Consider the following 57,671-nt stretch of genomic DNA (forward strand, 5'->3'; position numbering starts at 1 on the left):
ATCCCGCACCACAGCGGATCGTTGGGACATTCTGATGGCGATGTGCTGATACATGCTATTTGTGATGCGTTGCTGGGCGCTGCCAACCTACGCGACATCGGTTTTCATTTTTCCGATAAGGATGCCGCTTTCAAAGACATCGATAGCACGCTGCTGCTAAAGTACGTGGTGGCGATGCTGGCCGACAATGGTTTTGCCATTGGCAATATTGATGCTACGGTAGTTTTGCAGAAACCACGCTTGTCGCCCTACATTCCGCAGATGCAGCAGGCACTTGCCGCGGCAGCCAATGTTTCTTTGGATCGAATTTCTGTGAAAGCTTCCACCACCGAGCGAATGGGCTTCGAAGGCCGCGAAGAAGGACTGAGTGCTTATGCGGTGGCGCTTGTGTTTAAAAAGTAAAATGCTCAAGAGGCCAGTCTGTTTTGCATTTTTCTGTGGCACATTTCTGGCTACTTTCAGGCACTCATTTTTTATTTATTAAAAAAGAAAAAACAATGAAATACAAGAAGGTAATGATAATGTTTCGTGGAGCGCTGTTGATACTGATTGCTATGTTATGTCTGCATCCGGCATCTCTGATGGCACAGCAGCAAAATAGCGAAACCAAAGCTGAACGAAAAGAGCGTCAGAAGTCCGAACAAAACCAGCATTATCTCGAGGCGCGACAAGCCATTCTGGATTCGGCTTTTGTTGTACGTGCCGAAAGCCTTCAGTTTCGTGATGGCGTGATGTATTTGCCCGTACAAAGCAGCATTAACTTTCTGAAGGTAGAGGGCAAAATGGCCACGATGCAGGTAAGCAGTGATTTTTTGCGCACCGCCAGTCCCAACAATCTGGGCGGAATTACGCTAAAAGGCTTTTTGGCCAACGTGAAGATCAACGAGAGCACGAAGAAACAGCAACTGTTTATGACCTTTACGCTTCAGGGTGCAATAGGTACCGCGCGAATTTCTATCACCCTCAATGGCAACGATATGGCCGTGATAGATGTGGATGGTGTCTTTAGCGGGCGTGCATTTATAATGCGCGGGCCTGTGAAACTGCCACAGGAAGTCCCGGTTTACGAAGGCGCCGAGTTTTAAGGTGAGTTTGTAATGATAGAAATTCCGAAAGGGAAAAGATAGACAATTTCAAATCCAAAAAAAGAGAAGAAATTTGGGTTTTGAGATTTATTAGTCATTTGAATATTGTTGTCTGGAGCTTCCATCAAGAAAATCTTCAGCTTTACGAATAGCCCCAATAAGTCGTGTTAACAATTGTTTGCAGTCCTGTTGCGAAAGAACTTGTTCCGGTTTTACAGCATTGGTTTTATGGTATTTTTGTGGACATGTTCGATTGGCTATCAAAACTTTATCTTCATTTCGCTTTTCTTGCTGCATTCGTGCTTTGCACCGCTTTCGTTTCTGCACAAGGATTTCAGCGCTACCTGGTGCCCGAAGAAGTTATTGATTATCCGCAGCGGCTTCAGGTGCTGTGGGCCAACGATTTTTTTTTCCTTACCGACCGCTACTACACCAATGGAGTTGAAATAGAATATCATCGTCAGCAATTAGGCAATTCAGTATTGTCCAGGTTGTTATTTGATCCGTTGGTGGATTCCAAACCCATTTACAGTCTGGTGCTAAAGCACGAGATATATACGCCTCGCAATGTGCTGGGCGATCCGTCGTTCAACGACCGCCCCTATGCCGGCGTATTGCTGCTGGGCTTCAAAGGAGCTTTTTACGATGTCGACCACCAGTATGTGCTGAGTTCTACCATACAGGCTGGCTTGTTGGGACGCTGGGCCGGTGGACAATTTGTGCAAAACGGAATCCATTTCTTGCTGCCAGCTTCCGAGCCAATCCCGGGATGGGACTTCCAGATACATCAGGATGTGCTGTTGAGTTACCTGGTGGATTATCAAAAACTTCTGCTTGATCGTGGAGATTTTCAAATTGACGCTTTGGCCGCTACCAGTCTGGGACTTCCTCTTACCGACTTTTCGGGTGGCATAAGGCTACGTTATGGAAAGGGCGTAACTTTCTTTACACCGCAGCATCTGTTGTCTGTCGAAGGGATGCAGTACAACTTTTTTGCTGAAGCCTCCGCACGTTATGTGGTGTACGACGCCACACTGCAAGGCGGCGTATTCAATCGTGGGAGTCCGCATACCATTGAAATAATCAATCCCCTTTTGGCGCAAGTGAAAGCCGGCGCATCTTTTCGTTACCATAAGGTAATTACAGAAATTGGTGGACAATGGGTTTCATCTAAATTTGAAAACGCTCTTTCGCATAAGTGGGGCTATTTTGTTATTGGGTTTCTGTTTTAAAATGATTTGGTAAGCAATAAATCATTTCTGCTGCTGGTTTGTTAGGGAGCATTCAGTAGCCGATTTGGCTTATTAAAACGATATTAACGGTTCTGATACATTGATTATGAAAAAACTTGTCGTACTCCTCTTTATAGCACTATCCCTCAATTTGCCGGCGATTGGTCAGCAAAACGATTCGGTGCGGGTGAATCCTTACTCGCGACTGCAAAAAGAAAAATCTGACTTTGCCAGCCGTTTATACTTTGGTGGCAGCTTTGTGCTTAGCCTGGGCAGTTACACCAGCATCGGCATCTGGCCTTTGATTGGCTACAAAGCCACACCCAAATTGTCGGTTGGTTTGCAACCAGGTTACGAATATTTAAAATACGACAGCTATTATGGTGGCTCCTACGAAACCAGCAACTATGGGGGCAGAGCTTTTGCCCGCTATCGCATCATTCCGCAGGTGTATGCGCATGCCGAATATGCCGCCATCAATTACGAAATCGAAAAAAAGATGCCCTCGGGTCAGTATGAAGGTACGCGCAAGTGGGTGCCTTTTCTGTTTCTGGGCGGAGGCCTCTCGCAACAGATCGGCGGAAACATTTATGCCTATATCCAGGTGCTCTTCGATGTGCTCAACGACGAGAACTCCCCTTACCGAAGCGGCGCTCCCTTCTGGAGTGTGGGCATCGTTGCCGGTTTTTAGTTAGTAATATTCCAACAATAATTTTTTGAATTCAGCTGATGAAAATGAATGGATTGTTAAAAGGTTCGCTGATTCTGTTTGCCTTTTTGCTTGTCGTAAATGTGCAAAGTCAGCCAATGGCAGATCAGATGTCGGAAAACTACCGCAAAGCTTACCAGGTCGGCACCCGCTCTGCTGACGGAAACCCTGGTCCCAATTATTGGATAAACCATGCCAGCTACGATATCGATGTGGAGGTAACGCCCGCCACAGGTTTGATAAGCGGCAAAGCCACCATCCTTTACACCAACAACAGCCCCGATACTCTGCAAGAACTGGTTTTCAGGCTTTATCAGGATATTTATAAAAAAGGAAATGCCCGCCAGTTTGTTCTCGCAACGTCCGATTTAACTGATGGAGTTCAGGTCACTTCTTTGGCTGTCGACGGCCAAACCCTTGATACCAAAGGCAACAAGGTATCGCGTTCGGCCACTAATATGACAGTACAACTCCAGAAGCCTTTGTTTGCAAACCAAACAGCGGAGGTGAAGATAGAGTGGAATTTCGTGATGCCGCAACAACATTTTATACGAATCGGACAATACCGTCCGGAGCATTTGTTTGCCGGTTATTGGTATCCGCAAACAGCGGTTTACGACGACATCGATGGCTGGGACAGACATGAGTATCAGGGCATGGTTGAGTTTTATAATGATCATAACGATTTTAGTGTAAATATTACGGTGCCCGGCGGGTTTGCATCATGGGCTACCGGCGTGCTGCAAAATCCTGCAGAAGTACTGGGTGATGAAAAAGCCCGATTGCTCGAAAAGGCTGCCGACAGTGATGCTGTTTATCATATTATCGAAGCTTCCGATTATAATGAGTTGGATCAATTACAACCCGGAGGCCCCCACACCTGGAAATTTAAAGCTGATCTGGTGCCCGACTTTGCTTTTGCGGTAAGCAGCATAGCCGTGTGGGATGCCACGAGCGCAGTGGTGGATTTAGCTTCCGGCCGGCGCGTGCTTATCTCGGCGGTCTATCCTCCCGGACTGACGCACTACGAAAAGGTGGCAGACATAACGCGCGAAGCGGTGCAATACATGTCGTTCGAATGGCCGGGCGTACCTTTTCCTTATCCGCGGACTACAGTTTTTGCGAGCGGCCTGAAAACAGGCGGCATGGAGTTCCCGATGATCGCCAATGATGGTGCTCCCGACGACCTGGCCGACTTGCAGGGACTCACATTCCATGAGGTTTTTCACAACTATTTCCCTTTTTCCATGGGCACCAACGAACGAAAGTATGCCTTTATGGACGAAGGCTGGGCGCACTATTTCCCCACAGGATTTCTGGCGCAAGTCTCGCCCGGATATGTTTATTTGCAGAATTCAATCCGCAGCTATGCTGCTTTCGCAGGAAGTGAAAACGAACTACCACCCATCATTCCCACCTATATCTTAAACGACTACGCGAGTCAGCGAATGGCCGCTTATCAGCGTCCGGCGGTGGCTTATCATCTGCTGCGCCAGGAACTTGGCGATGAAGTTTTTGGTAGCGCTTTGCGCGAATATGTGCGGCGCTGGCGGGGTAAACATCCTATGCCTTACGACTTTTTTGCTACCTTCGATCAGGTGAGCGGTGAATCGCTGGAGTGGTTCTGGCGCCCCTGGTTTTTTGAACATGGTCGCCCCGACCTGGCCGTGAAGCCTCCCGACGATGGCAACATCATCCGAATCCAGCGCCTGGGAATTATGCCAGTTCCTGTTTATCTCCAAATAGATTTTACCGATGGTACCAGCACGGTGATAGAGGAAAAGGCAAGCGTTTGGAAAGAGGGAATGCGTGATTTGGAAATAGTGGTGCCGGCACAAAAAACAATCGAAAAACTTGAATTGGGAAACGAATGGATTCCCGACAGCAACCCCGCCAACAACAAGTGGCAGCGGCGTTTATGATTTTTAATAACAAACTTTTATGGCGACGGCTTGTTTATCGATTATAAACTAAGCGACCATGAAAAAACAACCAGACGACCTTTTCAGGAAACTTTTCGCATCAAACCTTATCAAAAGTGATAACTCGCAAACGAGTCAAAACCAGCCTTTGATTCGTGACGAGGCCTTTAAAAAAGATTTTGAGATATGGAAGCACTCGCCGGAAGCTAAGGCCTTGCACAAGCAGTTGCTGGAAAGCTATCTGGCACGAAGTACGCATGCGTCAACTACTCAAATTGCGATTTACACTGCCCCAGGCGCCATTGGGCTAACCATAAAAATGCCGGAAGATACGGATGTAAAAATCTATCGTTTTTTGCTCGACTTTCTGCGCGAGCAGCTGATGACACTGCAATACAGCCTGTACAGCTCTACAATCGAAGAGAAGGCGGGAGCAGAAGGTGTTCAGCATTTTTGCGAAAGGCATTATCTGAAACCCAACATCCTAAACGAGAAATACCCGATCGATCAGCTATACGGCAGCATCATGCTGGAGCTGGAACTGGAAGATGACGGGGTAAAATATCTGAAGGTAATGAGCACCTACCATACCGGCTATAATTACAAGCCGCCACAGGGATTTGATGCGCTGGTGCAATATCTGTTTTCCGACAAGCGATCGGATAAAGGAGAGTAATTATTTTTTGTTTGTGATGTTGCATCAACAAAAACCCACAGAACAAATTCCAAATGACAAATAAATTCCAAAAATCAATATTCAAACATTCGAAACAGTTTTGGTTATTGGATTTTTAATATTGGAATTTATTCGGGATTTGTTTTATTATCATTTGGGATTTGATAGTCAAGCACATCAAAATCAATGACCTTGATTTGCCAACGGCCATCCATAGGAATCTTACGATAAAAAAACGGTTTCAATAAAAAACTTGCTACCATCATCGACACACCGATAATTGCGGTGGTTTGGTCTATCAGCGGATATTCGTTGTGGATGATTCCGTTTGCACCAGTGATGGCCATGTACACCAACCCTCCACCAAAAAGCGCTTTCCGCGAAAATTTATAGATAAATCCGCGAAAGCGATACATTTTTTTTATTTGTTGTAACGGTATGATGAGCGTGTTGTCGATGGTTAGCGTGCTGTCGGTAAGGTGGGTGATGGTGCCTTTGATGCGCGTTTCGTTTACCAGCAATTCGATGTCGTTGTCCGGCGAATATTTGAAATTTTTGACCGTGCCGGTTTTTTCGACCACCAGGTATTGCTGTGCCTCTGTGGCAAACGGAATGAGGGAAAAGACAAATAGAAAAACCAACAAACGGATTTTCATGCTTTGAAATTGAAAGTAAAAGCAGCTAAAATAGATAAATCCGATGTGTCAAACATTTCTGAGTAAAAACAACTAACCCCGCACCTTTTGGCCGGGGTTAGTAAAATCTCGATAAATCCGTTTATGAGGATCTTGTATCCTCTCTACTTAAGTACAATTATAGCTTTGGGTTCGATGACGCGAAATACAAACGACTCAGTGATATAAAGCTGCACTTCATCCTGGGTATGCGATTCATAGCCTATTGATAAGTCCTGGCCAAGGGTGAGTTTGAAGTCGCCACCACGTGTCGAAATCATTGCACCTTCGGTAATGCACGGGCTGATGATGATTTTACCGCCCATCATGCGTTCGATATGTGAAAACAGCGGATAGCCTTTAACGTAAGTCATCAGCTCTTCCCATTTTGGTATGCCAAGCACCAGGTTGTAAGGCCCTTCGATGGAGGCTTTGGTAAAGTTGGCGATACTGCGGGCGATCACGTTGATGATGCCTTCGGGATTTTCGGGAAAAGCAATAGGCTGATGCTCGGATGATTTGAGCAATCCTTTGACCCCTGCTTCGGGCAAACCGTGATAAATGACATTTTCTTCAAAATCGGCCATTTTGCGTGCTGCCGCTTCCAGCGCGTCAAGGTCAGGATCTTCGGTGCCACGGCTTATGTTGTCGAGTTCCCATTGGTTGAGTTTAAATGAAACGCGCGATTCGATGAGCGGCATCACCTCAAAGGTTCCATAACGCACCTGGTCAGTGGGCTTTGGTTTTTTAAGGTTAAGGCGTCCGGTAGATACAGCCGAAAAATCCCATCCATGAGGCCCTTCCACATCTACAATCTTGCGTGCAGAGAGCAGGTTGCGCATCACATCGGCAGCCGTTTCGTTAATTTCTTTCCATGCGGCATCATTGATAGGTGCCAGCGATCTTCTTAAAATATCCATAATCTGCTTATTTTAAATTTCCTATTCCTAAATCTTCGTTGCCTTCTGTTTTTCCTTTTTCACCGTCAGTGGCACCTTCTTCTATTGCGGTGATTTCGCCAGTGGTAAAAAGATACGTCTTAAGCTCTTCGTCCCAGGCGGGCATGGTGCGCCGCAGATACTCAAGTGCCATACAGGCGTGTTCTATTTCTTCGTCGCGGTTGTGCTCCAGAATTTTCTTGAGCTGCTCATCCTTGGTGATATCTACGCGTTGTTGATACCACATCACTGCTTCCACTTCCTCGATGAGGCTGCGAAGGGCACGGGTGTAATCTCTGGTCAATTCGCTGAGTTCGTCAGCTGGTTCGTGATAATCGTTCATATTTGTTTTGTTTTAGATGATTAGGCAAATATACAAAATTCGGTCAAAAGCCGTTGTAGTTTCCACGTTAGGCTTATGCCAAATATTATAGTATTGCTTTGTGCTTAAAGGAATTGGAGAGTTTTATGAAGAATAAAGATTTAGAAAGTTTAACACTGCGACACACCGGATGGCGGGTTCATTATTTTTTAATCATGTTAATAATGGTTGTGATACTGATTGGCTGCCGGCAGCAAAACAACGCTGAGATTGCCGTGGTGTCAGGAAAGTTTCCGGAGGGCATCCGGGGCGAAATCCGGCTCAGCGAGCTGACACCAGAACAAGTCACGGGAGTGGATTCGGTAAGCATTGCTGCTGACGGAAACTTTCGGCTTGTTGCTCATCCCGTTGAAACGGGACTCTATATTTTGCAATTTGATGATGAAAACGAAAAAGTGGTGCTGCTGCTGGATAAAGGCGACACCTTATCATTTTCGGCAGACGGCAATGGATTTTATAAAATTACGGGCAACGAAGATTCCCGATTGCTGATGCAATATGCCAACACGTCGCGGCAGTTGCGTCTTACACTCGACTCGTTGGGAAGCATCGTATTGGAAAGCCGCAGCCAGGAAGATTTTGTGACCATAAAAACTGCTGCCGACCAGTTTGTTGATAGTTCTCTTGTTGCCCATCGCAAATTTGTTCAGCATCTTATTTTGCAACATCCTTCCTCACTGGCATCGGTGCTGCTGGTGAATACATATTTCTCGGGAAACCCGCTTTTTCCTGTCGATTCATTTCCTGAACTCTACCGCATCATTGCCGACAGCACCGGCGCGCACTATCCCGGAAATACCCACGTAACGCATCATAAAAACAGGGTGGAGCGCGCTATGCAACAACGTGAACAGGAGCGTCAACTGGCAGACCGGCTGCTGCCTGGCCGGAAGTTACCTGCCGTTACTCTGCCCGATGAAAACGGAAATCCAACAGCGGTTTCCTCATTCAACGGGCAACCATTGATCCTGTTTTTGTGGGCTTCCTGGTCGCCCGAAAGCCGCGCTGCTATCCAGCAGCTAAAAGCGCTTAGCACCAATATTCCCATACTTGCTCTCTCTTTCGACAGCGACACTAAAATCTGGAAGGCCGCGGTGAAGATCGAAAACACCACCTGGACGCATGTGAACGATCCCGAAGGAATGTCGGGGGCGGCGGCAAAGCTATTTGGCGCAAGCCGGCATCTCCCTTATTTCATCCTGGCCGACAGCAGCGGAACGATCGTTGCTTCTACCGCGAAGTTTCGTGAATTGACCGAAGTGTTAGGCAGGCTGGAGTAATCATTTCTCAGTCCTCAGTCCTCAGTCCTCAGTCCTCAGTTCTCAGTGCTCAGTTCTCAGTTCTCAGTTCTCAGTTCTCAGAAAAATTAAAAAGTCTTATTCCTACGTTCAGCTTAGGTTTAGCCTGCTTTTTCTAAACATTGAAACAGGCTAGCCTGTAAAAATAGACCGGACGAGGATAATTTGATTTCGTTTTGTTCGTCACAAGTTTTATTAGATTTGTGGTGCTTTTTCAAAAAACAGATCCTGATAAACCTGACGATAATGAAAAAATCTATTCTTATCATCATCCTTTTATTTTTACTTCTAGGCGAAACCGCCCGGGCGCAAAATACATCTGTCTACATTTCCCAGCTCACTGCCTGCCCCGGAGCCAATGTAGCTGTGGGTGTGAATACTACTAATCTTTTCGATGTAGGAGCCATTACGCTTTTTATAGCTTATGATACTTCGGCAGTGGAATATGTAACGGTGAGCAACGTGCATCCGCAATTGGGCGGATTGCTTTACAATCATTTGCTGGTGCCCCAGCCCATGGTGGCGGTGAGTTGGGCGGGTGTGGCCGGCGCCAGCATTGCTGCAGGAAAACTTTTTGATATTCAATATCATTACAAAGATGGGCAAGGTGCTTTTACGTTTCTTCCCAACTGCGAAGTTGCCACCACCCAACTGGAAGTGCTGGAGGTAGCGTATTCCGGCGGTACCATTCAGCCATCCATTGTTATTCTTAGTCAACCCGACGACCAGGCGGTTTATGAAGGCGAGCCTGCCGGATTTACTATCGGGAGCGGCTCTGCCGTCGCTTATCAGTGGCAGCGTAGCACCGACCAGGGAACTACTTTTATTGATATTGGAGAATTAGCAAATTATTTGGGTACAGATACCGAAACATTGGAGATAGCTACGGCTAATCTTTCGATGACTGGAAATCTGTTTCGGTGCAGGCTCACCGGCGGCGGGTGCACGGTTTATAGCCGTGAGGCGCTGCTGGAAGTTCAGGCGCTGAGGGTTCAAACTTTTCAGTTTACGGCAGGATGGAACACTTTTTCGTTGGCGATCCAACCCCCTTCATTATATGTTGGTGATGTGTTTGGTGATTTGGGCAACCAACTCATTTTTCTTTCGGATGGTGAGGAAGTTTATTATCCTGCCGGCGGCATCAATACGCTGGTACAAATTGATCCTTCAGCAGGCTATTTTTTAAAGAGTTCAGAAAATGCCACATTGAATGTGGCGGGCGTGCCCACCGAACCACCAGTGATTTCCATCGCAGCCGGATGGAACCTTTTGCCCGTGCTAGCGCAATGCGATGTTGTTATTGGTGCAATGCCTGCCGATGTGCTATCAAAAATTGATGCCATTGTGGAAATTGCCGGTGTAAGCGTATTCTGGCCTTCAAAAAGCATTTTTACGCTAAGCGTTTTGCAAAGCACCAGGATGTATCGCCTGAAGGCAAATGAAGATTTCGAGTGGGAGTTTCCGACATGCAATCCCTGATCGGGCAGATGAGGTCCCCCTTTTTAATATCTGCGTTTAATGCAATATTTTAATGCTTTTCAGAAAAGCATCCTGTAAACTCTTTCGATGTCATCCGACAACTGGCTCACCGATATGTATTTGCTGTAACGGCGAAACTCGCGGCCTTCGAAGAAAACGACGATGGCCGGATTGGCAAACACGCCATAATGCGCAGAAATGTCGGGATGAAATTCGCTGTTGACGAAAATCAGCGACATTTGAGGAAACTCCTGTTCCGTCATTTCCTGAATTTTTGGCCGCAGACTCACGCAGGGCGCGCAGCGATCGCTGTAGAAATAAAGGATACAGGCAGCAGCATGCTGCACCTGGTCGATGAGTGTGGGAAGGTGGTGTAATTCGTTTTCCATTCTGGCAGGTTTTTATAATGCGGCGCAAAAGTACGAATGTGTTCTCATATTTCTATCCCCGTTTCAATAGCTTCATTGTTCTAATCCTTGTTCTTTATTAATAACCAAACCAAAATACGGTTTACAAAAAAGCTAACATTTGCTAATGATCAGATAGCGAATGCCCCGGATGATACCAGTCTAAAATACGAGGGCAGGCACCTGCAATATATTATTTTTGCAACATTCAATTTAAAAGCATCGCTCATGCAAAAAGATCTATCCAAAATATTCGGCCGCAACTACGTTTTTAATGATACGCCTTTTAATACCCTGATGCGAAAGCGTATCTATCACGTGTTGCTCATTGCCAGCAATTACGATACTTTTATTCTTGAAGACGATGGGCGTATCGATGAGCAGATTTTCGACGAATATGTGTCGCTCAACCTTCGTTATCCGCCTCAGTTTTTACAGGCGGGAAGCAAAGCAGAAGCCTTACGGATGCTGGAGGAAGAAAAAATCGATCTGATCATCTTTATGCTTAGTGCCTTCGATGAGGAATCTTTCGAAGAGATCAAAGCCAAATACGACGACATTCCCGTGGTGCTGCTCACGCCCTTCTCGCGCGAAATATCTCTGAAACTCGACAGCGGCAAGCTCGCCCGACTCGACTACGTTTTTACCTGGCTGGGTAATGCCGACATACTATTGGCTATCATCAAACTGATAGAAGATAAGATGAATCTGGATGTAGATGTTTTGCAGGTGGGTGTGCAGGTGATCATTCTGGTGGAAGATAACGTGCGTTTTTATTCGTCATACCTGCCCAATATTTATAAAATCATCTTTAAACAGAGTAAGTCTTTTATGACCGAGGCGCTCAACGATCATCAGAAGATGCTGCGGATGCGCGGACGCCCGAAGATTTTGCTTGCTACTACCTACGAAGAAGCCGAAGATGTTTATCTTAAATACAAAAATAATCTGCTGGGCATCATATCCGATATGAGCTACAAACGCAACGGGATACAGGATAAAATGGCCGGCCTGCGCTTTTGTAAAATGGTTAAGGACAACGATAAGTTTATGCCGGTGTTGCTGCAGTCGTCCGATCAGTCTGTGCAAGAGATAGCCAGCGAAATTAATGTAGGATTTATTAATAAAAACGCCAAAAACCTCAGCCACCAGCTCCGTGATTTTATCACCCAATATTTTGCTTTTGGTGATTTTGTTTTTGAAGATCCCGATACGGGGCAGGAGCTGATGCGCGCCACCGACCTGAAAAATCTTCAGGAGATCCTGTATCAAATTCCCGACAATTCTTTTTTGTATCACATCAGCCGCAACCACATCTCCAAATGGCTGCGCGCCAGGGCACTGTTTTCATTGGCTGATCTTTTCAAAGAAATACATCCCGACGATTTCGATAGTCTCATCGAAACACGCCGCTTCCTCTACGAGGCCATTGCCAAGTTTAGGATGTACAAAGGGCGCGGCGTGATTGCCGAATTCAGACGCGACCAATTCGACGAGTACCTCACCTTTACGCGTATCGGCGAAGGCTCGCTGGGTGGCAAAGCCCGCGGGTTGGCCTTCCTGGATTTGATGATAAAGCGAAACCACCTCATCGACCGGTTTCCCAATATCATCATCAACATACCGCACACAGTAGTTCTGGGCACCGACATTTTTGACGAATTTATGGAGGAAAACCATCTCTACGATATTACCATGTCCGGTAGCAGCGACGAGCAAATCCTGCACGCCTTCACCGAGGCACATCTGCCTTTCAGAATACACGAAAGTTTATACGCATTTATCTCTATCACACACAATCCCATCGCCATCCGCTCCTCGAGTTTGCTCGAAGATTCGCATTACCAGCCGTTTGCCGGAATATATTCCACCTACATGATCCCCAATATGGCCGATGACGAACGGCTGATGTTCGAAAACCTAAGTCTGGCTATCAAGAGCGTTTATGCTTCGACTTATTTCAAAGATAGCCGTGCATACATGTCGGCCACCCTCAACGTTATCGACGAGGAAAAGATGGGCATTGTGTTGCAGGAGGTCTGCGGATCGCGCTACGGCGACAGGTTTTATCCAACCATTTCCGGTGTGGCACGGTCGATCAATTTCTATCCTATCGATCCCGAGCTGCCTAACGAAGGTGTCGCCAATGTGGCTTTCGGGCTGGGGAAATATATTGTCGACGGAGGAAATACGCTGCGCTTCTCGCCGGTGTATCCTAAAAAGTTGCTCCAGCTCTCCAATACCAATATGGCCATCAGCGAAACGCAACACACCTTTTATGCCCTCGACATGAACCTCCACAACTTCAAGGTTAGCACTGACGACGGTATTAATCTTTTGCACCTTCCGGTAAAAGATGCCGAAGCCGACAAATCGCTCAATTTGGTAGCCTCAACCCACGATTATCAAAATAACATGATTCGTGATGGTGTGAATTACACCGGACAGAAAATTATCACCTTCGCCCACATTCTAAAGCATGGCATGTTCCCGTTGGCCGAAATCCTGAAGACAGTGCTCGAAGTGGGTCACCGAGAAATGAACCGCGGCATCGAGATAGAATTTGCTGTTGATCTTAATGTTCCCAACGACCAGCCGGTATTTTTTAATCTTTTACAGATACGTCCCATCGTCGACAGCAATGAGACGATCGAAGAACGTCTTACGGAAATTCCTGAGGAAGAAACCATTCTCATCTCTGCCAATGCTTTGGGCAATGGAATCATCAAAAACATTCATGATTTTGTGTATGTAAAACCCGAAAGTTTTGATGCGGCACGCACCCGCGAGATTGCTGAAACGGTGGCGCGCATCAACGATAAGTTCATTGCCGAAGATCAAAACTATATCCTGGTGGGTCCTGGGCGTTGGGGTTCTACCGATCCGTGGCTGGGCATTCCCGTAAAATGGGCACAGATTTCTGCCGCCCGCCTCATTGTCGAGTCGGGGCTAAAAAACTATCACATCGATCCCAGCCAGGGAACACATTTTTTTCAAAATCTCACCTCTTTCCGTGTGGGATATTTCACCATTAATACTTTCGTAAACGAAGGCTTTTACGACCTTGAATATCTGCGCAGGCACGAAGCCGTTTATGAAGATGAATTTATCCGGCACATTCGTTTCCACAAGCCGGTGGTTATCAAAATTGATGGCAAAAAGAAAATCGGGGTGGTAATGAAGATGTAAGTTGGAAATTCCAAATTGCAAAAAACAAATTCCAAATAAATCCCAATATTAAAATCAAATAAACTCCTTTTGTAGCATGGCACCCACTTTTTTATCAATTGGAAAGGTGAGCTCATCAATAGATAACTGCTGCAATGGTACCCACCGGAAAGTCTGCGCGCCATCCACCGGAATAAATTCGAATCGACGGGTGGCAATTTTGAAGGCACTATGATCGACGATATCAATGAGATAATAAATGCTGATGAGCTGCTGCGGAGGATCGATCAGACGCGATATCTGAAAGAAATCGGTGGTGTAGTAATGACGGATGATTTTTATTTCGGTGCCAAGCTCCTCGCAACATTCACGCCGAAGGCAATCCAGTGTACCTTCGCCGGGTTCCAGGCCGCCACCCGGAAATTTGGTCATCAGCATCCCCAGCCGATATTCGTCGGTGAGCAGCACTTTTTTATCCGCCGAAAGCGCCAAACCATAAACCCGCACATTGAATTTTTGAACTTTTTTCTCTTCCATATAGGGAAAGTCTTACTTTAGTGACCTCATTTAGCTGAGTTTTTCTGAATGACAGGCAAAAAAAACCGATACAAACCTAATATTTTAATGGGATGAAAAAGATTATTTACGCCATTACATTGACGATCATTATGCTGGCGGCAGCGTGTTCGCGCACCAGCGAAGATTACACACCGAGCGACCCGCAGCAATTCACCGGCTACATCAGCAGCTATACTTCGGGAGTTATTTCGGCCCATGCGCCTGTGGTTATCAAACTTAGTAAAGCTGTGGCTGCCTATGAACCCGGCACGCGTCTGCCCGAAAAGACGCTCAGTTTTACTCCGTCCATTTCTGGTCATGCCTACCTTACCGATGCCTACACCATCGAATATCGACCTGTTGGCTTATTGGAACATGGCGAGCGATACACAGGCGTTTTTAAACTCGATAGGGTGCTCGACACTATCGGTGTGTCGGCAAATTTTGTTTTCGATTTTATGGTCATCGCACAGGACTTCAATGTTTTTCCGGGACGACTTATGGAAGCACGGAGCAATGAGGAAAAGCGCAAAGATTACGAGGGTCTGATGATCACTGCCGACGACATGCGTGTGGAAGATGCACAAAAAATATTATCCATTTCTTCGCCTGAGGACGGCTTAAAGCTGGAAATCATTCCGGAAAGTCCGCGCCAGTTTAATTATGCCATTCGCAACATACCGCGACGCGACAAGGCTTACGCCATTCATCTGCAATGGAACGGCGAAGAAATTGGTTTTGCCAAACAGGGTAGTTTGGATATTCACATTCCGTCGGTTAACGAGTTCACTTTGCTCAATGTCGCCGTTAGCCAGGACGACAAAGATCAGTTTATCAGGCTTACCTTTTCCGATCCTGTTGATCCGCTACAAAATCTCACCGGGCTGGTGCAGATAAAACAACACGATAAAAACCTGCGCATCCAACGTCAGGGTTCCGACCTGCTGGTATATCCGCAACAGCGTATCAATGGCGAAGCCACGCTTGTACTGGATGCTGCTTTGCGGAATGCTTCGGGCAACGCTCTGGGCAGTCGCCAGGAACTGGTGGTAGCACTCTCGGCGCTCAAGCCGCAGGTGGAGATAGCCGGCAAAGGCAATATCATGCCCGACAGCCGCAACCTGATGCTCTCCTTCCGCAGCGTGAGCCTGCGCGCGGTGGACGTTACCGTTTATAAAATCTATTCGGACAACGTGATGCAGTTTTTTCAAAATGAAGGTTATAATACATCCTACAACCTGCGTGAGGTAAGCCGTCCGGTGTATCGTAAAATGGTACGCCTTGACAAAAATCCAGAAATCGATCTGTTGCAATGGAATGCTTTTTCCATCGATCTTACCGACATGATCAACCGTGATCCGGCAGCCATCTACAGCTTAAAAATTTCTTTCCGAAAAGAATATGCACTCTTCAACTGTGGCACCGACGACGAAGATGAATTGAAGAAATTTGAAAATCTGCCGCTTTATAACGAAGGTGAAGCATTCTGGTGGGATGGTGGCGACAGTTACTACTACGAGTTTCCCGAAAATTACCGATGGGCGCAGCGCGACGATCCCTGCACGGATTCGTATTATGTTCCCGAGCGATTCCCACGGCGCAACCTGCTGTCGGGCAACCTGGGCATCATTGCCAAAAGCTCCGACAACAAAAAGTTTACGGTGGCTGTCACCAACCTTTTGACCACTGCCCCGGAAGGTGCTGCCACAGTCGATTTTTATAATTTTCAGAAACAGCATATCGGCAACATCGCAACCAACAGCGAGGGCCTGGCACGCATCACACTTGAGCAGGTGCCTTATCTCATCCGCGCTAGCAAGGGAGGGCAGCAAGCCTGGCTCAAAGTGGATGACGGCAGCTCGCTCTCGATGAGCACTTTTGATGTATCAGGACAACAGGTGAGCGGTGGAATAAAAGGGATGATGTATGGCGAACGCGGTGTTTGGCGTCCGGGCGACACGCTCTTTCTTGCTTTTGTAATGGACGACATCTCCGCCAATCTGCCTTATAATCATCCGGTGGTGATGGAGCTTTACAATCCGCGCGGCCAGCTCTCGGCACGCGAGGTAAAGACCGAAGGTGTGAATGGATTTTATGTTTTTAAACCCACAACCAACTCCCAGGATCCCACCGGTAGTTGGCGTGCGCGTATTATTGTGGGTGGCGCCACTTTCGAGAAATCCATCCGCATCGAAACCATCAAACCCAACCGGCTGAAAATGGATTTATCTTTCGGAAGGAAAATCCTCTCTCAAAATCAATCTGTAACGCTCAAGGTTGCCTGGCTGCATGGTGCCGTGGCAGCCAACCTCGAAGCCTCCGTAAATCTTCGCCTGAGAGATTTCAAACACACCTTTGATAAATTTGAAGATTACAACTTTACCGATCCCGCCAAAACGTATGGCGGTTTTGAAGAGACGATATTTACAGGAACGCTCGATGGCAAAGGAAATACCTCTTTCCCACTCGACATCCAGACCAATGACCAGGCGCCCGGCATGCTGCAGGCTGTCTTTACCACCCGCGTAACCGAAACCGGCGGCGACCAAAGCACGGATGTAACGACGATGCCTTTTGCGCCTTATCCGCAGTTTGTAGGAATCAAAATTCCCTACGACAGCCAGTACAAAAATATGCTCACCACCGGAACCAAACATGAGATAAAGATAGCTACTGTAGATAAAAATGGCGCTCCTGTTTCAGCTACCGGAATCCGGCTAAAGATTTTCAGGGTGTCGTGGAACTGGTGGTGGAGTGCACAAAATGATAATCTTGCACGATGGGCACAAGGCGAAGACGCCAATCTTGTCGAGCAATTTGTCTTTTCCACAAACAACGGCACAGCCACCGTACCGCTCACTATTGCCGACGACGACTGGGGTCGTTACTACCTGCAGCTGGTAGATACCCGCTATGGCCACACTGCCGGCACCACGGTTTACTTCGACTGGGCAAACGAAGAACAGCGCGCCAATCGTGGCAACCCTGCCGGAGCAACCTTGATCGACATCACCACCGACAAAACTACCTACCAGCCCGGCGATATGGTAAAAGTAACTTTTGCCTCTGCCGAAAACAGTTCAGCATTGCTCAGCCTCGAAAATGGCTCCAATGTACTCGACTATTGGTGGGTAAATTGTAAACCCGGTGAAACGAAGACGGAATTTGCCGTCAAGGCAGATATGGCTCCCAACGCTTATCTGTACGTCACATTGCTGCAGCCACACGCACAAACCATCAACGACAGGCCAATCCGAATGTATGGCGTAGTTCCAATCATGGTGGAAGTTCCCGAGTCGCGGCTGAACCCGAAAGTGGAAGCCCCAGAAAAGGTGCGTCCCGATGCTGTTTATAACATTAAAGTCTCAGAAAAGAATGGAAAAGCCATGACTTACACGCTTGCTGTGGTGGACGAAGGATTGCTAGGGCTTACGCGTTTTGCTACGCCCGACCTGTGGCAGCATTTTTATGCCCGCGAAGCGTTGGGTGTCAAAACATGGGATCTTTATGATGAGGTGCTTGGCGCTTATGGCGGTAGGTTGCAAAAAGTGCTTGCCATCGGTGGCGACCAGTCGGCGCTGCGATATGGCGAGCAGAAAGCCAACCGCTTCAAACCGGTGGTGACGTTTCTGGGGCCTTTTGAGCTGGCACGCAAAAAAACCGCTGTGCATCAACTGCACATGCCCAATTACGTGGGCGCCGTTCGTGTGATGGTAATAGCTGCCAACAATGGCGCTTATGGATCGGCTGAAGCCGAAATAGCTGTAAAGCAGCCGGTGATGATTCTTCCCACAGCGCCACGTGTCATTGGTCCGGGCGAAACCTTCGATCTGCCGGTAACGGTGTTTGCCATGAACGATGAAATACGCACCGTAGAACTTCAGCTTTCTACCAAAGGAAAACTCGAAGTTATGGGTAGTAAAACCACCACCGTTAGTTTTGATCGGGCAGGTGAAAAAACAGGATATTTTAGCCTGAAAGCTCCGGAAGGTGCGGAAGGCTTTTCGAGCTTGACGGTGCAGGCCACCGCGGGCAGCGAAACCACCTCTCAAACCATTGAGCTGCAAGTGCGCAATCCCATCGAACCTGTAACACGCCTTAAAACTTTTGCGCTTGACGCAGGAGAATCTAAAACGATTCCTTATGATTTCTTTGGTGTGGAAGGCAGCAACAGCGGCACGCTTGCCGTTTCGTCGTTCCCATCGATTCATCTCGACCAGCACCTGAAATATTTGGTGGCATATCCGTATGGATGCGTAGAGCAAATTACCTCGAGCGCTTTTGCACAGCTATACCTCGACAAACTCACCAGCCTCACCGACGAACAGAAGGCGCGGGTAAGCCGCAATGTGATGGCAGGTATTCGCAAAATAGCTGCTTTTCAGCAAACCAATGGGGCTTTATCTTACTGGCCGGGCAACAGCCACATCACCGAATGGGGAACCAGCTATGCAGGCCACTTTATGTTGCTGGCCGCACAAAAAGGCTATCTCATCCCATTCGACTTTAAACGGAAATGGCTCAACTGGCAAACCGAAAAGGCAAGCCAATATAATCATAGCTTTGCGGATAGCGAAGAAGCGCTGATGCAGGCTTACAGGCTATATACTTTGGCATTGGCCGGCGAGCCTAATATGAGTGCCATGAACCGCCTGCGCGAAACGGAGCTTTCAGCTACAGCACGCTGGCGGCTGGCAGCAGCTTATCAGCTTTCCGGTCAGCCGGAAGTAGCTACATCGCTCACCGAAAACATAAAGGCGGAAGCCCAATATCAATATAAAAGGCCAGGGCGAACATACGGCTCACAGTTGCGCGACGAGGCCATGATACTTGAAGTGCTGGTGATGATGAATAAGCAGGAAGCAGCCTTTGAGCTGGCCGGTCGCATGGCGCAGAAGATGCAAACCAGTTGGCTCAGCACGCAGTCGGCAGCCTTTGCACTTTATGCCCTGGCTACCTTTGCCGGCGACGATGCTTTTGGCAAGAGCTTTACTTTCGATTTTGAGAAAAATAAAAAATCCCAAACCGTGCGCTCATTGGTGCCTGTTTATACTGTTGCGCTGGAAGCTGTCGATGCAGGAAACAGCATGACCGTAAAAAATACCAATGACGGCCGGTTATTCCTTACCCGAACCATCACTGGCAGACCCAATTTCGGAACTGAAATCGCCGAATCCAAAAACATAACCATGGAGGTTTCGTACCAAACGATGAGTGGTGCACAGTTGCCGGTGGGGAGTATAAAACAGGGAACCGACTTCCAGGCCATCGTCACCATCCGCAACAGCGGCCTTGCGGGCAGCATCGACAATATGGCGCTTAGTCAGGTGTTTCCGTCGGGATGGGAAATTTTGAGCACCCGCTATGCTGATGCGGGCGAAGGCAACGCCGCCGCGTCGGATTGGGATTACCGCGACATCCGCGACGACAGGGTTTACACCTTCTTCAATCTCAACCGAAATGGCGTTCGCCGCTACAGCGTAATGTTGCATGCTGCCTACACAGGCCGCTATTACCTGCCGCCGGTAACCTGCCACGCCATGTACGACGATGCCATCTATGCCCGAACCGCAGGACAATGGGTGGAAGTGGTGCGATGAGGGAGCCAAAACCAAAAGAGCTTGCCCCTACCCGCCCACCACAATACCGTGAATTTTTACACTGTATATCAGGGTATTTTTACTACATTTGACTTGTTAAAAAATTAATTAGGATTCTATGAACCGAATTAAAGAAGTATTCAAGGACAGAGGGATTTCTAAAACATGGCTTGCTAACAAAATGGAAAAGAGCTACAACACCATTAATGAGTATGCTCGTAACGTAAGACAACCAAGTTTGGAGGACTTATACCGAATTGCAGAAATCCTTGATGTTGACATCAAAGTATTAATTGTTTCAAACAAGAAGTAAATATGAACAAACAAAAACTTGCTGCTAAAATTTGGGCATCTGCTAATCAGATGCGTTCTAAAATTGAAGCCAACGAATACAAAGACTACATTTTAGGTTTCATCTTCTATAAATACTTATCAGAAAAGGAACTCCAATTTGCAAAGAAAGAAGACTTCACTGAGGTGGATATAAAAGCACTTAGCGAAGAAGACACTGAAACCGTTGAACACATCAAAAGCAATATTGGGTACTTTATAGCTTATGACAACTTGTTCTCTACTTGGATTAGCATGGGCAAGGACTTTGATGTTGCTAATGTTCGTGATGCTCTTTCTGCTTTTAGCCGCTTGATAAGTCCTGCTCACAAGAAACTGTTTGACGGAATCTTTGACACTTTACAAACTGGACTAAGCAAATTGGGTGACAGTGCAGCTTCGCAAACAAAAGCCATTCGTGACTTACTGCATTTAATCAAGGATATTCCAATGGATGGCAGACAGGATTATGATGTGCTTGGCTTTATTTATGAATACCTAATTGGAATGTTTGCTGCAAATGCAGGAAAAAAAGCGGGTGAATTTTACACTCCGTATGAAGTTTCAGTTCTTATGTCAGAAATAATTGCACATCATTTAAGAGACAAAAAAGAAATTCAAATTTATGACCCGACAAGTGGTTCGGGTTCTTTACTTATCAATATTGGCAGTAGTGTTGCGAAACACATTGATGACGAAAACAACATAAAATTCTACGCTCAAGAACTCAAAGAAAACACATACAACTTAACTAGGATGAACCTAGTAATGAGAGGACTTTTGCCAAACAATATTATCACACGAAACGGAGACACTTTAGAAGATGATTGGCCATATTTCGATGAAAACAACCCGATACACACTTACAATCCACTTTATGTAGATGCCGTAGTTTCCAATCCCCCCTATTCTCAAAAGTGGGATCCTTCCCACAAAGAAGCCGACCCACGTTATTCAAGGTTTGGACTTGCACCTAAATCAAAAGCAGATTACGCTTTTTTACTACACGACCTTTTTCACATCAAGCCTGATGGAATTATGGCAATTGTATTGCCACATGGTGTTTTATTCCGTGGCGGTGAGGAAAGCGTTATTCGTGAAAAATTAATTGAAGCGAATCACATTGATACAATCATTGGTTTGCCACCAAGTATATTTTTTGGTACAGGCATTCCGACAATCGTAATGATATTAAAACAGAAACGTGCCAACACAGATGTATTAATAGTTGACGCTTCTAAAGGTTTTGTTAAAGAAGGGAAAAATAATAAACTACGTGCCTCTGACATTAAACGAATTGCTGATGCAGTTCGTGACCGTGAATCATTCCTAAAATTTTCAAAAGTTGTAACTCGAGAAGAAATCAGAGAGAATGAGTACAACCTAAATATTCCACGTTATGTTGATTCTTCTGAGAATCCTGAAAGTTGGGACATCTACGCTTCTATGTTTGGAGGTATTCCAGAAAATGAAATTGACGACTTGCAAAATTATTGGGACGCATTTCCACAATTGCGAGAAACACTATTTGCCAAAAACTTACCCATTAACTCAAACTTAATTGTACAAGACATCAACGCTGCAATAAAAGAACATGAAAGTGTTCAAGCATTCGTAAGCGGTTTCAATACAGCATTTTCGGATTTTGATAGTTTTTTGAAAACCGAATTATTGACCAATATCCTAACCGTAAAAATTAACAGAGAAAAAACAGTTTTAAGTGACGACATATTTAAGCGATTGGAAAACATCAAGCTGATTGATAAATATGAAGCCTACCAATTGTTAGACAACGAATGGGATGTAATCAAAGTTGATTTGGAGATTATACAAACAGAAGGATTTGAGGCAACCAAAAAAGTTGACCCAAACATGGTTACCAAGAAAAAAGACGGAGTTGAGCAAGAAGTGCAAGACGGTTGGATGGGTAGAGTAATGCCTTTCTTATTAGTGCAGGAAACCTACTTGCAAGAGGAGTTAAATATTTTGAGAGCCAAAGAAAATAGAGTTACTGAAATTGCCACAGAATTAGAAGAAATCATTGATTCACTTTCGGAGGAAGAAAGGGATACAAGTATTTTAAATGACAATAATGATGCTTTTGTGGTAAAAGAACTCAACGAATATTTGAAAGAGATTTTTGCCGATGTTGAAACCGATGAAATCAAAGCAATAAAAGAGTATCTGAACTTATTGGAAAGTAAAGCCAAGAAGCTCGAAAAAGAAAACTTCATCAATTCTCAGAAGGAGATTGATTGGACTAAAATGGAGGCTAACAAAGACGGAACATTTGGCAAGCCTGCTGTAAACAAGTATTTATTTGAATTGCAATCAACGTTTACTTTCCCTGAAGAATCTTTTGAAAACAAGATGGTTAAAACAGCTGCCTTGTTAGTAAGCGAGAAAGAATTGAAGGCTGAAATAAAAGCGGAATCCGCTGCACTTCATTTAAAGACAAAAGAAACGATTGAAAACCTGACAAACAAACATGTTTATGAATTGCTTGATTTAAAATGGATTGCTCCAGTTGTTTCATCGTTGAACAACTTACCTGAAACCATCAGCACTCAACTTACCAATAAAGTACAGGTACTTGCTGACAAATACGCTATTACTTATTCGGACGTAGCAAAAGAAATTAAAGAAGCAGAAAGCACCTTATCATCATTGATTGGCAACCTAGAAGGCAACGAGTTTGACATGAAGGGTTTGAACGAATTGAAATCACTTTTAAAAACAACAGAGCAAAATGGCTAAAATCAATACAAACCCCGAAGTACGTTTTGCTGGTTTTGAACAAGATTGGGAAGAACGAGAACTAAGCAAAATCTTGAAGGAGCGAAAAGTAATGCAAAAGATTACCGAAGATGCTCCGATACTTGCTTTTGCAGCAGGTCAAGGTGTTATTGACAGAAGCGAAAGAAAATCCAACAATCGAGACCATTTAACGCATGACCAAGAGAATAAAATTTATAAACTCACTGAATTAAATGACATAGTTTATAATCCTTCCAATCTTAAGTATGGAGCAATAGACCGCAACAAGCACGGACGTGGTGTAATTTCGCCAATTTATGTAACCTTCACTACAGAAGAAGAGCCTTCGTTTGTAGAACTCATTGTAAAAAGTGAAAAGTTCAAATTGCGAGCATTGCAATATGAAGAAGGAACAGTTGTCAAGAGACAATCTGTTAAACCTGAAAATCTATTATCTCTTAAAGTCAATATTTCATCATCAAAAGATGAACAGAAGAAAATTGGGGAGCTTTTTGACTCTTTAGAAACCCTAATAAAGCTTCATCAAGTAAAACGTAATAAATTATTAAATGTAAGAAGATCAATAATTCAAAAGTTGTTCCCAAAATTAGGTTCAAATTTGCCAGCAGTACGTTTCAATAATTTTTCTGATAGTTGGAAAGAACTTGAGATTGGACTGCTGGCAGATAGACATGATAATCTTCGAGTTCCAGTTAAAGCAGATAAAAGAGTTGCTGGACAGACACCTTACTATGGTGCAAATGGAATTCAGGGTTATGTAAAAGGACACACACATGAAGGAGAGTTTATACTAGTTGCAGAGGATGGTGCTAATAATTTAAAAAATTATCCAGTACAATATGTAAACGGCAAGATTTGGGTCAATAATCACGCCCATGTTCTCCAAGCTAAAAAAGGTATTGCAAATAATATTTATTTAAAATACGCAATCTCTTCTACTAACATAGAACCTTTTTTAGTTGGTGGTGGGAGAGCAAAATTAAATTCAGAACCAATGATGAAGATAAAGGTGTGGATTCCTGAGGATATTAAAGAACAAGAAAAAATAGGAACCTACCTTTATTCAATCGATCAACTTTTAAGCCTTCATGTAGAGGGGTTAGAAAAAATAATAAACATTAAAAAAGCTTGTTTTGAAAAACTGACATCTGCCACTTCAAAACACTTTGCACAAATAAAATAGTTTAAGATGACTTTCAAAACAGAAGCAGAATTTGAAGAAGCCTTGATAAAAGTCCTTTTGAATAAGGGTTGGACGGAAGTATTGAAACGTCCTACTGAAAAAGACTTGCTCCAAAATTGGGCGAACATACTTTTTGAAAACAACAGGGGTAAAGACCGATTAAATGACTTTTCACTTACCGAAGGGGAAATGCAACAAATTTTAGAGCAGATAAATGCTCTAAGAACTCCATTAAAATTAAACGGCTTTATCAATGGAAAAACAGTTTCCATAAAAAGAGATAACCCTGTCGATAAACTTCATTTTGGCAAAGAAGTAAGTTTAAAGATTTACGACAGACTTGAAATTGCGGCAGGACAAAGCCGTTACCAAATTGCCCAACAACCCATTTTCCCAACCAAGTCAAAAATCTTAAATGACAGGCGTGGCGACTTAATGCTTCTAATCAACGGTATGCCGGTCATTCATATTGAATTAAAAAAGAACGGTGTTTCTGTAAGTCAAGCATGTCATCAAATTGAAAAATATTCAAGAGGTGGCGTTTTTTCTGGCTTGTTTTCTCTGGTACAGATTTTCGTGGCAATGGAGCCAAAAGAAACGGTTTATTTTGCCAATCCTGGCCCTGATGGCAAATTCAACAAAGACTTTTATTTCCATTGGGCTGACTTTAACAATGAGCCAATAAATGATTGGAGTGAGATTGCTTCTTCGTTATTGTTTATTCCAATGGCTCACCAATTAATTGGTTTCTACACTGTAGCAGACAGCAACGATGGTGTTTTAAAAGTCATGCGGAGTTATCAATACTTTGCAGCCAATGCCATCTCAGATAAAGTTGCCAAAACAGATTGGAAAAGTAAACATGCTTTAGGCGGTTACATTTGGCACACCACAGGTTCGGGCAAAACCATGACCAGCTTTAAATCTGCCCAATTGATTGCCAATTCGCAAGATGCAGACAAGGTAATTTTCTTAATGGACAGAATTGAACTTGGAACACAATCATTGAAAGAATATCGTGGTTTTTCAGATGAAAATGAAGACATACAAGCCACGGAAAACACAGGTGTTTTGGTCACGAAACTCAAAAGTTCAGACCCTGCAAATACGTTGATTGTAACTTCAATCCAAAAAATGAGCAACATTAAAGATGAAGAAGACGGGCTAAATGCTCACGACATTTTGCTCATGAATAAAAAGCGAATCGTTTTTATAGTGGATGAAGCACACCGTTCAACTTTCGGTGATATGCTCATCACGATTAAAAAGACTTTTACTTCTGCCATCTTCTTTGGCTTTACAGGAACTCCAATTCAGGAAGAGAACCAAAAGAAATTGAACACCACATCAACGGTGTTTGGGGATGAATTGCATAGATACAGTATTGCAGATGGTATTCGTGATAAAAATGTTCTCGGTTTTGACCCATACAAAATACTTACTTACAGAGACCGTGATTTGCGATTAGCTGTTGCCTTAGAAAAAGCAAGGGCAAACGATGATGCGGAGGCATTGGCAGACCCAAGAAAAGCAAGAGTATTTAATAAATACATGACTAGAGTTAGAATGGCTGGACATTTTGAACCTTCAGGTCGTTATGTTCGAGGAATTGAAGATTACTTGCCCACTTCACAATATGACCGTGACGAGCATCATCAAAAAGTAGTTGAAGACATTTTAAGCAATTGGATAGTACTTAGTCAAAACGATAAATTCCACGCCATTTTTGCTACAAGCAGCATAGCCGATGCAATTTTATTTTACCGTTTATTCAAAGCAGAAAATCCAAACTTAAAAATAACTGCATTATTTGACCCACATATTGACAACAACGGAAATACTGAATACAAAGAGGACGGTCTTGTTGAAATAATGACCGACTACAATGAACGATATGAGCAAGATTTCAGACTTGCCAATCATGCCAAATTCAAAAAAGACATTGCTGCAAGACTTGCACACAAAGAGCCTTATTTAAGAATAGAATCTACACCGCATAAGCAAATAGATTTATTGATTGTGGTTGACCAAATGCTTACAGGTTTTGACTCCAAATGGATTAATACTTTGTATATGGATAAGGTTCTCCATTATGAAAATATTATCCAAGCATTTTCACGAACTAATCGCCTTTTTGGTCCTGACAAACCATTTGGTACAATAAGGTATTACCGTTTGCCTCATTCGATGGAACGAAACATCAATGATGCAATAAAATTATATTCTGGCGACAAACCTGTTGGATTATTTGTTGAACATTTAGATACGAATCTCAATTCAATGAACTTTGTTTTTGAGCAGATAACTCAATTATTTCAAACAGCAGCTATCGACAATTTCGAGAGGTTACCAGACGACTTATCCGAAAGAGGAAGATTTGCCATACTCTTCAAAAACTTCAGCAATTACTTAGAAGCAGCAAAGATTCAAGGCTTCAATTGGAACAAATTGCAATATGTTTTTGGAAAAGGCAAAGTAATTATTGAAATGGCATTAGATGAAAATACTTATTTGATTTTAGCCTTGCGTTACAAAGAACTATTTAATACAGGTGGTGGTGGTGGCGGTGGTGATGTGCCTTATGAAATTGAGGGTTATTTGACGGAGATTGATACAGCCAAAATTGATTCAGATTACATGAACTCTCGTTTTGACAAGTACATAAAAGAGCTAAGAAAAGGAGACATTGACCCAACCGAATTGCAAAACACATTAGACGAGTTGTATAAATCATTTGCAACATTGACACAAGAAGAACAGAAATATGCTAATCTCTTTATTCGTGACGTTCAAAGCGGAGTTGCTAAATTAGAGAGTGGCAAAACCTTTAGAGAGTATATCACAGAATACGAGTTCAATGCAAAGAATGACCAAATAAAAAGAATTTCGACATTACTTGGACTTGATGAATCAAAACTTCGGACACTGATGTTATCTGGAGTTACAGAACTAAATATTAATGAATATGGAAGATTCGATGAATTGAAAAACACGGTTGACAAGGACAAAGCAAAAGCATATTTTGAAAAACTTGAAGGGACAACGATTCCACCTTTCAAAGTAAATATGAGAGTATATAATTTATTACAAAGATTTATAATTGAAGATGGTTTTGACATTGAATAAAATATCTCCCACGCATTTGCAAGCACATTGCCAAAGCCGCTCAAGCCCAAGCACAAACCAAAGCTTTGTCAAAGAGCTTGCAAAGCCAATCCTGTCGAAAGAAAAAGAAAGCACGGGCATACAAAAAAGTGTATAAATTATTGGGTAATAAGTGGTTAAATGGAACTTAGAGCAATAAAGAAAATTAACGATAACTTGAAAATGAAGTGCTTCGAAATGCCCAACGCTTCATACACAAGCCGTTGTAAGCAAGATTGAAAAAAGAATAAACAAACTGAGATTCATGTAAGCCTGACAGGTTGTAACGAAAGTATACCTGTCAGGCTTTTTTGGTTTGCATTGCGCAAAGCGGATTTTACCGCAACGAACTTACAGCACATATTTGGAGACATCCTCACCGGGAATTTCAAAATCGAGTATGCGCAGGAAACGTACGGTGGCGTTGAGGTCTTCGTACATCACTTTGTCGTTTTGGATAAACTTGACCTGCTTGCGATAATCGGCTAAAAGTTTTTCGAGATATGGCGAAGTCTTGGCAGGCCGGCGAAATTCTAATGCCTGCGCCGCGTTGAAAAGCTCGATAGCAAGGATGCGTTCGAGATTTTCCAGTACACGGTAGGCTTTGGTGGCGGCGTTGGCGCCCATACTCACATGGTCTTCCTGCCCCTGCGACGATTGGATGGTATCGACAGAAGCGGGAGTGCACAATTGCTTGTTTTGGCTTACAATGGAAGCGGCAGTGTATTGCGGGATCATAAAACCGGAGTTTAATCCCGGATTAGCCACGAGAAAGTTGGGCAGGTCGCGCTTGCCGTCGAGGAGCTGGTAGGTGCGTCGTTCGGAGATGCTGCCCAGCTCGGCCATGGCAATGCACAGGTTGTCGAGCGCCAGCGCCAGTGGCTGTCCGTGGAAGTTGCCGGCAGAGATGATCAGGTCTTCGTCGGGGAAGATGGTGGGATTATCGGTAACGGCATTGATTTCCATACGGAAAACGTAGGCTACGTAATCTATCGAATCTTTGCTGGCGCCGTGCACCTGTGGGATGCAGCGGAAAGAGTAGGGATCCTGAACATGTGCTTTCTTGCGGTTGATCAGTTCGCTGCCTTCGAGAACCTGGCGGATGCGGCTTGCTGTTTTAATCTGTCCGCGGTGATGGCGTATCTGCTGGATGAGATCGTGAAACGGCTCGATACGCCCGTCGAAGGCGTCGAGAGAAAGCGCTGCGATAATGTCGGCTTGCCGCGAAAGCCTGAAAATGCGCAGACAAAGCATGATGCCGTATGCGCTCATAAACTGGGTACCGTTGAGCAGCGCCAGCCCTTCTTTGCTTTGCAGCGTGAGAGGTTCCCAACCCATAAGCTGGAGCATGCGGCGCGAAGGCATCTTTTCGCCACGAAAATAGACTTCACCTTTGCCAATAAGCGGCAACGACATGTGTGCCAGCGGCGCCAGATCGCCGGAAGCGCCCAGCGATCCCAACTGATAAATGACGGGCTGCACATCGTTGTTGAAAAAGTCGATGAGGCGCTGCACCGTTTCAAGCTGCACGCCCGAATGGCCATAAGAGAGGGCGTGTACCTTGAGCAGCAGCATAAGCTTCACAATTTCACGCGGCACCTCATCGCCCATTCCGCAGGCATGCGACATCACCAGATTTTCCTGCAACTGGCTAAGATCATCTTTGGAGATGGTGACGTTGTGCAAAGAGCCAAAACCGGTATTGATACCATATACCGGCTCGTTGCTGCTGGCCATCTTTTTGTCGAGATAGGTGCGGCAACGAACGATTTTTTCGCGTGCCTCCTCTGAAAGCTCCAGCGTAAACTTTTCACGGATAATGGTTTCGATGTCTTCGAAGTTCAATAGCTTGGTGCTGATGGAATGTACTGCCATGGTCGTTTGATGTTTTGATAAAAATATGTCGGCAAAAGTAGGGTAAAATAGCTCCACGCCATGAAGGAGTTGTTCAACAATTGTTGTCACTTGTAATGGTTTTAAAGCTACCAAAGAAATCCACTGTCCGCTAATTTCCGCGAATTAAGCGAATGAAAACGAAAAATGAGTTGATGTTAATTCCTTTTTGTTCGGTGTTAATTGGTGGGCAATTCCTAAAGAATATTGACAAATTGTATTTCAGGTTTTTGGTGGGATGATCAAAACATTCCTATATTTGTATTCGTTTTGATTGTCACAATTATGAAAAAGATAATTCTCATCTTCAGCTTTGTTGCAGTCCTTGTGTCTCAGGCACTGCCACAGAATGTGGAGGTTCCGTTTACACTTGAGGATCGCGATCGCATCATGCGTACCGAAGAGAAGGTGGAATCGCTCCGCAATGAAATGAATGCGCGCTTTGAGGGAATGGAGGCTCGTTTTATAGGAATGGAGGCGCGCTTTGATGGAATAGAAGGACGCTTTGAAGGAATAGAAGGACGCTTTGAAGGAATGGAGGCAAAATTAACTGCAAACAATTCTAAATTTGAACCGCTGTATTGGATGATTGGGTTGGTGTTTGCGCTGATGTTATTCATGCTTGGCTATATGATTTGGGACAGACGCACTGCATTGCACCCTATACAGGAAAAATCTTACAAGCATGATGAGCGCCTCAACAGGCTCGAAAATATTACCCGCGAGCAAGCCAAACGCGATCCCATCTTTGCAGAAGTACTCAGAGCAGCAGGCCTGTTATAAAAAATTCCCTAATCCTCTTCTGCTTTTCAAAACTCATTTATTGTATTTCAGATTTTTTATGAGATGATCAAAACATTCCTATATTTGTATTCGTTTTGATTGTCACAATTATGAAAAAGATAATTCTCATCTTCAGCTTTTTTGCAGTCCTTGTGTCTCAGGCACTGCCACAGAATATGGAGGTTCCCTTCACACTTGAGGATCGCGATCGCATCATGCGTACCGAAGAGAAGGTGGAATCACTTCGCAATGAAATGAATGCTCGCTTTGAAGGAATGGAGGCAAAATTAACAGCAAACAATTCTAAATTTGAACCACTGTATTGGATGATTGGGTTGTTGTTTGCGCTGATGTTATTCATGCTTGGCTATATGATTTGGGACAGACGCACTGCATTGCACCCTATACAGGAAAAATCCTACAAGCATGATGAGCGCCTCAACAGGCTCGAAAATATTACCCGCGAGCAAGCCAAACGCGATCCCATCTTTGCAGAAGTACTCAGAGCGGCAGGTTTACTTTAGTGTTTCTTGTTCTTATCTTTAAGTCACAAATAAGTATTTATTTTTACCTAAAACCCTTCACAATTTCGGAGTCTGATTCCGAAATTGTATGGATCGTATCTTTCATTATTAATAAAGTTGCCTATTTTTTCAATTCCTGGTCCCAAAACTCTTCTTCAAATCAAAAACTGTACTTTTGCCTGTTTTGAAATAACATCAATGAATTAAAATTCTGAATGCAGCAAACACCTTCGATTTCAGTAATTGTTCCGGCCTACAACGAAGCCGACGCCATCCGCTTTGCGTTGGAGCGCTTCGTGGAGCTTGGCTACCATGAAAAGTACGAACTCATTTACATCAACGATGGCAGCCTCGACGACACCGCCATGATCATCGCGGAATATCCTGTAAAACTTTATAATCATAATGTAAACAAAGGCTACGGTGCCGCATTGAAAACCGGTATCCGCAAAGCCCATGGCGAAAAGATAGTGATACTCGACAGCGACGGGCAGCACGATCCAAAATACATCGAGCAGCTCATCGACCTTTTGGCCGATCACGATATGGTGATAGGCGAACGCGATACCGATTCACATCAGGTAAAAAACCGCCAGACCGGCAAAAAAATTATTCGCAAGGTGGGCGAATTTCTGGTAGAGCAAAAACTTCCCGACTACAACTCCGGCTTCAGGGGATTCGACAGGGAATTAATAAAAGAGATGCTACACCTGATGCCCAATGGGTTTTCGTTTTCGACAACCTCCACACTTGCATTTCTTAAAGAAGGCTACACCATCGCCACTTTCCCCATCAGCGTTACCGAAAGGATTGGACGCAAAAGCAATGTGAAAATGGTAAAAGATGGCTCCAAAACCATGCTGCTGTTGCTAAGAATTATTATGCTTTTCAATCCGCTCAAGATATTTTTCCCGCTAAGTCTTATCACCGCTGCATTGGGAATGACCTGGGGCATAGTGGGATATTTCATCGCCGAACGCTTCCCCAACAGCGCCATCGTTATCCTTGTTTTTGGCATCATCATGTTTTTTATCGGCCTGCTTGCCGATCAGATTGCGATGCTCAACCGTGCAAAAAGATAGCCCGATGACGCAAAAATCCAGCAGAATGTACAGGCAGAAATGGCACGACCGTGAGGTGGAGGCGCACTGGGACAGAGTGGCCGACATTTACATTGCCGAAAACAACAAGGTAAAAGATGCCCACGACCAGCGCTTTCGCGAAACGGTGAAGCATCTGGCGCCGGCTGCCGGTTTGAAAATTTTAAATGTTACCAGCCGCGACTGCGAAGCCGACGACTATCTGCGCGCTGCCATGCCCGACGCCGAAATTACCAATGCCGAAATCTCCTCCGGGCTTATGCGCGAAGCGGCACGGGTTCGGCCACAAGCCAAACAAATAAAAATCTCTACCTACAGCAGCCTGCCTTTTGCCGACAATACTTTCGATCGGGTGGTGTCGCTGGAAACGTTGGAGCATGTGATGGAACCTGTTGCTTTTCTTAATGAGATGCACCGTGTATCGACACCGGCGGCCAGGATGGTGCTGAGTTGTCCGCCTGCTACCAGCGAAATTCCTTATCGCATTTTCACTGCTTTGTTTGGCGGTCATGGTGAAGGGCCGCATCGTTTTTTGCCATCGCGGGAGGTGAAGCAGATGCTTGCCGCCTCCGGATGGAAATTGCTGCTTCACCATGGCACCGTGCTTTTGCCTGTTGGGCCGGCATGGTTGCAACGGTGGGGCGAGAAAATTATCGACCGCTTTCAGCGCACGTTTGTTTCTGAACTGGGAATACGCCAATTTTATGTCTGCGAAAAATATTGATAAACTAAATAAAGTGATGCGCTCGGAGCTATGCACGCGGTGCGGCTCCTGCGTGGGATTGTCGGGCGGCAGCATCATCTTCGACGACCGCGAAGGGCGTTATCTGCCCCGCCAGATTGCTGAAGTCGACGATGCCACTGCGGCACGCGCCTGGAAAGCCTGCCCGGGCAAAGAATTTGACTTCCCGTTTTACCGCAATCATTTCTATCCCGACGCTCCACACTTTCACGAATATATTGGCCCATACCAGAAGTTGATGATCGGCTACAGCACCGATGAAGAGGTTCGTCGCAACGGTGCCAGCGGTGGAATCATCTCAGCCGTACTAATTTTTTTGCTCGAAACCGGCCGCATCGACGGCGCAGTAACGCTGCGTATGTCGCACACCAAGCCCTGGCTTAGCGAGCCTTTTATTGCCACCACCCGCGCCGACATTCTCGAAGCCGCGCAAAGCAAATATACCATCAGCTCCGTCAATGAATTGCTTCCGCAGATAGCTGCTTTCGACGGCGTGCTGGCGTTTGTAGGCATTCCGCCACAGGTACAGTCGATACGCAAACTGCAACAAGCCGGCGATCTGGCAGTGAAAAATATCAAGTATTTCTTTGGGCCTTTTTATGGCAATACGCTTTATTTCTCGTCGGTACGGAGCTTCCTGCGGACCTACGGCGAACGCGATTATCACAACATCAGCAAGCTATATTTTCGCTATGGCGAATGGCCGGGCAACATGCGCATCGAGATGAAGTCGGGGCGGGTGATAGAGCTTAAAAAGTTTCACGCCAATTATCTTATCCCGTTTCACGTGCTGCAAAACAGTTTGTATTGCACCGATTTCACCAATGAGTTTACCGACATTAGCGGAGGTGATGCTTGGGCGCCCGTTTATGAAGAGCGTGGCCTCGGGTTTTCGATGATCATCAGTCGTACGCAGCAGGGGCAGGCCATCATCGATGAAATGATAAAAGAAGGGCGGCTGGAAGCCAATCCCATAACCGAGGAAGAAGCTATAAAAATGCATAGCCACGGTTACGATTTTAAAAAGCGTGGCAGCTTTATCCGCATCACTTTCCGGCGCATGACCGGCAAAGCCATTCCCGACTGGGGCTACCGCATCAAAGGATTTCCGGTGAGCCGTTGGCTGATGGAAGCCATGATCAGCAGCATGTTTGTGCTGATGCGCACCCGCCTGGCGCGGTGGAGCGTGGAGCAGTTTAACCCGGTGTTTGTGGGGAAAATATTTGAGAAAGCACGCACCCTGTGGAAGAAATCGACCAATAAAATAAAGCGCAAGGAGCTGGTATAATGAAATCGAAATATTGGAATACAATTTTTAAAGTCCTTTCTTCGGTGTTGATTCTGTGGCTTTTGTTCAGCAACATTTCATTCGACATAGAGGATTTTTGGGCAGCCTGGCAGTCTTTGCGCGGCTGGTGTCTGCTGTTAGTGTTGCCGGTGGTGTTGGTGGTGCTGGCCGTAAAAGGATTCCGTTGGAAAATGCTATTGCATTCGGAAGGGTATGAATACAGCAGCCGGAGAGCGATTCGCGCCTATTTCGCGGCTTATAGCGTTGGCGTTGTTACGCCGGGTCGGCTGGGCGAATTGATAAAAGTGTACGATGCACGTCATCATATTCCTGGGATTGATGGTGTTGCTGCCCTGCGCAGCGTGGTGCTCGACAGGCTTTTCGATATGTTTTTTCTCTCCTGGTTTGGATTGGCAGGATTGTTTTTCTATTTTAAACTTATACCTTCTTTCTCACCAATGTTGTTGTTGGTTGTAACTTTTGTAATGCTGCTGCTTGCATTGTTTATTGGGTTTTTAATTTTAAAATTAATAACAAAAAAACTTAAACGCGATAGCAAAATTCTGAGCTTTCTTATCAAATGTATGGAGCAAATGCTTGATAGCAAAAATTGGTATATCTGGCTCTTTACGGCGCTGGCTTACGCTATCTTTTTTGGTGGGATAGAGTTGTTGTTTTATTCGCTGAACATCCATATTTCATTTCTCGAATCAGGATTCATCATCAGCCTTATCGGATTGATATTGCTGCTTCCGATCTCCATAGCCGGATTCGGTACCCGCGAGGCTGGACTTATTTATTTGTTGGCTTTTTATGGAATCTCTGCCGAAACAGCCATCAGCTTTTCGTTGCTTCAGTTTCTCACCTTTTTTGTTTGGGGCGGATTAATCGGACTATACTTTTGGTATTCATCGGGAATCCCGTTGGCGCTTGTCAAAGAAGATTTTAGGAAAATTAGAAATCGCTTTAGCAGTAAAAATGGAGAGCGAAACAGGAAAAACAAATCACAGGAAACAAATCACAAATAGATTTTCAATATTAAAAACCCATTGACTCAAATGCTAAGGAATAATTGAGATTTGGTTTTTTGAAATTTTATTACGTGTGGAGATTGTTGTGGAATCTTAAAAATCTTACTGCCCAAACGACTGCATGGAGATGAGCCGGCTATAAACGCCGCCTTTGCTTAGCAGCTCCTGGTGGGTGCCGCGTTCGACGATCTCCGCTTTGTCGAGCACTACTATTTCGTCGGCATGCTGGATGGTGGAGAGGCGGTGGGCGATGACCACAGAGGTTCGGTTTTTCATGAGATTTAGCAAGGCTTCCTGCACCAGACGTTCGCTCTCGGTGTCGAGCGCTGAGGTGGCTTCGTCGAGGATCATCACCGGCGGGTTTTTTAGCACAGCGCGTGCTATGCTGATTCGCTGCCGCTGGCCGCCCGACATCTTGATGCCGCGGTCGCCAATATTGGTGTCGTAGCCGTGGGGCATGTTGCTGATAAATTCGTGAGCGTTGGCAATCTTTGCTGCCTTTATCACCGAGTCGCGATCGACATTTTCCATCCCGAAAGCGATATTATTAAAAACAGTGTCGTTGAAAAGAATGGTTTCCTGTGTAACGATGCCCATTAGTTCGCGTAGGTCTTTGATGTGCAGGTCGCAAATGTTGATGCCATCGAGGAGAATTTCGCCGCCAGTGCAGTCGTAAAAACGCGGCAACAGATCCACCATGGTGCTTTTTCCGCTGCCCGAAGCTCCCACCAGCGCCACCATTTTTCCTTTGAGGATTTTTAAATTGATATTTTTTAAAACATCTTCTTTTTCATAGGCAAAATAAACGTTGCGATATTCGATAGCGCTTGTGAAGTCGTTTTTGCGCAAAGCATCAGGTTTTTCTACAATCACTTCGTCGGCATCAATTATTTCACGGATGCGCTCTGCCGAGGCCACGCCTTTTTGTACATTATAATAGGCCTCTGTAACCGATTTGACCGGCACGATAAGCTGCGAAAACACCACCACATAAAAGATAAAAACTGTGGGTGGCAGATTACTCCCTGGCTCCAGCACAAGCTGACCGCCAAACCAGAGCACCACCACCAGCACCAGTGTGCTAAGGAATTCGCTCATGGGCGAAGCAAGGTCGCGTTTCCTGAAAAGGCGCGTCATAGTGCGTGTAAGCATGTTGTTTTGCTCACGGAATTTCTCATCGGTCTTTTCGATCGCATTAAACCCTTTGATGATGCGCAGCCCCGAAATGGTTTCTTCGACAATGGAGAGAATGGTGCCAAGCTGCCGCTGGCTGCGCGCCGAAGTGCGGCGAAGACTTTTGCCTATCAAGGCTATCAATAGCATGGCAACGGGCAGCAACAAAACCACAAACAAGGTAAGCGACGGGCTGATGATGATGAGTGTGACCAGAAAGAAAATGATGGTGAGCGGCTCGCGAAAGATCATTTCGAGCGACTGCATGATCGACCACTCAATGTTCATCACATCGTTGGTAATGCGCGACATGATGTCGCCTTTGCGCTGCTCCGAGAAATAGGAGAGCGGCAATATGAGGATGCGGTGATAGATGTCGTTGCGGATATCCCTCACCACGCCATTGCGCAACGGCGCCAGAAAAAACATCGCCAGATAGCGGCTTAGGTTTTTCAGGAAAAACAGAGCTACCACCAACAGCGAGATAAACAGCAGCGCCTGTACCTGACCGTGCTCAATGATTACACTGCTGATGATGTAGTTGAAATAATTACTGATGGCCTCAACGTTCCAGGCAAGCGCCGGCTTTTCGTAAACCAGTTTGGTGGTGTCGAAAAGCAGTTGCAGAAACGGGATCACCATCGTTAGCGAGAAGAGGTTGAAGATCACCGACAGCACATTGAAAAGCACGTTGAGGCTGGCGTAACCCAGATAATTTTTGATGTACCGCAGTATTTCCAGAAGTCTTTTCATCTACTTAATTTATTTCAGGCTGCAATGTTACTAAAAGTTGGGAAACCTTTTCAAGATACCGATAATAAGTGGTCAGAGGTGAGTGGTGAACGGTTATATTAAAAGCAACCAATCTCATCGCTCACCATTCATCATTGGCTCCTGCCTACTTCTTCATCCCTTTCAAAATAATCTCCTCACCATCCACGCGTAGACGGAACAAATAAATCCCTGTCGGCAGTCCGGTTGCGTTCCATTCTATCGATTGCTTCCCGGCTGACAGTTCTGCTGACCGTGTTGTGTGCACTGTAATTCCATAAGGATTCATCACGCGCAGCTCTGCTGTAGCTGGTCTGGTGTTTTCAAAATTAACAACACAAGCGTCCGAAAATGGATTGGGTGTTAAAGTAGCTTGCAGGCGACTTGCGGCAACAGCAGGATCGTTGATTCCGACCACAAATTTATTATTACGATAATAGCTAAACACGCCGCTGTATTCACCCAGTGTAAGGTCAGGGTCGCCATCGTTGTCCAGGTCGGCAAAGGCGGGAGCAGTATTTTGGTGCGTCTCTATTCCATCAAATAATCCCGGAACTTCTACCCATGTTCCTTCCTGGTTTTCAAAATAAGTAAGCTCGCTCCAGATGTTGCCACACAAGATGTCGAGGTCGCCGTCGTCGTCCAGATCAACGAGTGCCGGCACGCAGTTGCTGCTCACGTTGATGCCGCTAAAATAGCCGCTCACGAGCTGCCACTGCGGATTGTAAATGGTTCCGGTGTTTTCGATAAAGTGCAACCGGCCATCTTCGCTGCCGGCAATGATGTCGAGGTCGCCATCCTCATCAAGATCAGCCAGCCGTGGTGCCGACCAGCCTCCCAGCGCAATGCCCGGAATCTCTCCTATTTCTTCAAATCCCTCACCGGTATTGCGATGATGATAAAGCTTGCCGCTAAGGTCGCCCACTATCGCATCGGGCAGGCCGTCGCCGTCGAGGTCGCCAATGGCAATGGCGCTGTAAATAGAATGATCAATGGATGAAAAATATGCGCTGTTCTCTTTCCAGGCCGGGCCGCTGGCAGTGCCAATATTTTCGTAATAAATAATATCACCCATCTGGCTGCCCGAAATCAGATCCCAATCGCCGTCGTTATCAAAATCGAAATAAACGGGATTGCTGGCGCCGCCCACGTCCATCACGCCACCAAAAAGCGTCAGATTCTCCTGCCATTCGGGTGCGGTGGGCGTACCGCTGTTGATGAAATATTGTAGCGGCCCCGAAGCTTCGCCAAACACCAGGTCGGGCAAGCCGTCGCCATTAAGATCGGCAATGGCCGGAGAGTTCCAGTAGGTTTCCATCCCCAGGCCTGCAAATACTGAATTATCCGTTTCCCACACCGGCACGGTGGGCGTGCCATTATTTTTGTAATAAATGAATCCGAATCCATCTCGGCCAACGAGCAAGTCCAGATCGCCATCGGAATCCAGATCGGCAAAATGTGGATAGGCATACAATCCCACATCTCCCATTTCGTAGATATTGGCTTGTAAAAATTCAGCCTGCTGCGCGGTGCCGGTATTTTCGTACAACAGCACCAATCCACTCTCACTCAATCCCACCACCATATCGCCATCGCCATCACCGTCGATATCTCCAAAATCAGGGATTGGATAGGAACCCACCTGCAGGCCATTAAAAAAACCTGCTACTTCTACAAAAGCAGCTACTTGTGGCGAGCCTGTATTCTCAAAAAAGTGAAGCCCCGTATATCCTCCGGTGATCAAATCCAGGTCGCCATCGCCATCCAAATCATAAAACACGCCCATTTCAGCATCAAGCCACGAAACAGGAGCCATAATGTCGGCACCTTCCACAAAATGTGGATTTGCATTATCGCCATCATTTTCCATAAAGAAAGGCTTGTCGTCGATGTTGCCAATTAGCAGATCAAGGTCACCATCGCCATCGAGGTCGGCAAAACGCGGCTGCGAAAAAGGCAGACTCGGCACACCGCTGGGATTGAAAATGCCCGACTGCTGCTGCCACGGCTGCGCAACAATGGTACTGAAAGCCATCGTAATTATCAAAGCTGTAAATATTACTCGTTTCATAGTTTGGTTTTTTAAATGATGTTACCCAATTAAAAGAGCTTCAGCAAAATTAAAAATAATTTTTGAGTCTTAAAATGCAAAAAATAGTACATTTGCAGCCCGCTTCAAAAAAGGCGGAATAAGTTCAGAGATCATCATGGGGCATTAGCTCAGTTGGCTAGAGCGTTTGACTGGCAGTCAAGAGGTCATCGGTTCGATTCCGATATGCTCCACACGAAAAGAGGCAGTTACAAATGTAGCTGCCTTTTTTTTCGTATTTCTTTCCTTCATATCACTCTACCATCAGATTATTTTTCCACAGATCATCCGGTTTCAATAGTGTTATCATCTCCTCATCAAAGCTGTAGATATCTTTCCGGAAGTTTAGCTGGTTATTGTCGTCAACCCAGGCGGTTTAATGTTTCCACATAAAGCACCTTGTCTTTGCAGGACTATTTTGTAACATATTTATGCTAAAGTTGTTACGAAAATAACATAAAGTGTCGCAAATATGTACTATTAGTACGACATAATTAAAGATGGTACTACGTGCAAAGTATTGATGATAAGGTGTCACCAAAGATTAGGAAAGTGGAAAGGGGGACACTGTTTTTCACCGAAGACTTTCACTCTAAAAACGAATTAGCCGTCAAGAAAATGAAAAGCCTTTAAAGGAAAAGATTTGATGTGATGTTAGAGTTATTTTCGCTTTTAACTTCGCCCCTGGTTATTTCCTGCTACTCTGCATTGCTGGCTCTTCGCCTAACATCTCCATCATCTTCTCGTCAAAGCTGTAGATGTCTTTCCGGAAGTTTATCTGTTGGTTGTCGTCCACCCAGGTGGTTTGGTAGACGAAGTAGATGATGGGTTTTTGGCGGAGTTCCACGGTGGTTGTTTTGCCGCTGGCAATAATTTCGCGCAGCTCCTTTTCGGTCATTTGTTTTTCGAGCAGATGCAAAGCCAGGCGCTCAGGTTCCTGCAGTCGCACGCAGCCATGACTATAGCCGCGCTCATATTGCTGGAATAGGGATTTGGAAGGGGTGTCGTGCAGATAGATATTCTGATCGTTGGGAAAGAGAAACTTTACCTTGCCAAGCGCATTTATTCTGCCAGGCTTCTGAACGACATGATACGGGAAGTTGTCGGCAGTAATGTTTGCCCAATCGACATCAGTGGGGTTGATGGTGTCGCGGCTCACATACGAACCTTTGAGCAGGACGTATTGGTTTTTTTCGAGGTAGCTGGAGTCAGATTTCATTTTCGTCACCATTTCCCGGCGGGTGATGCTGGGCGGGACGTTCCACGTAGGGTTGAAAACGATGTACTTTATCGTGTTGAGCAGGATGGGCGTAGGATTGCTCACATTGCCGACCACCACATTCATTTGCGCTTTCACCTTGTTGTTGCGGTAGGAGCGCAATACAAATTCGGGAATATTCACCACAATATGTTCTTTGTCGTGCAGGTGGGGCAGCCAGCGCATGCGTTCCAGGTTAACGGCCAGTTGCTTGATGCGGTAATCGACACTTCGGTTCATTGCTTCCTGCGTATTTTTACCAATGATGCCATCGGGTTTTAGTCCGTGACGCTGCTGAAATGAAGTCACCGCCATTTTTAACTCTTCGTCAAAAAGGGGCGAAAGGTTGGTGGTGTCTTTTGGTTGTAGATCGCCGGTAGCCAGCAGCAGCTTACGAACGGCAACTGCATGTGTGCTGCTGTCGCCCGTTTCGAGGGTTTCAAAAAATCCCGGCAAAGGCCAACCACCGTTTTCCTGTGTTTTGATTAGCTGTGCAAGATAATTGCGCAGGCGGTTGTATTGAATATCTTGTGGCCGCAGTTCGTCAAACGATTGTGGTATCTGATGTTTTTTTAATGCTTTGGTAAGCAGTTCGGGCAGGTTTACTTGTTGCTTTATCTTTTTCCAGCCGGAACTAAACTTTGCCGGGTCTACAATGCCATTCTGCAAATCTTCAGCGTATGCAAACCACGCCCGTGAAAGCACTATGTCGAGCCGTGCATATAAATTGGGTAGAGTGGGATCGTCGTCATCGAGAAGTGTTATTTGATTGACTTGTTTCTCAATTTCGTCAACACCGTAGTTGAGGGGATTGAGCCCGTCGGTTCGGGCATTTTGGATATTTACAAACAGATCCTGCACGTTGCGGTTTAGCCTGTCGTCGTCGAGCCACATGGGATGGTTGCCATTTATGTTATAAAATTCAACCAGAAGATTCTGCTCATTTGCCGGAAAGGCAAATTCATCAAAATGATTGTTGACGGAGATTATGCTCAAATATTTCTTGTTTGCCTTGCTTTTGATGATAGGAGTAGGGAGCGGTTCGAGGTGCGTTTGCAAAGGCGGACGATGTGACCGGCACGAAAAAGTGAAGAGCAAAAGCAACGTTAATGCAACTGTTGCCAAATTGCCGGCCAAACGGATCAATCGTTGATTGTATGCAGAGGTATTTATTGATGAATTGGTGGCGTGAGTTGTAAAAGTTTGCCTGGATTTTTCCGGTTTGATCATGTCTGGGGTTGTTATTCATTTGTTGATTGATAACCGGCACCACAGTGAATATCATGCCAAACAAGTTTCAGCATGTGATTTTAGGAATATTTAGCGAAAGCGGCTTGTAATAAAGTAAAAAAGCCTGGTACGATAATTTACCTGGTGCGGAGAACATAGAATTTATTCCACACCATGGCAGAGATGCGAGCCGAAGAATTTAGGTAATCAAGTTGCCGAACCCGGCGGATTCAGGATTGATGAGTGCTGCAAATACTTTTTGTCGGGATAATAGATAAACAGCAGGCTGCCGTCGCAGATGGTTTCTATCACGTCTTTGTAGATTTCCATCGACACCGACGGGCATCCGAAGCTGCGCCCCAGGCGGCCATATTTGTTAATAAAATCAGGACTCACGTAATCGGCACCATGCATTACAATGGCACGCTCGCGGGCGTTTTTGTTAAAATTGCCATCCACACCATCGAGCCGCAAAGAGAGGCCATGCTTGCCCTGGTAGGTTATGTCGGTAACGTAAAAGCCGATGGAGCTCATGTAGCTGCTGGGGATGTCGGAAAATGTTTTTGCAAACTCATCGCCTGAGTTACGGCCATGCGCCACATAATCGTTAAAAAGCACTTTACGGGTCTTCAGATCAATTACCCACAGGCGTTTTTCGTTGGAAGATTTGCTGAAATCGATTACCGTGAGAATGCTCTTTTTGATTTTTTGGGTGGCCTTTAAATTATTAAAACCTTTTATCGCTAAAGCGAAAACATCGTAGGACGGATAGTTTTGATTGATTGAACCGATTTCTTCGTAAAGCTCGGGTGCTTTGGCGTAAGCATCACTGGTTGGAGAAGAGGGAGTGGTGGCAGATAAATGTGAAGTAACAAACGAGAGGCCTGCAAAAGCCAATAATGCGAACGAGATCGCAATAAGTTTTTTGATCATCGGCAGTCTATAGTTTTTCGATATTTGTGTTGTGAAGATAAATAACTGCTCAGTTCCGAAATTATTGCCGGTTCATAATTTTAGTTAAAAAATGATGGTTCGAGTGCGTGTCAATCAGCGAGTCATTAATTATTAGCATCCTCCCATTATGAATAAAACACAAGCAAACATACTTAACATTGCCGCGTCTGTTTCCGCGCAAGGCATGCCTTGTCTCTACTCATCCTGAACTTTCCTTCCCGAAGCAAAAAAGCTACGCTGAAAAAAAATCAGCATGAGCACGCCAATGGTGATGGCTGAATCAGCCAGATTGAATACCGGGCGGAAGAACACAAATTCCTGCCCGCCAAGCAGCGGCACCCACTGCGGGTAGTAACCCTCGATGATGGGGAAATAAAACATATCCACTACCCGGCCATGCAGAAAGCTGCTGTAGCCGCCGCCTTCGGGCATAAACTGGGCAACGGAATGAAAAGTGGACTGGCTAAAGATCATGCCGTAAAAAGCGCTGTCGATCATGTTGCCGGCGGCACCGGCAAATATCAGCGCAATGCATACCAGAAGCAGCGTGTTTGCTTTTTTCTGAATCAGGTTGTAAAGGTACCACCCGATGGCTGCTATGGCGGCAAGCCGGAAAAGGCTCAGCAGCAGCTTGCCCCATTCTCCGCCAAACGACAGCCCGAAGGCCATCCCTGGGTTTTCGGTAAAATGTATGATAAACCAGTTGCCAGCCACGTGGAACTCCTGCCCCAGCGACATGGTAGTTTTGATATAAATTTTAAGAATCTGATCCAGAATCAGGATCACAAAGATGACGATCAGCGGCTTTTTCAACGGAGAAAAACTTTTGGTAGTAATGGTAGCGTGATTCCATAGCAAAGCACCCTGCCGGCCGGGAACCGAAAGGGCGCTTGTATGATTTGGTGTCGGCTAAAGCTCAAAACTATCTGCGTTGCGGAGTTTGCTGCAGCTTGGCTTCGATGCTAAGGGTAGCATGTGGTACGCTGCGCAGGCGTTCTTTGCTTATAAGTTTGCCCGTAGCGCGACAGATACCGTAGGTTCCGTTTTCGATGCGCATCAGTGCGTTCTCCAGGTTGGTGATGAACTTCTGCTGACGTGCGGCCATGCGGCTGTTTTCTTCCTTCGACAGCACACTGTATCCTTCTTCGAGTACCTTAAAAGTTGGTGAGGTATCGTTGGTATCGTGTTCGTTGTTGTTGGTATAGGCTTCGGTGAGCAGCGTGAGATCGACGCGTGCTTTTGCCAGTTTTTCCAGAATTATCAGCTTGAACTCCTCGAGTTCCTCTTGATTGTATTTGCTTTTGGCAGTTACATTTTCGTTGTTTTCTGTCATGATTTCCAAACTTTAAAAAATTACTACTTCATAATAACTATTATCCGGCCTTTTCTATCGAGATCATGGTTTGCAACTCGTCTCCTATCTCTATGGTTTCGCTCTGCTGTTCATTAATGCTTTCGACCAATTCGAGCGAAAGCGCCAGCGTTTCCGAGCAAATGTAATTATAATTGTTTTCGATGGCCTGATTTATTTTTTCAGAATCTTTTGCAATGATAAGGTTTATTTTGTCGATTACTTCGTAGCCCTTGTCCTTGCGAAGGTTCTGGATGCGGTTCACCAGGTCGCGGGCAATGCCCTCATCGATCAGCTCCTCGGTGAGGGAGATGTCGAGGGCCACGGTCAAGGCTCCGTCGTTGGCGATAAGCCAGCCGGGAATATCTTCGGTGATTATCTCTACGTCACTAAGCAAAATCTCGATCATTTCGCTATCCAGGTGCAGTTGGTAGCTGCCGTTTTTCTCGAGTTGATCGATCTGTGCCGGAGTAAAAGCAACAAGCTCGGCAGCCAGTTTTTTCATCTGCTTGCCATAGCGTGGTCCCAATTCTTTAAAGTTAGCTTTCAGGCTCTTGCTCACGATGCCGCTGTCGTCTTTCAGAAACTCCAGTTGCTTCACGTTTACTTCCGACAATATCAGATGCTCTACCGCCGACACCTGCTCTTTGAACTGTGGGCTTAACAGCGGCACCATAATTTTGTTGAGCGGCTGGCGCACTTTTATCTTAACTTTTTTGCGCAGCGATAGCGCCATCGACGAAATTTTTTGCGCCAGCTGCATCTTCTGCTCCAGGTCTTCGTCTATCATCGATGTATTGGCCACGGTCATATCCATGAGGTGCACTGATGGTACGTTGTATCGGTGGGTAATGCTGTTGAGATCGGTGAAGAGCCTTTCGGCGAAAAAGGGAGCCAGCGGTGCGCTGAGCACTGCCAGTGATTCCAGACACTGGTAAAGCGTTTGGTAAGCCGAAATTTTGTCGCCGGTCATCTCACCTTTCCAAAAACGCCGACGCGAAAGGCGCACGTACCAGTTACTGAGTTTATCGTCTACAAATTGCGCAATGGCTCTCCCGGCGCGGGTGGGTTCGTAGTCGTCCATGGCAGCATCTACCTGTCCGATGAGTGTGTGCAATTCCGAAAGTATCCAGCGGTCAAGCTCCGGACGATCAGCTAAGGCGATCTCTTCATGCGAATAATCAAACTTGTCGATGTTTGCGTAAAGCGCAAAAAATGCATAGGTGTTGTAAAGGGTGCCGAAAAACTTGCGTTGCACCTCGGCAATTCCTTCGAGGTCAAATTTCAGATTGTCCCAGGGCTGCGAGTTGGTGATCAGATACCAGCGCGTGGCGTCGGGGCCATAGGTATTGATTGTTTCAAAAGGATCGACGGCATTGTTGAGACGCTTCGACATTTTGTTGCCGTTTTTGTCGAGAACCAAACCGTTGGAAACACATGTTTTGAAAGCCACCGAGTCGAAGATCATGGTGGAGATGGCGTGTAGCGTAAAAAACCATCCGCGCGTCTGATCAACACCTTCGGCAATAAAATCGGCCGGGAAATAGGATTCGAGATCTTTATTTTCGAATGGATAATGAAACTGCGCGTAAGGCATGGCGCCGCTGTCGAACCATACATCTATCAGGTCGGGTTCGCGCGTCATACGCTGGCCGCTCTCCGACACCAGAATGATGTCGTCGATGTAGGGACGGTGCAGGTCGAAACTATCGTAGTTTTCGTTCGACTGATCGTTGGTGTCGAAAGCTGTGAGCGGATTCTCTTCCATAAAGCCGGCTTCGATAGCTTTCTCTATTTCGGCTTTTAATTCGGCCACCGAGCCGATACATTTTTGTTCTTTTCTATCTTCCGTAGTCCAGATGGGCAATCCCACGCCCCAAAACCGCGAGCGCGAAAGGTTCCAATCCACAAGGTTTTCGAGCCAGTTGGCAAAGCGTCCCAGACCGGTAGCGCGCGGCTTCCAGTTGATGGTTTCGTTGAGCCGGATCATGCGCTCTTTGTAGGCTGTAGTTTTTATAAACCAGGAGTCGAGCGGATAATACAGTACCGGTTTGTCGGTACGCCAGCAGTGTGGGTAGTTGTGCACGTACTTTTCTATTTTGAAAGCCTGGTTGTTTAGCTTGAGCATCACCGAAAGGTCTATGTCAAGTACAGGGCTTTGCTCGTCGGCAGTGGCGTCGTATTCGTTTTTTACATATCTGCCGGCATATTCGCCGTAGGTATCCACATCTACAAATTGACGAACAAAATCATCGTCGAGTTCTTCAATTCGGAAAAGGCGTCCCTGCAGGTCGACCATCGGGCGGCGGCTGTCGGTTTTATCTATCAGCACCAGCGGCACAATACCTGCAACGCGTGCCACACGGTCGTCGTCGGCGCCAAAGGTGGGCGCAATATGTACGATGCCGGTTCCATCTTCGGTGGTTACAAAGTCGCCGGTGATTACTCTGAATGCATCGCCATCAGGCTTTATCCACGGAATGAGTTGTTCATAACGAAGGCCTTCGAGCTGGCTTCCGCTAATTTCATTAATAATCTGGTAAGGCACCAGCTTGTCGCCGGAATTGTATTCGGTCAGCGCAATTTCTTGTGCCTTTGGATTGAAATAGCTGTTCACCAAATCTTTGGCCAGCACCACCGTGATGGGTTGTCCGGTATAGGCATTAAAAGTGCGGACTACAACGTATTGTATTTTGTTGCCTACCGCAAGTGCGGTATTGCTCGGTAATGTCCAGGGCGTGGTGGTCCAGGCCAGGAAAAACGCTTCTTCATTTTCTTTGGAAAACAAAAAGTGCGATTTATCGTCGTCGATTACTTTAAACTGAGCGGTGACGGTGGTATCTTTCACATCACGGTAGCATCCCGGCTGGTTAAGCTCGTGGGTGCTTAGGCCGGTGCCGGCAGCTGGTGAATATGGCTGGATGGTGTAGCCTTTGTAAAGCAGATCTTTTTTGTAAAGTTTCGACAAAAGATACCACACCGTTTCGATGTATTTGTTGTCGAAGGTGATGTATGGATCGTCAAGATCTACCCAATAGCCCATCTGTCGCGTCAGGTCGTCCCACTCGCCTTTGTATTTCATCACTTCTTTGCGGCAGGCGTCGTTGTATTGTTCCACCGTTATCTTGCGTCCGATGTCTTCTTTGGTGATGCCAAGGGTTTTTTCGACAGCTATTTCGATAGGCAACCCATGGGTGTCCCAGCCCGCTTTGCGCGGAACATAAAAACCTTTGAGGGTTTTGTAACGGCAAAAAATGTCTTTGATGGTGCGGGCCATAACATGATGGATGCCCGGCTTGCCATTGGCCGACGGCGGCCCTTCGTAAAAGATATATTTCGAGCCATCCTCCCGGTTTTTTAAACTGCGGTGGAAGATGTCGTTTTCTTCCCAAAAAACGCGAATTTCGTCTGCGATTTTAGGAAGATTCAGTTGGTTGTATTCGTTGTATCTTGCTGACATGTAAAAAATTTGCACTTAAAAAATTTGCGGCTGCAAAAATATAAAAATAAACTCAACAGATTTTCCTACTTTTGCTCATCATTAAAAAATAGCAAGTTATGAAAAAATTCCTGACGTTACTTTTCGCAGCTTTCCTGGCAGTTTCTGCCGCCGGACAAGTGGACAAAATGAAAGATGTTCTCGACGATGAGATGGATGCCGGCAACTACACCTTGCGCTTCTACGATGCCCTCAGCGGAAATCCGATAAAAGGCGCCATTATTACCATCGAAGATGCAGGTACTTTCTTTACCGATGCCGAAGGGAAAATCAAATTTCCGCGTGGCGAAGAGGAGGCTTTGTACCTGGTTAACTTTGCTGCCGATGGCTACATCACCACTGATGTAAGTCTGGAGGCTTTGGCCGGCACAATTTTCAACAATCGCATTTCCGTATCGCCGGTGATGGCCATGGAAAACATGCGCATCATTGTTGATTGGGGGCGTCGTCCTGCCGATCTGGATGCTCATCTTACCAAAGATAAAAGCTACCACATCTCTTATCGCGACATGAAAGTGTCAGATGACGGCGAAGCCCGCCTCGATCGCGACGACACCGACAGCTGGGGCCCCGAAACGATTACCATTCGCGAAGTGAATACAGAAGGTCACTACGAATTCTGGGTGCATGATTACACCAACCGCGCCGACGAAAATTCCCGTAAGCTTAGCAAATCCAAAGCAACCGTAAAAGTGTATGGCAACAACCGCTTGCTCGAACAATTTCCCATTCCCACCGACGGCCGCGGCAACAAATGGCATGTTTTTACGATCGACCACGGTAAGATAGTCCCAACCAATTACATCACTGCAGAATAATAGTGAAGGAACAACTTTGGATTTTTCATTAGCATAAAAAACAACTTATGCGGTTTTGCTTTTTATTGATTTTCACAATGACTTTATCGGTGGCTTACGCCGATGAGTTTGTGGTGCGATCATTTACCCTGGCGGAGACTGATCTTTCGGCGCTGCGCTATGAGCGCAAGGATGCCAACGACGAAGCCTGTGCCATTATAAAAGTGCGTACCGATCTGCGTGACCTGGCTTTCGATGCCGGCAAATATCTGGTAGGCGATATTCAGCTAAAAAGCGGCGAATTTTGGCTGTATGTTTCGCCGGGCGAAAAGAGGATCACCATTTACAAAGATGGTTTTATTACAAAACACATCCCCCTGAATCTCCCTGTCGAATCGTCGAAAGTGTATGTGCTCGAAGTTACCAACAAGCAAAAGGCCACCGCTGCCACCGGTTCGCTCATTCTATTCACCGATCCGCCGGGCGCCATGGTAAAAATCAGAGAGCTTTCGGGGCTGGAGTTTACCACTCCCGACACGCTCAAAAACTATCCTGCATTTCCTTATTCCGTTACCATCACCAAGTTTCGCCATGCTACCCTCGACACCATCCTTACCGTGCATCCCGGCGAAATGATTGCCCACCATATTACTCTCACGCCTGGCTGGGGCGATGTGCTGATAGCCGTGGAGCCGGAAGATACCAGAATTTTTATTAATAATAAATTTGTGGGCACCGGCGATCAGAATTTTGTTGGTGATGCAAAGGGAGTCGATGTAGGGCGTCATACCATCAGCATCCGTCACGACAATTATTATGAGCAGGAGCAGCAGATTGAGGTATTTCCCGGAGAGCGAACAAATTTGAAATACAAACTTGACCCAATGCTGGGGATATTAAAAGTAGAAACCCCCATGGGTGCTATCCTGCATATCAATAGTAAAATGGCCGGACGAGTTCCTTACACAGATACGCTTCTGACGGGTAATTATCAGATTACGCTTTCGGCGGAAGGATATCTGGAGGTGACCAAAACCATTATTATAACCGAGAATAATATCACTTACGTTAATGAAGAGCTACAGCACAGCCGGCTTGTGAGCATTACTTCGAAGCCAGCGCAAGCTGAAATTTATCTGGATGGGAATCTGGTCGGTGTTACGCCGGCGACTATTTTGATGGGCTATGGTGCTAACCAGCTATTATTGCGAAAAGCAAAATACCACGACCTGCATGAAAATGTGCAGGTAGGAAAAGATACTGATGCGCTGCATTTTAGCCTGAAGCCTGATTTGCTGGCGGTAACTGTCTCGACAAACCCGGCCGGAGCACAACTGTATGTTGATGGCAAAAATCGGGGTCTCACTAATAAAGAGCTGGAACTGCCTTATGGCAAATATAGCGTGAAGGTTTACAAGCAAGGCTATTTTACCAGACAGCGCAATGTGGAGGTGATCAAATCCGGACAAACAGTAAATTTCGACCTGCGCAGCTCCGATCATTACCGTCTTGGAATAATGTATGGCCTGGACGATTCCTGGGGTGGCGAATTTACTTGGGCACGCTCTTCGGTGGGCATTGGCGTGGGAGGCTACAGTCCGTCTGCAGAGGAGTTCAGCCAGACCGTGCAGCATCAAAATGTGGATGTTTCACATTATTCCGATCTTTCACTTAGCGCTCCCGCAGGAAAAGAAAGCAACGCCGACTCGGTGGACTTTTTCTTTTCATTGAAACTACATTTTTTCCTATCGAAATTGCCCGGTTTGTCCATCGTTGCCGGAACCACAATTGGCAAGGTTTACTATTCCGATGTTTATCTGGCGGGCGAAGATTATTCCCATAAATATTACGGTGACAAAATCCTCAAAGGCGACTATTTTTCGGTGGCGCACAAAGGGAAATGGAAATTAAATCCTATTGTCGGAGTGTCGCTGCGGTTGCTGCGCTATTTTTATGTGAGCGGCGAAGTTTGGTTCAACACCGAGCATGGCACCCAATTTCTTACTGCCGGCGGCATGTGTTTTCCGCTTAAATAAGGGTTTGGAGAATTGCGATCCTCTTCGGGACTGCGAATCTGGTATTTTGGACAACCCGATAGCTTGACGAACCGACAACTTTTTCCTACTTTAGTTTGGGCGGGCTGTGCCTCAGCCGGTCTATTTTTACAGTCTGAGCCTGTTCCAATGATTAGAAAAAGCAGGCCAAGCCTCAGCCGAATGTCAGGGGTTAAAAATCCTACAACTTAATAACCCGACAACCTCTTCCCCCTTCGTTAAACTATTTTAAAGATGGTGCATCCAAACTACCTATTGCCTATGTTTGTTTAGACACCTTTGATTTGTAAACCTTTAAAAACAAAATTATGAAAGTCGTCATTTTGCATCATCATCTCAATCCGGGTGGTGTAACGCGCATCATGCAGTTGCAGGCGGAGAGTTTGCGCAGCGCATTTCCTGAAATTGAAATCGTTGTAATTACCGGCCATGCCACCGACCCAAAACCCTTTGAGGTGCTCAATGTAACAATCTTCGAATATCTGCCACTCGATTATCTGTACCGCAGCCGTGGGCTTGAAGAGGAGTTGCCGGAGCTTTTTGCCGATATCACAAACTTTCTGAAAAAGCATATCGACCGGCAGACGATTATTCATGCGCATAACCTGAACCTCGGCAAAAATCCTGTGCTCACCCTGGCACTCTCGACCATGGCGCGCCAGGGCTATCATCTGTTCAACCATTGCCACGACTTTGCCGAAGACCGTCCCGACAACATGGAGTTTCTGCAGGAGATCATTGAAGATTATTTTCAGGAGGATTTGCACCAGGTGTTGTATCCTGATAATTCCACCAGCTTTTTTGCCACGCTCAACAGTTTCGATTACCAGAGGTTGTTGCAGGAGGGCATTCCTGAAAAACGTGTCACGCTGCTGCCCAATCCGGTGAATGTCAACAAAACGGAGGGGACGGTTGTTGAAAATGTGCGCGATGAGATCTGCCAGACATTGGGGTTGGATGGCAACAAATTGTTGATCACCTACCCGGTGCGGGTGATACGCCGGAAGAATATCGGTGAGTTTATTTTGCTCAGCGCTATGTTTGCCAATCGTGCCCACTGGCTGGTTACACAGCCTCCCAGGAATCCCGTGGAGGTGAAGCCTTATCAAAACTGGAAAGGTTTTTGCCAGCGCTTTCAACTTGATATTGTTTTTGAAGCAGGGATTAAAGTGGACTTTATGAAACTGATGATCGCCAGCGATCTCTGCCTTACCACCAGCATACGCGAAGGTTTTGGCATGGTATTTTTGGAACCGTGGCTGCTCGGCACGCCGGTAATGGGACGCAATATTGACTATGTTACCAGCGACCTGATAGAAAGCGGCGTTCGGTTTCCGCTGCTGTACGAAGAGATAATGGTGAAAACAGAAAACGGGATCACTGACTTCGCTAAGCTGGAGATGAATCAGCAGCAGCAAATCATCGGTAGGGTATTGCAGGATGAAGCTTTCGCTGAAAAAATCCGTCGGCAAAACCCTGCGCTTCTGAAGCTCTTCGACGAGGTGCCTGGGGTGGTGATCGAAAACAATCGCAAGGTAATAGAAGAGAAATATTCATTAAATAACTATGCACACACACTCTATGAAGTATATCGAAAAATGGTTGAACACGATGACCGACCTTCAGCCGATACCCACCGCAGTGGCTCCACGACTGGATAAAATCGACGGAATTAAAGCTATCATCTTCGACATTTATGGCACCTTGGTAGTCTCGGCCTCCGGCGACATTGACCAGATAGACCTCTCCCAGCAAAATATGCGCACTGCCCTCGAAGAGGCAGATTATCTTCTGCCTGAAAATAACCCGAAAAAAGGAGAAGCTGTGGTAGCTGAACTGTTACAGAAATTTACCGACACCCTGCGAAAACACCAGCAGCAGTTGCGTGATGCCGGCGTTCCTTTTCCCGAAACCGACATCCGCCTGGTGTGGGACGAGTGGCTGAAATATGCCCTCGATAGCGCGTACATTACCACCAACGGTGCTTCCGACATCACCCGGTTGACGTTTGTCTTTGAAATGCTCAGCAACAAAATACATCCCATGCCTGACATGCTCGAGGTGCTGCATTATTTTCACGACCGGAAATATCCACTTGGCATCGTTTCCAACGCACAGTTTTACACGCCGGTGATGATGAACTATTTCATCGATGGCCAGGCCAGAAATACCGAGAGCCTGCCGCTGTTCAACGACGACATCACGCAATTTTCGTATAGTTTGCGCAAAGCAAAACCGGATCGTACGCTCTTTGCTCCGGTGCTTAAAGCTTTGAAAGAAAACTATGGCATCGCGCCGCAGGAGTCTGTTTTTGTAGGCAACGACATGTACAACGACATTTATCCGGCGCAGGATATGGGAATGAAAACGGTGTTTTTTGCCGGCGACGAGCGGGCATTGCGCTTACGCGAAGACAAAGCGGAGGTGAAAAATCTGCGCCCCGACGCTGTGATTACCGAATTAATACAACTCAAACAAATCATCAAATAATGAACGTTCATCATCTTAACATAGGAATTTTGCACTCGCTCATCGGCAAAAACGATGGCGTTTCGATCGTGATCGATCAAACGGTGAATGCCATGGTGAACGATATGGGCATCCGGCTGGGAAACATTTATTTTCTGGCAGCGCATATCTCGCCGCGCTTCAATGCCGAAACCGACGACATCTTTTGGCATAAGAACAAAATTCACAAAAAGATCATCAAATATTTTGCGGCCAAGCCGCCCAAGGGATTGGCAGAGCTTATCCACAGCGAGGCGATGTATGCCAAGGAAGTCATTGCCCGATTTGTAGAAAAGCACCAGATCGACCTGCTCATTGCCCACAACACGGCGCATCCGTATAATTTTATCACCGCTGTCGGGTTGGGATATTATCTCGAAGAGCTGCGCGGCAAGGGCATCATCTGGCCCAATGTGATGGTATGGTGGCACGATTCCTATTTCGAGCGCGATATTTTTTCAAATCCCAATCCGGTAATCGAAAAGTTTTTGAAATACCTTCCCGGCACCGAAATCGACGGAATAGCTTTTATCAACAAATCGCAGATTGAGCTGGGCAAGCGCTGGTTTTCGACTTACAATGCGCCGCGGCTGGAGTCGTTTTTCAAGCAGCGTGCTGTGGTAATTCCCAACACCAGCGACATCACCTGGGAATGGGAAGACAAACCCTGGGACAGCGACCAGTTGATTCATCCGCCGGTGGATAATTACAACAACTCCTTTTTTGAAGATGTGGGTTTGAAAGAAGAACTCTCCAAACGCAAAATGACCATGCAGGATGCCGTGATACTGCTGCAACACACGCGTGTTGTTCCGCGAAAGCGTATTGAAACGGCTATTGATATGGCTTTTGAACTGGAGAAGAAATACCTGAATCACGGCATTAAAAAATGTGTGACGGTGCTGGTGAGCGGCCATTCGGGTGACGAACAATTTGAATACAAAAAGTATTTAAAAATATATTTTAATGAAAAGCTGGCGCATCATCCGCACAGCAACGTGGTGTTGATATTTGGCGAAAGCCACATCCTCTCCCACCGCGATATTATTGTGGATAAGAAATATTACAAGTTTGCCGAAATCCCGGCTATCGTAGCTTCGGTGGGCGGTGTAGGTACTTTCTTTAGTGAGGTGGAAGGCTTTGGCAACAACCTGCTCGAAATGATCTCGTTCGGATTGCCGGTGGCCATCAATCGTTATAAAGTTTACAGAGAGGAAATCGAACATCTGGGTTTCCGGCTTCCGGCCATCAACAACGACGAACTGACAGATGTTGTGGTGGAAGAAACCTTCAGGCTGCTGACCGACATCAGCTACCGCAACCAAATGATCCTGCACAACCTTAAAGTACTCAACGAAAAACTTGGCCATGCCATCATTTCCGACAAGCTCACACCATTGATCATCAATATGTTTACACGATTATTAAAATGAGTTGTAAAAATCCAAACGACAAAACCCAAATGACAAATAAAATTCAAAAAACAATTTCAAAAACTTCTAACACTTTGTTTTTTGATCATTGAAATTTATTTGGGTTTTGTATTTTTTATAATGGAATTTGTACTTAAATTGCTAAATCTGAATTAAAAAACAGACAATATTTTGTAACCAATTGTATCACAATCTAAAACTATACTGAGATGGGTGATTTTTATCAAAACGGATTGGTAACTACGCTTACCGATATGAAAAACCGGCCGATCGAAGACCTCGAAGCTGAGCTTCAGCGTTTCTCGGTGCAACGGCCCATGGGGCTAATCATTCCAAGTCTCTATTCGGAACTTGAGAATGAAGCACTCAAAACCATTGTTGACGAGCTTTGCAAGGTGCCCTATCTCTCAGAGGTGATCATCGGGCTGGACCGTGCCACCGAAAAAGAGTTTCACCATGCACGCGAATATTTTTCGCGGCTGCCCCAAAACCACCGCATCCTCTGGCACGATGGCCCGCGACTGATGGCGCTCGACAAACGGCTCAAAGAGATGAAGCTCGAACCCGACCAGATGGGCAAAGGGCGCAACGCCTGGTACTGCTTTGGCTATATGCTCGGTTCCGGCAAGTCGGAAGCCATCGCCCTGCACGATGCCGACATAATAACCTACCACCGCTCCATGCTTGCCAAGCTGCTTTATCCGGTGGCAAACCCCTATTTTAATTACCGTTTTTGTAAAGGCTATTACTACCGCGCCGACCAGGAACATATCAAAGGCCGCGTGGTGCGTCTGCTCGTTACGCCATTGCTGCGGGCACTCAAAAAGTTCTTCGGCCCTATGGAATACCTCGAATACCTCGACAGCTTTCGCTATCCGCTGGCAGGCGAGTTTTCGATGCGCGTGGACATACTTAAAACCATCCGCATTCCCTCCGACTGGGGGCTTGAGATTGGCATCCTGTCGGAAGTGCATCGCAACAACTCCACCAACCGCATTTGCCAGGTAGAGATTGCCGACCGCTACGACCACAAACACCAGGAGTTGTCACCCGACGATCCCGGCAAAGGACTTGCTAAAATGGTGTACGACATCGCTATGGCCATCTTTATTAAGCTGGCGCAAAATGGGGTGGTTTTTTCGCAGGGAACTTTCCGCTCCATCCGCTCCACCTATTTCCGCATCGGGCTCGACTTTGTGGAGCAGTACAGCGCACTCTCACGGTTCAACGGTTTTAAATACGATCGCAACCAGGAGGAAGAAACGGTGATGCTATTCTCGCGACTGGTGTATCAGGCCGGCGAAGACATGCTCAACAACTGGGATTACGCCGCATTTATCCCCAGTTGGCGACGCATACAAAGCGCCATCAGAGATTTTATCCCGGAATATTATGCTGCGGTGGAACAGGATAATAAGTAGAAAGAGGGTAAAAGATAGAGAGTAGAAGGGAGAAGATAGAGGGGAGAGGTGAGGAGTATTAATTGGTTCAGGGGCAAATGGCAAATTATAAATTACAAAAAAACAAATTTCAAACATTTGTAACGTGCTGGTAATTGAGTTTTGAATATTGAAATTTATTTGGGATTTGCTTCATTTTCCTTTGGGATTTACTTTTAAAGATTAATGTACTATGGATGATCATCACTATAAAAACCTGAATGAGCATTTTGTAAAACATTTTTGGCAACGGCTTACCAAAATTTATGGCCGGGAGCTGCCGCAGGAGGAGCTGCATGCTTTTCTGGAGCAGATCGATCGGAATGTAAAAGATAAAAAGCCTACCAAAAAATGGGATGAGCGCGATGTGCTGATGATTACCTACGGCGACAGCATCCGCAACGACACCGAGCCGGCGCTGCAGGTGTTGCACCGTTTTCTGAACCGCCATCTGAAAGAGGAGTTTAGCTTTGTGCATCTGCTGCCCTTTTTCCCCTATAGCTCCGACGACGGCTTCTCGGTGATCAACTACATGCAGGTAAATCCGGAGCTGGGTGACTGGGACGACATCATCCGCCTGAGCGAAGACTACAAGCTGATGACTGATCTGGTGATCAATCACATCTCCAAAAGCAGCCAGTGGTTTCAGAATTACCTCCGCGGCGAAGGTACCGGCAAGGATTTTTTTATTGAAGAAGACCCCGCCACCGACCTCTCGTTGGTGATTCGGCCGCGCAGCCTGCCGCTGCTTACACCTTTCGAAACCAGCAGCGGCATAAAATATCTGTGGACAACTTTTAGCGACGACCAGATCGACCTCAACTTTGCCAACCCTGCCGTACTGCTCGAAATGGTGAAAGTGATTTTGTTTTATCTGAAAAATGGCGCCTCGATGATTCGCATGGATGCCATCGCCTTCCTTTGGAAGGAACCCGGTACAAGCTCTTTGCACCTGGCACAGACGCACGAAATCGTTAAACTCATGCGCGATGTGATGGAGGCCGTCGACCCAAATGCCATTCTGCTTACCGAGACCAACGTCCCCAACAAAGAAAACCTCGAATATTTTGGACACGGCGACGAGGCGCACATGGTGTATCAGTTTTCGCTGCCGCCGCTGCTGCTGCATGCGCTGCATGTTGGTCATTCCAAATATTTTAACCAGTGGGTGGCCTCTCTACCCGAGCTGCCGCCGGGGTGTACCTATTTCAACTTTACCGCCTCGCACGACGGCATCGGGATGCGTCCCCTCGAAGGGCTTCTGCCGGAAGAGGAACGCGAGTCGTTGATCTACGGCATGAAGCAAAACGGCGGCGTAATCTCTACGCGCCGCAACAACGACGGCACCGACAGCGCTTATGAAATCAATATCACCTATTTCGACGCCATGAAGACAACCGTGCGTGGCGAAGATGACCTTCAAAAACAACGCTTCCTTGCTTCCCAAACCATCATGCTCGAGTTGCAAGGATTGCCGGCATTTTACATTCACAGCCTTTTGGCTACAGTCAACTACCACGAAGGCGTAAACGAAACCGGCAGGGCACGCACCATCAACCGCCGCAAATGGGACGAGCAGGAGATAGAAACCCAGCTGGCGCAGGATACCACGCATGCGGCAGTGCTCACCGAACTGAAAATACGGATCAACATCCGCAAAAAACAAAAAGCATTTCATCCCGAGGCGCGTCAGGAAATAATCGAAGCCGGCGAAGCCTTTATTGCGCTGCGACGCTCCAGTGCCGACGGGAAGCAGCGCATCCTGTGCATCACCAACATCACTCCGCAGCAGGAGGCATCGCTGCCCAACCTTCTCGATAACCCCGAAGAAACCATCGATCTTTTCACCGGTCAAAAACCAGAAATAAGAGATGGAGCATTTGTTTTGGAACCCTATCAAACGCTTTGGCTGGAGGGAAAGTAAGAAGTAGGTAGAATTTAGTAGGTAGGAAGAATTCGCGGCTTGATGGGATGCAAACCTCGACCGAAGGAGGAGGATGGCAATCCTAAAGTCTTCTGTAAAGCCAGTCCTCAGCCTTCAAGTTGCAATGCTCAGTCAACATCTTCTGCCCTCCTAAAATTTTCCTTACTATTTTTGCCCGGCACACAGCTTATTTTAAAGGTGCAAAAAAAGAATCAGCATGGAACGCATCACGCTATTTGCCGAAGTACTATTGCCGCTGCCTGTGGC

General features: G+C 46.0%; 41 protein-coding genes and 1 tRNA gene (2 of these 42 cut by a window edge). 29 read left to right on the forward strand and 13 right to left on the reverse strand.

Annotated elements, in window-relative coordinates:
* The 6 genes from ispF to VFC92_09280 all read left to right on the forward strand — a co-directional run.
* A protein-coding gene (gene ispF, locus VFC92_09255; GenBank protein HZK08375.1) for a 2-C-methyl-D-erythritol 2,4-cyclodiphosphate synthase crosses the window boundary here: on the forward strand, positions 1–402 show its 3' portion. 78 nt of this gene lie to the left of the window's left edge; only the last 402 of its 480 coding nucleotides appear in the window; its start codon lies off the left edge, out of view; its stop codon occupies positions 400–402.
* A 95-nt stretch (positions 403–497) separates the two neighbouring features.
* Positions 498–1,085: a DUF4251 domain-containing protein gene (locus VFC92_09260; GenBank protein HZK08376.1), complete on the forward strand. Its 588-nt coding sequence runs from the start codon at positions 498–500 to the stop codon at positions 1,083–1,085.
* Between the two features lie 164 nt (positions 1,086–1,249).
* Positions 1,250–2,317 carry a lipid A deacylase LpxR family protein gene (locus tag VFC92_09265; protein ID HZK08377.1) on the forward strand — a complete coding sequence of 356 codons (1,068 nt, stop codon included), beginning with the start codon at positions 1,250–1,252 and terminating at the stop codon, positions 2,315–2,317.
* 106 nt (positions 2,318–2,423) lie between these two features.
* Positions 2,424–3,008, forward strand: coding sequence for a hypothetical protein (locus VFC92_09270; protein HZK08378.1), 585 nt, complete (start codon positions 2,424–2,426; stop codon positions 3,006–3,008).
* Positions 3,009–3,046: 38 nt separating this feature from the next.
* Positions 3,047–4,948: a M1 family metallopeptidase gene (locus VFC92_09275; GenBank protein ID HZK08379.1), complete on the forward strand. Its 1,902-nt coding sequence runs from the start codon at positions 3,047–3,049 to the stop codon at positions 4,946–4,948.
* Positions 4,949–5,006: 58 nt separating this feature from the next.
* Positions 5,007–5,624 carry a hypothetical protein gene (locus tag VFC92_09280; protein ID HZK08380.1) on the forward strand — a complete coding sequence of 206 codons (618 nt, stop codon included), beginning with the start codon at positions 5,007–5,009 and terminating at the stop codon, positions 5,622–5,624.
* A 128-nt stretch (positions 5,625–5,752) separates the two neighbouring features.
* Here VFC92_09280 and VFC92_09285 read toward each other — a convergent pair whose 3' ends face one another.
* The 3 genes from VFC92_09285 to VFC92_09295 all read right to left on the reverse strand — a co-directional run bounded on the left by VFC92_09285 (position 5,753) and on the right by VFC92_09295 (position 7,579).
* The gene (locus VFC92_09285; protein ID HZK08381.1) at positions 5,753–6,280 is read right to left on the reverse strand and encodes a hypothetical protein; all 528 of its coding nucleotides are present in this window, start codon (positions 6,278–6,280) and stop codon (positions 5,753–5,755) included.
* A 143-nt stretch (positions 6,281–6,423) separates the two neighbouring features.
* The gene (locus VFC92_09290) at positions 6,424–7,218 is read right to left on the reverse strand and encodes a family 1 encapsulin nanocompartment shell protein (protein HZK08382.1); all 795 of its coding nucleotides are present in this window, start codon (positions 7,216–7,218) and stop codon (positions 6,424–6,426) included.
* A gap of 7 nt (positions 7,219–7,225) precedes the next feature.
* On the reverse strand, positions 7,226–7,579 hold the full coding sequence (locus tag VFC92_09295) for a ferritin-like domain-containing protein (protein ID HZK08383.1): 354 nt from the start codon (positions 7,577–7,579) through the stop codon (positions 7,226–7,228).
* A gap of 203 nt (positions 7,580–7,782) precedes the next feature.
* Between VFC92_09295 and VFC92_09300 the strand changes: the two genes are divergently transcribed.
* Positions 7,783–8,898: a TlpA disulfide reductase family protein gene (locus tag VFC92_09300; GenBank protein HZK08384.1), complete on the forward strand. Its 1,116-nt coding sequence runs from the start codon at positions 7,783–7,785 to the stop codon at positions 8,896–8,898.
* Positions 8,899–9,162: 264 nt separating this feature from the next.
* Complete coding sequence (locus VFC92_09305) at positions 9,163–10,395, forward strand: hypothetical protein (GenBank protein ID HZK08385.1); 1,233 nt, start codon at positions 9,163–9,165, stop codon at positions 10,393–10,395.
* Between the two features lie 59 nt (positions 10,396–10,454).
* Here VFC92_09305 and VFC92_09310 read toward each other — a convergent pair whose 3' ends face one another.
* Positions 10,455–10,784, reverse strand: coding sequence for a thioredoxin family protein (locus VFC92_09310; protein ID HZK08386.1), 330 nt, complete (start codon positions 10,782–10,784; stop codon positions 10,455–10,457).
* Positions 10,785–11,030: 246 nt separating this feature from the next.
* Here VFC92_09310 and VFC92_09315 point away from each other — a divergent pair, with 246 nt between their 5' ends.
* On the forward strand, positions 11,031–13,991 hold the full coding sequence (locus tag VFC92_09315; GenBank protein HZK08387.1) for a PEP/pyruvate-binding domain-containing protein: 2,961 nt from the start codon (positions 11,031–11,033) through the stop codon (positions 13,989–13,991).
* Between the two features lie 54 nt (positions 13,992–14,045).
* Here the strand turns inward: VFC92_09315 and VFC92_09320 are convergent, their stop codons facing one another.
* Positions 14,046–14,507 (reverse strand): NUDIX domain-containing protein, encoded by a 462-nt coding sequence (locus VFC92_09320; protein HZK08388.1) that lies wholly within the window; start codon positions 14,505–14,507, stop codon positions 14,046–14,048.
* Between the two features lie 92 nt (positions 14,508–14,599).
* Here VFC92_09320 and VFC92_09325 point away from each other — a divergent pair, with 92 nt between their 5' ends.
* The 5 genes from VFC92_09325 (at position 14,600) to VFC92_09345 (ending at position 27,545) form a co-directional block, all read left to right on the forward strand.
* The gene (locus VFC92_09325; GenBank protein HZK08389.1) at positions 14,600–20,128 is read left to right on the forward strand and encodes an MG2 domain-containing protein; all 5,529 of its coding nucleotides are present in this window, start codon (positions 14,600–14,602) and stop codon (positions 20,126–20,128) included.
* A gap of 118 nt (positions 20,129–20,246) precedes the next feature.
* A complete protein-coding gene (locus tag VFC92_09330; GenBank protein HZK08390.1) occupies positions 20,247–20,441 on the forward strand; it encodes a helix-turn-helix transcriptional regulator in 195 nt (64 codons plus the stop codon).
* Between the two features lie 2 nt (positions 20,442–20,443).
* The gene (locus tag VFC92_09335; GenBank protein ID HZK08391.1) at positions 20,444–23,215 is read left to right on the forward strand and encodes a type I restriction-modification system subunit M; all 2,772 of its coding nucleotides are present in this window, start codon (positions 20,444–20,446) and stop codon (positions 23,213–23,215) included.
* Entirely contained in the window at positions 23,208–24,419 is a 1,212-nt protein-coding gene (locus tag VFC92_09340; GenBank protein ID HZK08392.1) for a restriction endonuclease subunit S, read from the forward strand. The genes VFC92_09335 and VFC92_09340 overlap by 8 nt, the downstream gene beginning before the upstream one ends.
* A 6-nt stretch (positions 24,420–24,425) precedes the next feature.
* A complete protein-coding gene (locus VFC92_09345) occupies positions 24,426–27,545 on the forward strand; it encodes an HsdR family type I site-specific deoxyribonuclease (GenBank protein HZK08393.1) in 3,120 nt (1,039 codons plus the stop codon).
* Between the two features lie 369 nt (positions 27,546–27,914).
* On the opposite strand, the gene hutH is transcribed toward VFC92_09345, so the two are convergent.
* Positions 27,915–29,438: a histidine ammonia-lyase gene (hutH, locus tag VFC92_09350; GenBank protein ID HZK08394.1), complete on the reverse strand. Its 1,524-nt coding sequence runs from the start codon at positions 29,436–29,438 to the stop codon at positions 27,915–27,917.
* Between the two features lie 303 nt (positions 29,439–29,741).
* Here hutH and VFC92_09355 point away from each other — a divergent pair, with 303 nt between their 5' ends.
* From VFC92_09355 to VFC92_09380, 6 genes are all read left to right on the forward strand, one after another.
* Positions 29,742–30,239, forward strand: coding sequence for a hypothetical protein (locus tag VFC92_09355; protein HZK08395.1), 498 nt, complete (start codon positions 29,742–29,744; stop codon positions 30,237–30,239).
* Between the two features lie 110 nt (positions 30,240–30,349).
* Positions 30,350–30,763 (forward strand): hypothetical protein, encoded by a 414-nt coding sequence (locus VFC92_09360; protein ID HZK08396.1) that lies wholly within the window; start codon positions 30,350–30,352, stop codon positions 30,761–30,763.
* Positions 30,764–30,978: 215 nt separating this feature from the next.
* Positions 30,979–31,845, forward strand: a complete 867-nt coding sequence (locus tag VFC92_09365) for a glycosyltransferase family 2 protein (protein ID HZK08397.1) — start codon at positions 30,979–30,981, stop codon at positions 31,843–31,845.
* 4 nt (positions 31,846–31,849) lie between these two features.
* Positions 31,850–32,587 (forward strand): methyltransferase domain-containing protein, encoded by a 738-nt coding sequence (locus VFC92_09370; GenBank protein ID HZK08398.1) that lies wholly within the window; start codon positions 31,850–31,852, stop codon positions 32,585–32,587.
* Positions 32,568–33,893: a Coenzyme F420 hydrogenase/dehydrogenase, beta subunit C-terminal domain gene (locus VFC92_09375; GenBank protein HZK08399.1), complete on the forward strand. Its 1,326-nt coding sequence runs from the start codon at positions 32,568–32,570 to the stop codon at positions 33,891–33,893. Before VFC92_09370 ends, VFC92_09375 begins: the two co-directional genes overlap by 20 nt.
* Positions 33,893–34,921, forward strand: a complete 1,029-nt coding sequence (locus VFC92_09380) for a lysylphosphatidylglycerol synthase transmembrane domain-containing protein (GenBank protein ID HZK08400.1) — start codon at positions 33,893–33,895, stop codon at positions 34,919–34,921. The genes VFC92_09375 and VFC92_09380 overlap by 1 nt, the downstream gene beginning before the upstream one ends.
* Before the next feature lie 105 nt (positions 34,922–35,026).
* Here the strand turns inward: VFC92_09380 and VFC92_09385 are convergent, their stop codons facing one another.
* Both VFC92_09385 and VFC92_09390 read right to left on the reverse strand, forming a co-directional pair.
* Positions 35,027–36,850, reverse strand: coding sequence for an ABC transporter ATP-binding protein (locus VFC92_09385; GenBank protein ID HZK08401.1), 1,824 nt, complete (start codon positions 36,848–36,850; stop codon positions 35,027–35,029).
* Positions 36,851–36,995: 145 nt separating this feature from the next.
* Positions 36,996–38,939 (reverse strand): T9SS type A sorting domain-containing protein, encoded by a 1,944-nt coding sequence (locus tag VFC92_09390; protein ID HZK08402.1) that lies wholly within the window; start codon positions 38,937–38,939, stop codon positions 36,996–36,998.
* Between the two features lie 138 nt (positions 38,940–39,077).
* Here VFC92_09390 and VFC92_09395 point away from each other — a divergent pair.
* Positions 39,078–39,151, forward strand: a tRNA-Ala gene (locus tag VFC92_09395).
* Between the two features lie 494 nt (positions 39,152–39,645).
* On the opposite strand, the gene VFC92_09400 is transcribed toward VFC92_09395, so the two are convergent.
* The 5 genes from VFC92_09400 to ileS form a co-directional block, all read right to left on the reverse strand.
* Complete coding sequence (locus VFC92_09400; protein ID HZK08403.1) at positions 39,646–41,445, reverse strand: L,D-transpeptidase family protein; 1,800 nt, start codon at positions 41,443–41,445, stop codon at positions 39,646–39,648.
* Positions 41,446–41,652: 207 nt separating this feature from the next.
* Positions 41,653–42,378 (reverse strand): murein L,D-transpeptidase catalytic domain family protein, encoded by a 726-nt coding sequence (locus VFC92_09405; GenBank protein ID HZK08404.1) that lies wholly within the window; start codon positions 42,376–42,378, stop codon positions 41,653–41,655.
* 216 nt (positions 42,379–42,594) lie between these two features.
* Complete coding sequence (locus tag VFC92_09410; GenBank protein ID HZK08405.1) at positions 42,595–43,212, reverse strand: lipoprotein signal peptidase; 618 nt, start codon at positions 43,210–43,212, stop codon at positions 42,595–42,597.
* Between the two features lie 109 nt (positions 43,213–43,321).
* Positions 43,322–43,732, reverse strand: coding sequence for a TraR/DksA C4-type zinc finger protein (locus VFC92_09415; protein HZK08406.1), 411 nt, complete (start codon positions 43,730–43,732; stop codon positions 43,322–43,324).
* 40 nt (positions 43,733–43,772) lie between these two features.
* Positions 43,773–47,210 (reverse strand): isoleucine--tRNA ligase, encoded by a 3,438-nt coding sequence (gene ileS, locus VFC92_09420; protein HZK08407.1) that lies wholly within the window; start codon positions 47,208–47,210, stop codon positions 43,773–43,775.
* A 98-nt stretch (positions 47,211–47,308) separates the two neighbouring features.
* On the opposite strand from ileS, the gene VFC92_09425 reads away from it, so the two are divergent.
* The 8 genes from VFC92_09425 to priA form a co-directional block, all read left to right on the forward strand.
* The gene (locus VFC92_09425) at positions 47,309–48,067 is read left to right on the forward strand and encodes a hypothetical protein (GenBank protein HZK08408.1); all 759 of its coding nucleotides are present in this window, start codon (positions 47,309–47,311) and stop codon (positions 48,065–48,067) included.
* Between the two features lie 77 nt (positions 48,068–48,144).
* The gene (locus VFC92_09430; protein HZK08409.1) at positions 48,145–50,082 is read left to right on the forward strand and encodes a PEGA domain-containing protein; all 1,938 of its coding nucleotides are present in this window, start codon (positions 48,145–48,147) and stop codon (positions 50,080–50,082) included.
* Positions 50,083–50,408: 326 nt separating this feature from the next.
* Complete coding sequence (locus tag VFC92_09435) at positions 50,409–51,761, forward strand: glycosyltransferase family 4 protein (GenBank protein ID HZK08410.1); 1,353 nt, start codon at positions 50,409–50,411, stop codon at positions 51,759–51,761.
* Positions 51,712–52,590 (forward strand): HAD family hydrolase, encoded by an 879-nt coding sequence (locus VFC92_09440; protein HZK08411.1) that lies wholly within the window; start codon positions 51,712–51,714, stop codon positions 52,588–52,590. The genes VFC92_09435 and VFC92_09440 overlap by 50 nt, the downstream gene beginning before the upstream one ends.
* Positions 52,590–54,041, forward strand: coding sequence for a hypothetical protein (locus VFC92_09445; protein ID HZK08412.1), 1,452 nt, complete (start codon positions 52,590–52,592; stop codon positions 54,039–54,041). Before VFC92_09440 ends, VFC92_09445 begins: the two co-directional genes overlap by 1 nt.
* 209 nt (positions 54,042–54,250) lie before the next feature.
* Complete coding sequence (locus tag VFC92_09450) at positions 54,251–55,462, forward strand: hypothetical protein (GenBank protein ID HZK08413.1); 1,212 nt, start codon at positions 54,251–54,253, stop codon at positions 55,460–55,462.
* 211 nt (positions 55,463–55,673) lie between these two features.
* On the forward strand, positions 55,674–57,404 hold the full coding sequence (locus VFC92_09455) for a sugar phosphorylase (protein ID HZK08414.1): 1,731 nt from the start codon (positions 55,674–55,676) through the stop codon (positions 57,402–57,404).
* 217 nt (positions 57,405–57,621) lie between these two features.
* A protein-coding gene (gene priA, locus VFC92_09460; protein HZK08415.1) for a primosomal protein N' crosses the window boundary here: on the forward strand, positions 57,622–57,671 show its beginning. Its footprint extends 2,446 nt past the window's final position; only the first 50 of its 2,496 coding nucleotides appear in the window; the start codon lies at positions 57,622–57,624; its stop codon lies off the right edge, out of view.

It is taken from the genome of Bacteroidales bacterium (genome assembly GCA_035647615.1).
Classification (GTDB): Bacteria; Bacteroidota; Bacteroidia; order Bacteroidales; family 4484-276; genus SABY01.

What these genes read in the sequence shown, in the direction of transcription:
- VFC92_09260 (HZK08376.1), top strand. Translation starts at nt 498, where the DNA reads ATGAAATACAAGAAGGTAATGATAATGTTTCGTGGAGCGCTGTTGATA.
- VFC92_09270 (HZK08378.1), top strand. Translation starts at nt 2,424, where the DNA reads ATGAAAAAACTTGTCGTACTCCTCTTTATAGCACTATCCCTCAATTTG.
- VFC92_09275 (HZK08379.1), top strand. Translation starts at nt 3,047, where the DNA reads ATGAAAATGAATGGATTGTTAAAAGGTTCGCTGATTCTGTTTGCCTTT.
- VFC92_09280 (HZK08380.1), top strand. Translation starts at nt 5,007, where the DNA reads ATGAAAAAACAACCAGACGACCTTTTCAGGAAACTTTTCGCATCAAAC.
- VFC92_09285 (HZK08381.1), bottom strand. Translation starts at nt 6,280, where the DNA reads ATGAAAATCCGTTTGTTGGTTTTTCTATTTGTCTTTTCCCTCATTCCG.
- VFC92_09290 (HZK08382.1), bottom strand. Translation starts at nt 7,218, where the DNA reads ATGGATATTTTAAGAAGATCGCTGGCACCTATCAATGATGCCGCATGG.
- VFC92_09295 (HZK08383.1), bottom strand. Translation starts at nt 7,579, where the DNA reads ATGAACGATTATCACGAACCAGCTGACGAACTCAGCGAATTGACCAGA.
- VFC92_09300 (HZK08384.1), top strand. Translation starts at nt 7,783, where the DNA reads ATGGTTGTGATACTGATTGGCTGCCGGCAGCAAAACAACGCTGAGATT.
- VFC92_09305 (HZK08385.1), top strand. Translation starts at nt 9,163, where the DNA reads ATGAAAAAATCTATTCTTATCATCATCCTTTTATTTTTACTTCTAGGC.
- VFC92_09310 (HZK08386.1), bottom strand. Translation starts at nt 10,784, where the DNA reads ATGGAAAACGAATTACACCACCTTCCCACACTCATCGACCAGGTGCAG.
- VFC92_09315 (HZK08387.1), top strand. Translation starts at nt 11,031, where the DNA reads ATGCAAAAAGATCTATCCAAAATATTCGGCCGCAACTACGTTTTTAAT.
- VFC92_09320 (HZK08388.1), bottom strand. Translation starts at nt 14,507, where the DNA reads ATGGAAGAGAAAAAAGTTCAAAAATTCAATGTGCGGGTTTATGGTTTG.
- VFC92_09325 (HZK08389.1), top strand. Translation starts at nt 14,600, where the DNA reads ATGAAAAAGATTATTTACGCCATTACATTGACGATCATTATGCTGGCG.
- VFC92_09330 (HZK08390.1), top strand. Translation starts at nt 20,247, where the DNA reads ATGAACCGAATTAAAGAAGTATTCAAGGACAGAGGGATTTCTAAAACA.
- VFC92_09335 (HZK08391.1), top strand. Translation starts at nt 20,444, where the DNA reads ATGAACAAACAAAAACTTGCTGCTAAAATTTGGGCATCTGCTAATCAG.
- VFC92_09340 (HZK08392.1), top strand. Translation starts at nt 23,208, where the DNA reads ATGGCTAAAATCAATACAAACCCCGAAGTACGTTTTGCTGGTTTTGAA.
- VFC92_09345 (HZK08393.1), top strand. Translation starts at nt 24,426, where the DNA reads ATGACTTTCAAAACAGAAGCAGAATTTGAAGAAGCCTTGATAAAAGTC.
- hutH (HZK08394.1), bottom strand. Translation starts at nt 29,438, where the DNA reads ATGGCAGTACATTCCATCAGCACCAAGCTATTGAACTTCGAAGACATC.
- VFC92_09355 (HZK08395.1), top strand. Translation starts at nt 29,742, where the DNA reads ATGAAAAAGATAATTCTCATCTTCAGCTTTGTTGCAGTCCTTGTGTCT.
- VFC92_09360 (HZK08396.1), top strand. Translation starts at nt 30,350, where the DNA reads ATGAAAAAGATAATTCTCATCTTCAGCTTTTTTGCAGTCCTTGTGTCT.
- VFC92_09365 (HZK08397.1), top strand. Translation starts at nt 30,979, where the DNA reads ATGCAGCAAACACCTTCGATTTCAGTAATTGTTCCGGCCTACAACGAA.
- VFC92_09370 (HZK08398.1), top strand. Translation starts at nt 31,850, where the DNA reads ATGACGCAAAAATCCAGCAGAATGTACAGGCAGAAATGGCACGACCGT.
- VFC92_09375 (HZK08399.1), top strand. Translation starts at nt 32,568, where the DNA reads ATGTCTGCGAAAAATATTGATAAACTAAATAAAGTGATGCGCTCGGAG.
- VFC92_09380 (HZK08400.1), top strand. Translation starts at nt 33,893, where the DNA reads ATGAAATCGAAATATTGGAATACAATTTTTAAAGTCCTTTCTTCGGTG.
- VFC92_09385 (HZK08401.1), bottom strand. Translation starts at nt 36,850, where the DNA reads ATGAAAAGACTTCTGGAAATACTGCGGTACATCAAAAATTATCTGGGT.
- VFC92_09390 (HZK08402.1), bottom strand. Translation starts at nt 38,939, where the DNA reads ATGAAACGAGTAATATTTACAGCTTTGATAATTACGATGGCTTTCAGT.
- VFC92_09400 (HZK08403.1), bottom strand. Translation starts at nt 41,445, where the DNA reads ATGATCAAACCGGAAAAATCCAGGCAAACTTTTACAACTCACGCCACC.
- VFC92_09405 (HZK08404.1), bottom strand. Translation starts at nt 42,378, where the DNA reads ATGATCAAAAAACTTATTGCGATCTCGTTCGCATTATTGGCTTTTGCA.
- VFC92_09415 (HZK08406.1), bottom strand. Translation starts at nt 43,732, where the DNA reads ATGACAGAAAACAACGAAAATGTAACTGCCAAAAGCAAATACAATCAA.
- ileS (HZK08407.1), bottom strand. Translation starts at nt 47,210, where the DNA reads ATGTCAGCAAGATACAACGAATACAACCAACTGAATCTTCCTAAAATC.
- VFC92_09425 (HZK08408.1), top strand. Translation starts at nt 47,309, where the DNA reads ATGAAAAAATTCCTGACGTTACTTTTCGCAGCTTTCCTGGCAGTTTCT.
- VFC92_09430 (HZK08409.1), top strand. Translation starts at nt 48,145, where the DNA reads ATGACTTTATCGGTGGCTTACGCCGATGAGTTTGTGGTGCGATCATTT.
- VFC92_09435 (HZK08410.1), top strand. Translation starts at nt 50,409, where the DNA reads ATGAAAGTCGTCATTTTGCATCATCATCTCAATCCGGGTGGTGTAACG.
- VFC92_09440 (HZK08411.1), top strand. Translation starts at nt 51,712, where the DNA reads ATGACCGACCTTCAGCCGATACCCACCGCAGTGGCTCCACGACTGGAT.
- VFC92_09445 (HZK08412.1), top strand. Translation starts at nt 52,590, where the DNA reads ATGAACGTTCATCATCTTAACATAGGAATTTTGCACTCGCTCATCGGC.
- VFC92_09450 (HZK08413.1), top strand. Translation starts at nt 54,251, where the DNA reads ATGGGTGATTTTTATCAAAACGGATTGGTAACTACGCTTACCGATATG.
- VFC92_09455 (HZK08414.1), top strand. Translation starts at nt 55,674, where the DNA reads ATGGATGATCATCACTATAAAAACCTGAATGAGCATTTTGTAAAACAT.